A 56,108-nucleotide genomic window follows, 5' to 3' on the forward strand; every position below is an offset into this window, starting at 1 on the left:
GACGCAGTCAACGAGCTTATCGATCCGATTTTCCAGGACGATGACGAGCTGGTTGTGGTCTGTGGCCGTGAGCTGCTGTCCGACAAGTATTTCCCGCTGGTCAACAAGGAGCAGGAGAACAGCGAAAAAATCGCCGCCGATCTGATCATCAGCCAGAAACGCATGGGCGGTCTGCAGGCTGTGCGCGCGCCGTACTTCCCGGCGAATGCTGTGCTGATCACCCGTCTGGATAACCTGTCCATCTACTGGCAGGAAGAGACCCGCCGCCGCTCGGTTATCGACAACCCGAAACGTGACCGCATCGAAAACTTCGAATCGGTGAACGAGGCCTATGTGGTCGAAGACTACCGCTGCGCGGCCCTAGTGGAAAACATCGAAATCGGTGATTTCAGCGCGCCAGCTGCACCGGACGCTGGGGAGTAACGCATGAGCCTGAGTCCCGCACGGCAGCACCGCCTGCGCATTCAGGCTGAACAGGCCGCCCGCGAGGGCGGCTGTGTTCGCCATGCGTCGGGTTATGACCTGATGCTGCTCCAGCTGGCCGAAGATCGCCGCCGTCTCAAGGGCATCCAGTCCACGGTAAAAAAGGCGGCGATTAAGGTGGAGCTGCTGCCGAAATATTCCGCCTGGGCGGACGGTGTGCTGGCCGCCGGAGGCGCTCAGCAGGATGACGTTCTGATGTACGTGATGCTGTGGCGTATCGATGCCGGGGATTATGCCGGTGCGCTGGAGATCGGGCGTCATGCCCTGCGCTATGGCTGGGTGATGCCGCTCGGTAACCGCAACGTGCAGACCGTGCTGGCTGAGGAGATGGCCGACGCGGCGCAAAGTGCCATGCTCGCAGCTGCCCCTTTCGACGCCGACCTGCTACTGCAGGCGCTGGACCTGACCACCGGGCAGGATATGCCGGACGAGTCACGGGCGCGTCTGCACAAAGCCATCGGCGCGGTGCTAAGCGAAAGCAACCCGGCATCGGCCCTGAATCACCTCACTCATGCGCTCCAGCTGGACTCCCGCTGCGGTGTGAAGAAAGACAAAGAGCGGCTGGAGCGCAGACTGCGCAACGACCGCTGACGGAACGTGCCCCGCGCACGGGCGGCACGGGATGGCGACAGGCATGGCCTCATCAAAATCCCGTTCACCGCCCACTTATTCAGGAGAAGACCGCATGAAGTTTGTTGCGCCCGAACCGGCACCGGAACAGGCGGAGGTCATCAAAAACACGCCGTTCTGGCCGGATGTGAGCCTATCGGAGTTTCGCAGCGTGATGCGCACCGACGGCACGGTGACGCAGCCGCGTCTGAGGCAGGTTGCACTGACAGCCATTTCCGAAGTTAACGCTGAGCTGTACGACTTCCGCAACCTCCAGCAGATGCTGGGTTACCAAGATCTGGCTGACGTGCCGGCGGAAATGCTGGATGGCAAAAGCGAGCGCATTCAGCACTACCTCAACGCCGTGTATTGCTGGGCGCGCGCCGTGCTTAATGAGCGTTATCAGGACTATGACGCCACGGCGTCCGGTGTGAAGCGAGGGGAAGAGCTGGCCGAGGCCAGTGGCGACCTGTGGCGGGATGCGCGTTGGGCGATCAGTCGGGTGCAGGATGCGCCACACTGCACGGTGGAGCTTATCTGATGAAAGTGCGTGCGCACCAGTATGACACGGTGGACGCGCTGTGCTGGCGTCACTACGGGCGCACGCAGGGTGTCACGGAGCAGGTATTACGTGCCAATCCGGGGCTGGCTGAACATGGCCCCTTTTTACCGCACGGGCTGCAGGTGGAGCTACCGGATATCCCGGCATCGACCACCGCACAGACCGTCCAGCTATGGGACTGAATCATGACGCTTGAGAGAGTCAGCGCCTTTATCACTTACTGCATCGCCGTGCTGCTGGCCTGGCTGGGCGATCTGTCGCTCAAAGATGCCTCCACGGTCGGCGGCGTGCTGATTGGTGTGCTGATGCTGGCGATCAACTGGTACTACAAACACCAGTCTTTCAAACTGCTGCGCGGCGGCAAAATCTCGCGGGGGGAGTATGAATCCTTCAATCGTTAAGCGTTGCCTGGTCGGGGTAGTACTGGCTATCGCCGCCACGCTGCCCGGTTATCAGTCGCTGCATACTTCCGTCGAAGGGCTGAAATTGATCGCCGATTACGAAGGCTGCCGCCTGCAGCCGTATCAGTGCAGCGCGGGCATCTGGACCGACGGCATCGGCAACACGTCCGGCGTGACGCCCGGCAAAACTATCACCGAACGGCAGGCGGCGCAGGGGCTAATCAGCAATGTGCTGATTGTCGAACGGGCACTGGAAAAGTGCGTGGTGCCATCGGTGCCGCAAAAGGTCTATGACGCCATGGTGTCGTTTGCCTTTAATGTTGGCACCAGCAACGCCTGCAGCTCCACGCTGGTGAAACTGCTGAATCAAAAGCGCTGGGCGGATGCCTGCCGCCAACTGCCGCGCTGGGTGTACGTCAAAGGCGTGTTTAATCAGGGGCTGGATAATCGCCGCGCGCGTGAAATGGCCTGGTGCCTGAAAGGGGCTGGAGTATGACGCGCACGCTGGCGGTTTTTTTGCTGCTACTGGCAGCGCTGGCCTGGCAGTCGTGGCGGCTGAACAACGCCCGGCACGCCATCGAAACGCAAGGCGAACAGTTGGCGACTAAAGCGCAGGCACTGGCGCAGAAAAACAGCCAGCTGATCGGTCTGTCCATTCTGACCGAAACCAACAGCCGGGAGCAGATGCGGATTTATGCGACGGCGGAACAGACCACCGCGCTGCTGCGCAACCGCCAGCACCGGATCGAGGAACTGAAACGTGAGAACGAAGATTTACGCCGCTGGGCTGACACTCCTTTGCCTGCTGACATTATCCGGCTGCGGGAACGTCCGGCCCTCGCCGGAGGTGCTGCTTACCGTGAATGGCTGTCCGAGAGTGACGCCGTGCAACCTGAACCCGTCAGCGCCGCGCACTAACGGCGATCTGAGCGCGATGCTGGATGAAACCGAGGCCGCCTGGGCGGTCTGTGCTGACAAAGTGGACACGATAGTGGCGTGCCAGGAGCGAAACAGTGAACAAGCCGCAGTCCTTACGCAGCGCCCTGAATAGGGCCGTGCCCTATGTGCGCGATAACCCGGACAAGCTGCATCTGTTCGTGGATAACGGTTCCCTGGTGGCAACCGGCGCGAAGTCTATGTCGTGGGAATATCGCTACACCCTGAATGTGGTGATCGAGGATTTCAGCGGCGACCAGAACCTGCTGATGGCCCCGGTGCTGCTGTGGTTGAAAGCCAATCAGACGGATGCCATCAACAACCCGCAGCTGCGCGAAAAACTGTTCACCTTTGAGGTGGATATTCTGCGCAACGACGCGTGTGATATCAGCCTGAACCTGCAGCTGACGGAGCGCGTGCTGGTCAGCTCCGATGGTGGTATCTCGACGGTTGAGGCGGAGCCAGAACCCGACGAGCCAGAAGAAATGTGGACGGTGAAACGTGGATAATCTGCATAAAGTGGACGAGTGGCTGGCCGCACTGCTGGCGAATCTGGAGCCAGCCGCACGTCAGCGCATGATGCGGGAATTGGCGCAGGAGTTGCGGAGGAATCAGCAAAATAACATCCGGCTGCAGCGTAATCCTGACGGCAGCGGGTATGAGCCGCGAAAAGTCACGGCGAGGACTAAAAAGGGACGCATTAAACGGCAGATGTTCTCGAAACTACGCACGGCGAAATACCTGAAAACTACAGCCAGCGCGGATTCAGCCAGTGTGCAGTTTGCGGGGAAGGTGCAGCGTATTGCTAGGGTTCATCATTACGGCTTACGGGATCAAATTAGTAGTAAAGGACCTACTATTCGTTACAGTAGGCGTCTTCTTCTTGGGGTAAATGATGAAATGCAGTTGATTGTTTATAATTCATTTTATACTTGGTTGCGAAATGGTTTGTAAGTTGTTGTGGTGATTTTAATATTAAAATCACCACGTTTTGAAAAAACTAAAGGAGTGCTTTAGTTAGTGAATTCCTGTATTCGCTCCAAAAACTAAATTCATTCAGCTTAGTTCTCATATTAATATCTTGTTCGGAATAGGATGTGCTTTCAATTTTCTGACTAAGTAGGGTCAATACCAGTCGCGCAAGATGGATTTTTAAGTGTTCACAAGCAATGATTATACTTGTCATATTACTATCTTCTATTAATTCCCCATGGATTATAGCGTTCCTGATATCTGCTAGCCCGATACCGTTTTTATCTCGGAAGATAGGCCATAAATCATCATTCTTATTGTTAAGTTCAGCTTCAAAACTATTGACTACATCACGTAGAGATGTTCTGTTAAGTTCACTAAGTTTTCCTTTTATTTTTGAACGGATATCCTTGTCTTCTAGGATGTCGGGGCTTAAAAAGTTTTCTATTTTTTTTCTTAATGTTTTAAATTCATTTTCGGGGATAATGTATTGTGTGGTTTTGTTTTTTTTGTAGGTTAAGGTTATGGATTCGTATGCCTGAAATAAAGATAGATAATATGGTTCAAGATACTGCTCCTGCAAAATCAGTGTGTTAATAGCCAGTTTTATATTTTGTTTATATATTGATTTTTTGTAATTGTGAAAAATTTTATTCAAGCTTTTATTAACTTCTGGCGGGGTTAAAATTGCCTTGTCACCCGATGTGTTGGTTGTTTTGATATTAAAATGGCGATAAACGGTCGTGAGTTCATTTGATGTATCCAGTGTCCATTTAGAGCAAAATATTTTTTTGTCATGAATAAAGGATATAATATCATTTAACAAGTCTATTTCTTCTAAAAGATTATCTTTAATATCACCGATTGTTAAACACTCGTCTTCAACTTCTAATGTGTAAAGTTGAGTTTTTTTAAGTGTTATGTTATTGGAAGTACCACTCGCAACGAATTTTGCATCCAATAATACCTTGCCTTTATCCATTAAATCTATCACTATAGGCTGGTTTTTTGTTTGTTTAATCCCTCCATCTTGCTCAAAGGAATGTTTAATATTTGGTGAAACTAAGTTGGCAGGGTTTATGTGAAAATTGATTTTTGTTTTTTTGTTTGTTTTCGTATCATATTTCTTACGTCTGATGACAGTTTCACTAGGATGCGCAGTAAATTTATAATGCTCGTTTAAACCAGAGGTGTAGTGGCCCAAATCACTGATTCTACAGTTCTCTAGTGTGACAGTTTTTAAAAGATCGCCATTAACGTAATGTAATGGGATTTCAATTCGCCATTTGTCGGTGTTATAAAGTGAAAAAATATTTTTATCGAGTGTTTTAAATGAAAATTTATGCCACTTTGTGTTATCTTCGATTTTTAAATCACAAGTCATCTCTATTTCGGAGAGTCTTCCTTTTTCTTGTGGAACATTATTTTGACTTAAAGGGAAGAATTTAATAGAAACTGAATCATATTCTTGTTGCGACATTTATCCTCCTTGTGTAGTACCTAGAACAATATCATTTGATATTAGCAAATCAAGTTTATGTTCATGATAGTGTAATGAACTCACAACTTACAGAAATCATGCGCCTTATCACCAACCTGATCCGCTCCGGCACCGTGACCGAAGTGGACCGGGAAAACTGGCTGTGCCGGGTGAAAGTCGGCGAACTCGAAACCAACTGGATTAACTGGCTGACGCTGCGTGCCGGTGGTGCCCGCACATGGTGGTGTCCTTCGCCGGATGAGCAGGTAGTGGTTCTGAGCATGGGCGGCAACCTCGAAACTGCATTCGCATTGCCTGCTATCTACTCCAGCCAGTTTGCACCGCCGTCGGATTCCGTAGACGCCAGCGTGACGCAGTACCCGGACGGCGGCTGGTTTGAGTATGAACCCGCCACCGGGCGCTGGCACGTCCGAGGCATCAAATCCATGGTGATCGAGGCGGCAGATAATATCACCCTCAAAACCTCTGATTTTGTTGTGGAGGCCAACACCACGCGCATCAACAGCGAAGTGGTGATCAACGGCGCTGTCACCCAGGGTGGCGGCCCGATGAGTTCCAACGGGATCGTGGTGGATAACCACGCGCACAATAAAGTTAAATCAGGCGGCGACACGTCGGGAGGCCCGGTATGACGCTGTATCTCGGCATGAGTCAGAACAACGGCCAAGCCATTACAGACACGGATCATCTGCGTCAGTCGGTGCGTGACATTCTGCTGACGCCGCAGGGCAGTCGCGTTGCCCGACGTGAATACGGTTCGCTGCTGTCTGTCCTGATTGACCAGCCGCAGAACCCAGCGCTGCGCCTGCAGATCATATCGGCGGTGTATATGGCGCTGAGTCGTTGGGAACCTCGCCTGACGCTAGACTCCATCACCATCAGCTCTAACTTTGACGGTTCCATGCTGGTTGACCTTACCGGGCAGCGCAACAGCGGCGCACCGGTTTCCCTTTCCGTTTCAACAGGAGCAGACAATGGCGGTCATTGACCTTTCCCAGCTCCCCGCGCCGCAGATTGTGGACGTGCCGGATTTTGAGACGCTGCTAGCGGAGCGCAAGGCCGCCTTTGTGGCGCTCTATCCGGTGGACGAGCAGGTAGCCGTCGCGCGCACGCTGGCGCTCGAATCTGAACCCATCACCAAACAGTTGCAGGAAAGCACCTACCGAGAAGTTCTGCTGCGCCAGCGTATCAATGAGGCCGCGCAGGCGGTCATGGTGGCGTATGCCCTCGGCGGCGATCTGGAACAACTTGCCGCCAATTATAACGTGAAGCGCCTGACAGTGACGCCTGCCGATAATGACGCTGTGCCACCGGTAGCTGCCGTGATGGAAAGTGACGAGGCGCTGCGCCTGCGTGTACCCGCCGCGTTTGAAGGGCTGTCCGTTGCGGGGCCGACGGCGGCCTATGAGTTTCACGCCAGAAGTGCGGACGGGCGGGTGGCGGATGCCAGCGCAACCAGTCCGGCACCGGCGGAAGTGATGCTGACGGTGCTGAGCCGCGAGGGTGATGGCACGGCAGAGAATGACTTGCTGGCTGTTGTAGAAAAAGCGCTGAATAGCGAGAGCGTGCGCCCGGTGGCGGATCACCTGACGGTGCGCAGCGCCGAAATTATCCCGTACAGCGTGGATGCAACCATTTTTCTCTATCCTGGACCGGAGGTGGAGCCGGTGATGGCGGCGGCAAAAGCCAGCCTGCAGAAGTACATCGCCAGCCAGACGCGGCTCGGACGCGATATCCGCCGCAGTGCACTGTATGCCGCGCTGCATGTCGAAGGTGTTCAGCGCGTGGAGCTGGCGTCTCCTCTGAATGATCTGGTGCTGGATAAGACGCAGGCTGCCTCATGTACGCAGTGGAATGTGACCAACGGGGGCACGGATGAATAGCTTGCTGCCGCCTGGCTCATCGCCGCTTGAGCGCCGACTGGCGCAGAGCTGCAGCGGCATTTCCGGGCTTGCGGTGCCGCTGCGTGACCTGTGGAACCCGGCAACCTGTCCGGTCAGTTTCCTGCCGTATCTGGCGTGGGCGTTTTCCGTGGACCGCTGGGACGAGAGCTGGACAGAAAGCGTGAAGCGCCGGGTGGTGCAGGACGCGTTCTATATCCATCAGCACAAAGGCACAACCAGCGCCGTGCGTCGGGTGGTGGAGCCGTTCGGCTTCCTGATCCGCATTATCGAATGGTGGCAGACCGGCGAACAGCCGGGCACGTTTCGCCTGGATATCGGCGTGCAGGACCAGGGCATCACGGAAGAAACCTATCTGGAGCTGGAGCGCCTCATCAGCGACGCCAAACCCTGCAGCCGTCATCTGATCGGCATGTCAATCAACCTGCAGACCAGTGGGCCGTATTTCGTCGGTGCAGCCACCTACACCGGCGAAGAAATCACGATTTACCCGTATATCAACGAAACCATTATTTCCGGCGGCACCGCTTACGAGGGCGGGGCGGTCCACGTTATTGACACAGTGAGAGTGAACCCATGAGCGCAAAATTCTACACCTTGCTGACGGAGATCGGCGCAGCGAAACTGGCCAGCGCCGCCGCACTCGGCGTGCCGCTTAAAATTACCCAGATGGCGGTGGGCGACGGTGGCGGTGTGCTCCCCACGCCCAGCGCACAGCAGACCAGGCTGATTGCTGAAAAGCGCCGTGCCGATCTCAATATGCTGTATAGCGACCCGCAGAACAGCAGCCAGATTATTGCGGAACAGGTGATCCCCGAAACTGAGGGCGGGTGGTGGATTCGCGAGGTTGGTCTGTTTGATGATACCGGTGCGCTGATTGCCGTCGGCAACTGTCCGGAGAGCTACAAGCCGCAGCTGGCGGAGGGGAGCGGGCGCACCCAGACCGTGCGCATGGTGCTGATTACCAGCAGCACTGACACTATCACCCTGAAAATTGACCCCGCCGTGGTGCTGGCGACCCGCAAGTATGTCGATGACAAGGTGCTGGAGCTGAAGGTATATGTCGATGACCTGATGGCAAAACACCTGGCTGCAGCCGATCCGCATTCTCAGTACGCCCCGAAAGAGAGTCCGACCCTGACGGGCACGCCCAAAACGCCAACAGCACCGGCGGGGACGAACACCACCCAGATTGCCAGCACGGCATTTGTGCAGGCCGTGGTGTCGTTACTCAATAACGCGCTCGGACTGAAAGCACCACTGGCAAATCCGGCCCTGACGGGAACGCCGACGGCACCTACTGCAGCGCAAACGGCTAATAACACGCAGATTGCCAATACGGCTTTTGTTAAATCGGCTATTGCAGCACTGGTAGGGTCAACACCGGCGGCACTGGATACGCTGAATGAACTGGCTGCAGCACTGGGCAACGATCCTAACTTTGCCACCACGATGACAAATGCACTAGCAGGGAAGATGGAGATCAGTAAAAACGGTGCGGATATTGCTGACGTTGCCGCATTTTTGAATAACCTCGGCCTGGGGGCGGGTTCGGCCCTGCCGGTTGGAGTGCCAGTGCCATGGCCTCTTGCTACAGCTCCGGCGGGGTGGCTCAAATGCAACGGTGCAGCTTTTACTGCGTCGCAATATCCAAAACTAGCTCAGGCGTATCCGGCTCTGAAATTACCTGATCTACGTGGTGAGTTTATTCGTGGCTGGGACGATGGTCGTGGTGTGGATACTGGTCGCGGATTGCTGTTAGCACAGGGGGGAATGTCATTCGATCACAGGCATTGGTTGCCCACTACTAACGGGACGGGTGGAGATGGCGCTATGACAGCGGTCTTTATTGATGGAAATTCAGCAATGGCTTATTACCCGGATGGAACCAACGAATATAACCCGAACCCGTCCACGGGCACATTGTTGCAAACATATACCGCAAAAGCCGCGCTTGGCTCTGCAATGTTTGGCAGTGAAACGAGGCCGCGTAACGTTGCATTTAATTATATTGTGAGGGCCGCATAATGCAAAACGCCATACTGGAATATGGTTTTGCCACAACAGCTGGTAATGTTGTGGTGTTCAATTACGATAGTGAGACGCGGGAAATCCTGTCTTCAACAACAGAGTATATTCCTGTTGGTGTGGGACTCCCCGCAAATGCGTGTACTGATGTCCCTCCTGAGGGAAAAGATGGTTTTGTTGTATGCCGAACGATTGCGGACGATAGCTGGGAATATTTAGCGGATCATCGTGGCGAAACTGTATGGAATACGGAAACTGGCGAACCTGTTGAAATAACCCAGCCGGGTGGTTATCCCGCGGGGACGACAACAGTCGCACCTGAAACACCTTACGATGCATGGGATGGTGAGCAATGGGTGACGAATGAAGCTGCTAAAATTGCTGCCGATGTTAAGAATGCAGAGTTAAAAAAGGCAGAGTTACTTATTATGGCAGAGGCAATAATAAGTCCTTTGCAGGACGCAGTTGAGCTGGGTATTGCTGATAATGAAGAAAGCAATCTATATGATGCGTGGAGGAAGTATCGAGTTTTATTAAATCGAGTCGATCCCCTCTTGGTACCAAATCTTGTCTGGCCGGAACAACCGGTTTAATTCCTCACCCCCTCATATTTGGAGGGGGATTTATAACAATTAACACAAGGCTTTCATTTTGCTTCAATCCAAAAATACATGACGCCGCATCCTAAAAATAGAAATAGATAAATCATTTGAGTCAGTAGGCGCGAATTTGTTATGTGGTATATAGCAGCGCGATCTGCTCTCAATAAATAGTAAAAGAAAAGAATCATAGCGCTAAATGTGAATGTGGAAAATACTATAAATATACTTAGAAAATAATTTTGAGCGGTTGAGTTATCGTCTTTTAATAAAATTATGGGGAAGCTTATTGTTATGATTGTTACTAGAGAGGATGAGATTCCAGCAGACCATAACAACGCTTCACACGTGAATTTTCTTAATAGCATGCCGAAATTGTGTCGGATGTTGTGATTGCCCCAACTTTCTTTTCTCATGTATGCCATATCTTTAAAGAAAAATGAGATGCTTATAAAGAAATATAAAAAAGTCCAAATGAAATCCAATTGTTCAGTTAATTTATGAATAACGGGGGTGACATATTTGTCGAGTGCGAAGGTTGGGGCGTTTGAGCTTATAAATAAAGCTATTACAGTTATCAAACACCATACAGCTAGTCGGTAAAGGATCTCCCTCCTGACAGATTGTTTTATCCAGTTATCAACAACGTTATCTTCAGCTTTCATTTGAATCTCAAGCCATTGTATTAGCGATACAACAATACATACCAAATGCATGCTTAGAATTCTACATGCAGCATACGCATTCAACCCTAAAGCGGAGTGAGTGCCTTATGGCTCAGGATTATCACCATGGTGTGCGCGTCGTTGAGGTCAACGATGGCACCCGCCCCATTTCAACAGTAAGCACGGCAATTGTAGGTATGGTCTGTACCGGCGATGATGCAGATGCGTCCGTGTTCCCCCTCAATAAACCGGTCCTGCTCACCGACGTGCTGACCGCCAGCGGTAAAGCAGGCGAGTCCGGCACGCTGGCCCGCTCGCTGGATGCAATTGCCGATCAGGCCAAACCCGTGACCGTCGTTGTGCGCGTTGCACAGGGTGAAACCGAAGCGGAAACAACCTCCAACATTATCGGCGGCGTGACAGCTGACGGTAAAAAAACGGGCATGAAAGCGCTGTTATCTGCGCAGTCCCAGCTCGGCGTTAAGCCGCGCATTCTTGGCGTGCCGGGGCATGACACGCAGGCGGTTGCCACTGAGCTGCTGAGAGTGGCGCAGAGTCTGCGCGGGTTCGCCTATCTGTCAGCCTACGGCTGCAAAACGGTAGAGGAGGCCATTGCCTACCGCGCTAATTTCAGCCAGCGCGAGGGAATGCTGATCTGGCCTGATTTCATCAGTTTTGACACCGTGCTGAATGCTGACGCAACGGCTTATGCCTCAGCCCGTGCGCTTGGTCTGCGTGCCAAAATTGACGAGCAGACCGGCTGGCACAAATCCCTGTCCAACGTGGGCGTGAACGGCGTCACCGGCATTTCTGCGGATGTGTTCTGGGATTTGCAGGACCCGGCAACCGATGCGGGGCTGCTGAACCAGAACGATGTCACCACGCTGATCCGCAAAGACGGTTTCCGCTTCTGGGGCTCCCGCTGCCTCAGTGACGATCCTCTGTTTGCCTTTGAAAACTACACCCGCACCGCGCAGGTACTGGCTGACACCATCGCCGAAGCGCACATGTGGGCGGTTGATGGCGTGCTTAACCCGTCGCTGGCCCGCGACATTATCGAAGGTATTCGCGCCAAACTGCGCAACCTGAAAACACAGGGCTACATCATCGGCGCCGACTGTTGGCTGGATGAGTCCGTAAACGATAAAGATTCCCTGAAAGCCGGGAAGCTCACTATCGATTACGACTATACGCCGGTACCGCCTCTGGAAAACCTGATGCTGCGCCAGCGCATCACCGATCAGTATCTGCTGGACTTCTCCAGCCAGGTCAGCGCGTAAGGGGACAAAATGGCTTTACCTCGCAAGTTAAAACACCTGAACCTGTTTAACGACGGGAATAACTATCAGGGGATTGTTGAGTCCCTGACCCTGCCTAAATTCGGCCGCAAGTTTGAAAAGTATCGCGGCGGCGGTATGCCCGGTTCGGCTGATGTTGATCTGGGGCTTGATGATGGCGCGCTGGATACGGAATTTTCAATCGGTGGCACCGAACTGCTGTTATTCAAGCAGATGGGTAAAGCCACCGTTGACGGCATCCAGCTGCGTTTCACCGGCTCCATTCAGCGTGATGATACCGGCGAAGTGCAGGCCGTTGAGCTGGTTGTGCGCGGGCGACATAAAGAAGTCGATTCCGGCGAATGGAAAACCGGCGAGAGCAACACCACAAAAGTCAGCAGCACCAACAGCTACGCGAAGCTGACCATTAACGGCGAGGTGCTCTATGAGGCTGATGTGATCAACATGATTGAAATCGTTGATGGCGTGGACCTGATGGAAGAACACCGCAACGCCCTGGGCCTCTGATCTACTTTAAAGGCGCGGGCAGCCGCGCCAGTACCTTATTAACAGGAAATGACAATGAGCGAACAACAGACTGAAAAAACCGTACAGCTGGACACCCCAATCAAACGCGGTAAAACCGAAATTGCCGAAATTGTGCTGCGCAAGCCGCAGTCCGGCGCGCTGCGTGGCACCCGTCTGCAGGCGATTATGGATATGGACGTCGGCGCGATGATGACGATTATTCCCCGCATCTCCACGCCCGCGCTGACCGCTCAGGAAATGGCTGAAATGGACCCCGCCGATCTTACCGCGCTGTCGGTTGAGGTGGTCACTTTTTTGTTGAAGAAATCGGTGCTTGCCGGTTTGCCGACAGCCTGACGGTAGAATACCTGGTGGCTGATATCGCCACCATTTTTCACTGGCCGCCGTCCGTCACTGACGTTATGCCGCTGACCGAAGTGCTGGAGTGGCGGCATAAAGCGATTCAGAGAAGCGGGGCCAGCGATGAGTGACACTAACCTGCGTTTGCAAGTAATTCTAAATGCGGTTGATAAGCTCACCCGCCCATTCCGATCAGCGCAGGCCAGTTCTAAAGAGCTGGCTACCGCCATTCAGCAAAGCCGCGCAAGATTAAAAGAACTGGACGCCCAGGCGGGCCGTATTGACGGTTTCCGCAAGGCAAGCGCGCAGCTGGCCGTCACCGGCAACAGTCTTAAAGCCGCACGCGAAGAAGCGGCGAAACTTGCCACGCAGTTCTCGGCCACAAACCGGCCGACGGCGGCGCAGGCGCGTCTGCTGGAGCAGGCAAAAAACCGCGTTAACGAGCTGCAGAGCAAATACAACGGCCTGCGTCAGTCGGTGCAGCGTCAGCGTCTTGCGCTCAATGAGGCCGGGCTGGACACCAAAAAGCTGAGCAGTGCGCAGCGTGAGCTGCGGCAGAATGCCGACGAAACCCGGCAGGCGCTGGACCGACAGCAGAAATCCCTTAAGCGCCTGGGCGATCAGCAGGCCCGTATGAACGCCGTACGCGATCAGTATCCGCGGCGCCTTGAGGTGCGGGATCGTATCGCGGGCGCCGGAGCAACAACTACTGCCGCCGGGCTGGCGATGGGCGCGCCGGTGATGGCAGCGGTTAAAAGCTATGCCAGCATGGAAGATGCGATGAAAGGCGTGGCAAAGCAGGTTAACGGGCTGCGGGACGACAACGGCAACCGAACAAAACAGTTTTACGACATGCAGGATGCCATCAAGGCCGCCAGTGAACAGCTGCCGATGGAGAATGGCGCCATCGACTATGCCGCGCTGGTTGAAGGTGGCGCCCGCATGGGCGTGACAAACCAGAACGATTCTTACGAAGACCAGAAGCGTGACCTGCTGGCCTTTGCATCCACTGCAGCAAAGGCCGCAACGGCATTCGAGCTGCCCGCTGATGAGCTGGCGGAGGGCCTGGGGAAAATCGCGCAGCTGTATAAAGTGCCGACCCGTAATATTGAACAGCTGGGCGATGCCCTGAACTACCTGGACGATAACGCCATGTCTAAGGGCGGCGATATCATCAATGTGCTGCAGCGCATTGGGGGTGTGGCCGACCGGCTTGATTTCCGCAAGGCGGCCGCGCTGGGTTCCACCTTCCTGTCTCTGGGTGCCGCGCCTGAAATTGCCGCCAGCGCATCAAATGCGATGGTGCGCGAACTGTCGATTGCGACCATGCAGAGCAAACGGTTCATGGAAGGTATGGATCTGCTGAAACTCAATCCAGAAGAGATTGAAAAGCAGATGACAAAGGACGCAATGGGGACCATTCAGCGCGTGCTGGAGAAGGTCAACAAGCTGCCGCAGGATAAGCGCCTGTCCGCCATGACGATGATATTTGGTAAGGAGTTTGGCGACGATGCGGCGAAGCTTGCAAACAACCTGCCGGAGCTGCAGCGACAGCTGAAACTCACCTCAGGCACTGAGGCTAACGGCTCCATGCAGAAAGAATCCGATATCAATAAGGATTCACTTTCCGCGCAGTGGTTGCTTGTTAAAACGGGCGCGCAGAACGCTTTCAGTAGCCTGGGTGAAACCCTGCGCCAGCCGCTGATGGATATCATGGGGTACGTCCAAAGCGTTACCGGGGCACTGCGTCGATGGGTTGAGGCTAACCCGCAGCTGGCGGGCACGCTGATGAAAGTGGCTGCAGCCACAGCTGCGATCACTGTTGTGCTCGGCACGCTGGCGGTGGCCGTGGCTGCCGTGCTGGGGCCGCTGGCGGTGATCCGTTTTGGCCTATCCGTGTTGGGTGTAAAAACACTCCCCTCCGTTATGTCTGCAGTGACCCGCACCGGCGGCGCGCTGTCCAGGCTGGCAAATGCGCCGCTTGCTGTCCTTCGCAGCGGAATGTCTGGTATTCGCAACATTATCGGCATGGTAATGAATCCGCTGGCCGTGTTGCGAGGGGGATTATCGGCAGCCGGTGGCGTGCTTCGTTTTCTGGCGTCCGGCCCGCTGGCCCTCCTTCGCGTTGCGCTGTACGGGATTTCTGGATTGCTGGGCGCCCTGCTTAGTCCGATAGGGCTCGTTGTGGCGGCGCTGGCTGGCGTGGCGCTGGTTGTCTGGAAATACTGGCAGCCGATAAGCGCATTTTTAGACGGAGTGGTTGAAGGATTCAAAGCTGCAGCTGCGCCTATCAGTGCGGCGTTTGAGCCACTGCAGCCTGTTTTCCAGTGGATAGGTGACAAGGTCCAGGCATTGTGGGGATGGTTTACTGATCTGCTGACGCCGGTTAAATCCACCTCTGCAGAGCTGCAAAGCGCGGCGTCGATGGGGCGGCAGTTTGGGGAGGCGCTGGCGGCAGGGCTGAACATGGTCATGCACCCGCTGGATTCGCTTAAATCGGGCGTGTCCTGGCTGCTTGAAAAACTTGGCATTGTCAGCAAGGAAGCGGCCAAAGCGAAGCTTCCTGAGCAGGTCACGCGGCAGCAGCCAGCCACGGTAAACACAGACGGTAAAGTGGTGCTGCCGCCTGGCGGATTCCCGCCGATGGGTTTTGCTGGCATGTACGACAGCGGCGGTACCATTCCGCGCGGCCAGTTCGGCATCGTGGGTGAGAATGGCCCAGAGATCGTAAACGGGCCCGCCAATGTCACCGGCAGGAAACGGACTGCTGATCTGGCGAGGGTGGCGGCAACGCTCAATCCTTCCCGGACGGAACCGGCCAGCGCTAAACAATATCCTGAACGCGCGATAGTTCTGCCTCCTGATAGTGTGAACGGTCCGGCAAATCTTCCGGTAATCAATCGTACTACTGAGCTGGTGAAACTGGCGGCAACGGTAAGCCCGGTTCGTGATGTAACAGCCAGCCCGGGGCAACGGCCTGAAAGCAGGTTGATGCTGCCGCCTGAGATTGTTAACGCCCCGGTAAATCGTCCTGGTCGGGATCGTGCTGCGGAGCTGGCCGATATCGCTGCGGCTGTCATGCCAGCACCGGCCATTACGGAAATCACGGATAACAGGGCTGACCCGATGGCTATGCGCCAGAAGGTGTTCGCTTCCGTGGTCGCTGGCGTAATGGGCCTGGCGGCTGCCCCGGCAGAAGCCGCGCCAATTCATCCGTACAGTGTACCTGTCAGGACGCAACCGGCGCCGTCGGCGAAGGCAGAAAGACCGCCGCAGGTAATTAAGTACGAGATAAGCGCGCCAATTCATATTGTCGCCCAGCCAGGGCAAAGCGCGCAGGATATCGCCCGAGAGGTGGCCCGGCAGCTTGATGAGCGAGAGCGCAGGGCCAGGGCAAAAACACGCAGTAATTTCAGTGATCGAGGGGGTTACGAATAATGATGATGGTGCTGGGGTTGTACGTATTCATGCTGCGAACCGTACCCTATCAGGAGCTGCAGTATCAGCGTAGCTGGCGGCACGCAGCTAACAGCCGGGTAAACCGGCGCCCGACAACGCAGTTTCTTGGGCCGGATAACGATTCGCTTACGCTGTCCGGCGTCCTGCTGCCGGAGATTACCGGCGGCAGGTTGTCTTTGCTGGCGCTGGAGCAGATGGCGGAGCTGGGGAAAGCCTGGCCCTTGATTGAGGGGAGCGGGACGATTTACGGCATGTTTGTGATCGAGAGTCTGAGCCAGACAAAAACAGAATTTTTTGAGAGCGGTATGCCCCGGCGCATCGAATTTTCGCTGAGCCTGAAACGGGTGGATGAATCGTTGTCTGATATGTTTGGCAGCCTCAGCGATCAGCTCAGTAATTTGCAGGACTCCGCCACCTCTGCGATAGGCAATATGAAAAATACGGTTGAGGGGTTACTGCAGTGAATTTCAGCTCTGAACTCCTGAACCTGAACAGTAAAACCCCCGGTTTCAGCATCATCATTGAAGGTAAAGATGTGACTACCGTGCTGGATGCGCGCCTGATGAGTCTGACGCTGACCGATAACCGGGGTTTTGAAGCGGACCAGCTTGATCTGGAACTGGACGACTCGGACGGGCTAATCGTTCTGCCGCGTCGGGGGGCCATTATTCAGTTTGCGCTGGGGTGGAAAGGTCAGCCGCTTTTTCCGAAAGGGGCCTTTACTGTCGATGAGATTGAGCACAGCGGCGCGCCTGACCGTCTCACAATTCGCGCGCGTAGTGCAGATTTACGTGAAACCCTGAACACGCGGCGAGAAAAGTCCTGGCATCAGACAACGGTGGGCGAAGTCGTGAAGGAAATCGCCGCCAGGCATAAATTAAAAATGGCGCTGGGGCAGGACCTGATGGACAAGCCTGTGGATCATATTGACCAGACCAACGAAAGCGATGCGAGTTTCCTGATGAAGCTGGCGCGGCAGTATGGGGCGATAGCCTCCGTTAAGGACGGCAATCTGTTGTTTATCCGCCAGGGGCAGGGCAGAACGGCAAGCGGTAAGCCGCTGCCGGTTATCACCATAACCCGTCAGGCCGGTGACGGTCATCGTTTTACCCTGGCAGATCGTGATGCCTATACGGGGGTAATTGCCAGCTGGCTGCATACTCGTGAGCCAAAGAAAAAAGAGGCAGCAAAGGTTAAGCGCCGTCGAAAAAAAAACACTGCGACAAAGGAGCCGGAAGCAAAGCAGGGTGATTACCTGGTTGGAACGGATGAAAACGTGCTGGTACTCAACAGAACTTATGCAAACTGCACCAATGCAGAGCGAGCGGCAAAGATGCAGTGGGAGCGCCTGCAGCGCGGGGTTGCAACATTCTCCCTGCAGCTCGCAGAGGGAAGGGCAGATCTCTACACCGAAATGCCGGTGAAGGTGAGCGGCTTTAAGCAGCCGATTGATGATGCGGAGTGGATCATCACCACGCTGACGCATACCGTCAATCCGGATAGTGGATTTACGACCAGTCTGGATCTCGAAGTGAAAATAGATGAGTTCGAAATTGAATGATTAGTTCCAAAATGAGAACAGTGATGTATCATTATTGCGAACTGGTTAAGAGTGAGGGCTAAACGAAATGATGAATTGTCCGATGTGCGGCCAGGCCGCGCATACACGCAGTAGCTTTCAGGTTTCCAGTGAAACCAAAGAACGATACAACCAGTGTACCAATATTGAGTGCGGGCATACGTTCGTGACGCATGAGACTTTTGTGCGGTCCGTCTGCCGTCCGCAAAAAATCAGCGCCGCACCGCCTCATCCATCTGAATCCGGGCAGGTGTCATTTCTATAATTTTCTGTTTAATAAGGTATAGAAAGACTACCTTTCTGATTGATTTAGCGTTAGATTACTTTTACCTGACGTTAGCGGGGTTATATCCCGTATCCGTAGAAGTGGAGTTTGTCGCTTTGCGACTAGCGTACCGAATGCCGATATGCTGGGCATCCCGGACGCCGATTTGCTGGGCTTACTGGGTTTACTGGGCTTACAAATTGTCGAAGTTTTGTTATTTAGTTAGGCCATGCGCTTGCGCTAAGAGACGTCAGGATTCTACGGAGTAACAAGTTATGGAAATCAAAGAACTTGGCTTAGTTAAGGCGCGTGTGGAACTTGTTACCGCTATGCTCAAATGTGCTACTGCATTTGTTGTGTTAGTTGGTACGGTTTACACCGTTCTTAACATGGCCTTCAACTACGACTGTTTAAATCATGGAAATAGAAGTTCAACGATGGGAACACAAATTTGAAATTAGGCCAGGGGTTTGGGTCTATGTCCCAAGTGTCAGGACAAGTGAACTTGGGGAACGCATACTTCAATCAATCAGAAACAAGTGGATTCCGCCACTCTATTTTTATCATTTAAGAACCGGCGGGCATCTTAAAGCAGCCAGATTGCACCTTAAAAGTAGTTTTATTGCTGTTATAGACATTAAACATTTTTTTCAGTCAACTAGCCGCAGCCGCATCACCCGTGATTTAAAAGCCTACTTTACCTATTCACAAGCGCGTGAAATTGCAAAATTTTCAACTGTGAAGAACCTGTCTGATACTCCCCATAAGCACGTCCTTCCATTCGGTTTTGTCCAATCGCCTATGCTTGCGACCTTTTGTTTGGATAAGAGTCATTTGGGTAGTCTACTGCGTCGCTTGAACAAACATCCCAATGTGAAACTTAGTGTGTACATGGATGATGTGATCATATCCTCAAATGATATTGTTCAACTGCAGACGACTTACGACGAAATTTTACTAGCGATGGATAAATCGGGTTATCAAGTCAACATGATTAAAACGCAGGCACCATCATCCCTAATTAAAGTATTCAATTTGTATTTGAGTAAAGGAAATATGAAAGTCACCTCACAGAAGATGAGCGACTTTCTCATTGATTTCTATGCGAGTGACTACGAGCCACACAAAATAGGTGTCAAAAACTACGTCGAAAGTGTAAATCCAGAGCAAGCGAAACTATTGAAATTGTAATGATCATTCTGTGTAGTTGTAGGGGCTAGGAAGAGGCATGCACTTCTGCCGCCATTTTGCCGCCACTAAGCGAACATGTGTTCTCCAAATGCTTGATTAATATGGGTATAAATTTCAGGCAACAAAAAACCCATCAACCTTGAACCAAAACGGCGGGGTTGATGGGCTCCACAAATTGGGGACATCAAAGAAAAGCAGTGGCACTAGTTATGACTGCCCCCTGCTAAAAAAGTTCTGCGCGTTACAAAAATTTTTTCATTACGCGCAAACTTAGGAGTTATCCGAGTCCCGGCCAGATGATGATAATCAGCGTACCCGCCAGCGTGAGCAGCACGTTAGCGATAGCATAGGTGCCTGCATACCCCAGCGCCGGGATGTTGCTGCGCGCTGTATCGCTGATGATTTCCATCGCCGGGGCACAGGTACGCGCCCCCATCATTGCCCCGAACAGCAGGGCGCGGTTCATACGCAGCACGTAGGCGCCGAACAGGAAGCAGATCACCACCGGCACCAGGCTGACGATAAGGCCGGAAACCAGCATCTGCCAGCCGACGGCGCCCAGGCTGTGGCCGATGCCGCTGCCTGCGCTCAGGCCGACGCCCGCCATAAACACCATCAGACCGAACTCTTTCACCATGTTCAGCGCGCCCTGCGGAATGTAGCCGAAGGTCGGATGGTTGGCTCGCAGGAAGCCCAGCATGATCCCGGCGAACAGCAGACCGGCAGCGTTACCGATGCCGAAGCTGAAGTTGCTGAACTGGAAGGTAATCATCCCGATCATCAGGCCAACGATGAAGAAGGCGCAGAAGGCCAGCAGGTCGGTGACCTGGCTGTGAATGGAGATAAAGCCGATGCGGTCGGCAACGGTTTTTACGCGTCGCGCGTCGCCGCTGACCTGCAGCACGTCGCCTTTGTTGAGCACGACGTTATCGTCGATGGGCATCTCAATCTGGCTGCGGATCACCCGGTTGAGGAAGCAGCCGTGGTCGGTCAGCTTCAGCTGCGCCAGGCGGCGGCCCACGGCGTTATGGTTTTTCACCACGATCTCTTCGGTGACGATGCGCATGTCGAGCAGGTCGCGGTCGAACACCTCTTTGCCGTTACGGAAGCTCGGGTCGAGACGGGCGTGGGCGTCCGGGTAACCCACCAGCGCGATGTCGTCGCCCATCTGCAGCACCGCGTCGCCGTCCGGGTTCGCCAGAATGCCGTTGCGGCGGATACGTTCGATGTAGCAGCCGGTCTGGCGGTAAATCCCCAGTTCGCGAAGATTTTTGCCGTCTGCCCATGCCACCAGCTCCGGCCCGACGCGGTAGGCGCGGATAACCGGGAGATAGACTTTACGTTTGGAGTCGGTATCCAGACCGCGCTCGCGGGCGATTTGCTGGGCGCTGGTCTGCAGATCCTGGTGCTGCAGTTTTGGCAGGTAGCGTGCGCCAACGATCAGGCTCACCAGACCAATCAGATAGGTCAGGGCGTAGCCCAGGCTCAGATGGTCGAGGGCGGTAGAGAGCTGCGCGCCCGCCATGCCGGAATGCCGCAGCGTATCACCGGCGCCCACGAGCACGGGGGTGGAGGTCATGGAGCCGGCCAGCATACCGGCCGTAAGCCCGATATCCCAGCCAAACAGTTTGCCCAGTCCTAACGCGATCAGCAGCGCGCTGCCGACCATCACCAGCGCCAGCATCAGATAATTTTTGCCGTCGCGGAAGAAAATTGAAAAAAAGTTAGGTCCCGCTTCTACGCCAACGCAAAAAATAAACAGCATAAAACCTAAGTTCAGCGCGTCCGTGTTAATGCTGAAGTGCTGCTGGCCTAATAATAAGGAGACGACTAAAACGCCAATGGAATTACCGAGTTGAACCGAACCCAGACGCAATTTACCCAGGCAAAGACCCAGCGCCAGTACCACAAATAATAACAGGATGTAATTCCCATTTAACAAGTCTGCGACGTTTATATTCACGGAGGCTAACTTCTTGTTTACCAGTAAGTTGTTGAATGAAAGGACTTTTTGGGCTACTGTTTTCTGGATCAGGGAAAAGCGCTAACGCTCCCTGTTTCCTGCTTTATTCCCTAAAACATTAGCTGGCGTGTAGTTTAATCGCATTAGCTACTGACAGCTACTGATTATCGCATCACCCTGTGCGTACTTTGGCATGGATTGCCGCACTGCTTTATCTGACTGGGCGTCTACCCGACGAATGTGTATTTGATAGAGATAAGTCAGGAGGATAGTTTGAATATGAAACGAAACTGGGCGGGGGTGATCAGCTGTTTTTTGCTGTTCACGGTCGTGTGCATGTCGCTCGCATTTAATGTAAAGGGCGCGTTCAGGGCGTCCGGGCATCCTGAGCTGGGGTTGCTCTTCTTCACGTTGCCGGGGGCTGCCGCCAGTTTTCTCTCCCGTCAAGGGGAGGTGGTGAAGCCGCTGCTGGGCGCCATGCTCGCTGCACCGCTGTGTCTGCTGATGATGCGCCTGATGTATATTTCAACGCGGAGTTTCTGGCAGGAGCTGGCGTGGTTGCTGAGCGGCGTATTCTGGTGCGCGCTTGGCGCGCTGTGCTACCTGTTTGTGCGCAGCCTGGTTCAGCACCGACGGCACCGCAAATAAAAACGCCCTCAGGGTGAGGGCGTCTCTTCATTACTGCTCGGCAAACAGGCCCAGATGCTCTTTGGCGTAGGCCTCAAAGTCGGTGCAACCGCCGATGTGTTTCTGATCGAGGAAGATCTGCGGCACGGTTTCAACCGGCTTACCGACGGTTTTTTCCAGGTCGGCCTTGGTGATGCCTTCCGCGTGGATGTCCACATAGCGAAAGTTGAAGTCATCGCGCTCTTCGGTCAGTTTCTCAGCCAGCTCTTTCGCGCGCACACAGTAAGGGCACCCTGGACGACCAAAAATTACTGCAAACATTTCTCTCTCCTCAAAAAACAAGCCTGACGGCGAATGACATGTATAGTGCCCCATAACCCGCCGTCATTAAAGAAGGTTTCGCCTGTCGTTATAATATCTATGAGCTATGTTTCGCCAATTACACCGCGCACATCATTGCCTATACTGGCTGCCATACGTATTAAGCAAGACTAAAGAGAGACAAGATGACGCCAACCATAGACCTGCTCCAGTCCCACCGCTCCATTCGCCACTTTACCGATGAGCCGATTACCGAGGCACAGCGTAATGCGATTATCGACAGCGCAAGAGCCACCTCCAGCTCCAGCTTTTTGCAGTGCAGCTCGATTATCCGCATTACCGATAAAGCCATGCGTGAACAGCTGGTGACGCTCACCGGCGGGCAGAAGCATGTGGCTCAGGCAGCCGAGTTCTGGGTGTTCTGCGCCGACTTTAACCGCCACCTGCAGATCTGCCCTGAGGCCGAGCTGGGGCTGGCCGAACAGCTGCTGCTGGGCGTGGTGGATACCGCGCTGATGGCGCAAAACGCCTTTACGGCCGCGGAATCGCTGGGGTTAGGGGGTGTCTATATCGGCGGGCTGCGTAACAACATTCAAAGCGTGACCGACCTGCTGAAGCTGCCAAAACACGTGCTGCCGCTGTTTGGCCTCTGCCTCGGCTGGCCGGCGGACAACCCGGATCTCAAGCCGCGCATTCCTGCCGCGATGCTGGTGCATGAAAACCATTACCAGCCGGTCGATCAGGATGTCCTGAATCAATACGACGAAGAGCTGGCGAACTACTACATGACGCGCGGCAGCAATAACCGTCGCGACACCTGGACGGATCATATTCGCCGCACCATCATCAAAGAAAACCGCCCGTTTATTCTTGAGTATCTGCACAAGCAGGGCTGGGCAACGCGATAGTCCATTCCTCCTGCGCCTGCCTGCGTATATGATATGCAGGCTTTTTCCATGTCTTCAGAGAGGTGCAGGGTGAAAATTGCCATATTGTCCCGGGACGGAACGCTCTATTCATGTAAGCGCCTGCGAGAAGCGGCGGCGAAACGCGGGCATCAGGTTGAGATCCTCGACCCGATGTCCTGCTATATGAACATCGACCCCGCCGCCTCGTCGATTCACTACAAAGGCCGCAAGCTGCCGCACTTTGACGCGGTGATCCCCCGCATCGGCTCCCAGATTACCTACTACGGCACGGCCGCGCTGCGCCAGTTCGAGATGCTGGGCAGCTATCCGCTCAACGAATCCGTCGCCATTTCCCGCGCCCGCGACAAGCTGCGCTCCCTGCAGCTGCTCGCCCGACAGGGGATCGATCTTCCCGTCACGGGCATTGCCCATTCACCGGACGACACCAGCGATCTGATCGATATGGTGGGCGGCCCGCCGCTGGTGATCAAGCTGGTGGAAGGCACGCAGGGCATTGGCGTGGTGTTAGCGGAAACGCGTCAGGCGGCGGAGAGCGTGATCGACGCCTTTCGCGGGCTGAATGCGCACATTCTGGTGCAGGAGTACATTGAAGAGGCGAAAGGGCGCGACATTCGCTGTTTCGTGGTGGGGAACGAGGTCGTGGCAGCCATCGAGCGCCAGGCCAAAGAGGGCGACTTCCGCTCTAACCTTCACCGCGGCGGCGTCGCGCGGGTAGCCGATATTAGCGAACGCGAACGGGAAATAGCCGTGAAAGCGGCGCAAACCCTGGGGCTGGACGTAGCGGGCGTGGACCTTCTTCGGGCGACGCGCGGGCCGCTGGTGATGGAGGTGAACGCCTCCCCGGGGCTGGAAGGTGTGGAAAAAACCACAGGGGTCGATATTGCGGGTAAAATGATCTCATGGATCGAGCGTCATGCCACGCCGGGTTACTGTCTGAAAACGGGCGGTTAAATGGATTACCGGGCGCTTTTTGAGTACCCTATGCGAAGTTTTTACTAAAGAGGCTGCACAGCGATGGATTTACAGGTCGTACCTACACTGGATACGTTACGTCAATGGCTTGATGATGCTGGGATCACCTTCTTCGAATGTGATTCCTGCCAGGCGCTGCATCTGCCTCATATGCAGAATTTCGACGGCATTTTCGATGCCAAAATCGATCTGATTAACGACGTGATCCTTTTTTCCGCGCTGGCCGAAGTGAAGCCTTCTGCACTGCTGGCGCTGGCTTCCGATCTCTCGGCTATCAACGCCAGTTCTTTGACGGTGAAAGCATTTCTCGATATACAGGACGATAATCTGCCAAAACTGGTCGTTTGCCAGTCTTTATTCTCCGGGGCGGGGCTGTCGTTCAAGCAGTTCGCCTGGTTTATGCGCCTGAGCGAAGAGCAAATTTCCATGGTTATGATGGAAGCCAATGCACATCATCTGCTGTATAGCGCGGAAGACGATGCTGAGAATAATGATGCATCTCCCAATTTTCTTCACTAAGCCTGTCTGACTTTTGCGCAGTCGCTGCCATAGCGGCTGCAGAAGGCCATTTTTTCTGCTGCCTTTAACCTTTCTTTAAAGAATTTTTCACCTCCCTCGAGGCCATTTCGGCTTATCACGTAGACTTAACCTGCATAAAAAATTGATAAAAGGCGTTTTTTCGTCTGGGCTATAGCCGGGGACACGGGCTACAGTTATTCTTGCGATGCTTAAAAAAGCGAGCGGAAGCTGCCGGGTAAAGAGGTTTCTTTTTATTTTGAGCAGAGCGACAAACTATGCATGATTTTTGCATATATCCTGATTGCACAGTTTTAGTTCGTTTGTTAACGAGCTTTCAGAAGGAATAACACTATGATCGCCTTGAATAAAAAATGGTTATCGGGTCTGGTTGCGGGTGCTCTGATGGCCGTCTCTGCCGGCACGCTCGCTGCGGAACAAAAAACGCTACACGTTTATAACTGGTCTGACTATATTGCGCCGGACACGGTGGCAAATTTTGAAAAAGAGACCGGCATTAAAGTGGTCTACGACGTGTTCGATTCCAACGAAGTGCTGGAAGGCAAACTGATGGCGGGCAGCACCGGCTTCGACCTCGTGGTACCGTCCGCGAGCTTCCTGGAGCGTCAGCTTACTGCCGGCGTCTTCCAGCCGCTGGATAAGAGCAAATTACCGAACTGGAAAAACCTCGACCCGGAAGTGCTGAAGCTGGTGGCCAAACACGACCCGGAGAACAAATACGCGATGCCGTATCTGTGGGCGACCACCGGTATTGGCTACAACGTCGATAAAGTCAAAGCCGCGCTGGGCCCGGACGTGAAGCTGGACAGCTGGGACGTGGTGCTGAAGCCGGAAAACCTCGAGAAGCTGAAAAGCTGCGGCGTCTCCTTCCTCGATGCGCCGGAAGAGATTTTCGCAACCGTGCTGAACTACCTGGGCAAAGACCCGAACAGCAATAAAGCCGATGATTACACCGGCCCGGCGACCGATCTGCTGCTGAAGCTGCGTCCAAACATTCGTTACTTCCACTCTTCCCAGTACATTAACGACCTGGCGAACGGCGACATCTGCGTCGCGATTGGCTGGGCAGGGGACGTATGGCAGGCGGCAAACCGCGCGAAAGAGGCGAAAAACGGCGTGAACGTCTCCTACTTCATTCCGAAAGAGGGGGCGCTGGCCTTCTTTGACGTCTTCGCCATGCCGGCTGACGCGAAAAACAAAGAGGAAGCCTACCAGTTCCTGAATTACCTGATGCGTCCTGAGGTGATTGCCCACATCAGCGACCACGTTTACTACGCCAACGGTAACAAGGCCTCCGTGCCGCTGGTGAGCGAAGCGATCCGCAGTAACCCGGCAATCTATCCGCCAGCGGACGTGTTCGCCAAGCTGTTCACCCTGAAGGTTCAGGATCCAAAAATTGACCGCGTGCGTACCCGTGCGTGGACCAAGGTGAAAAGCGGTAAATAACGGCGTTTGGTAATGTTGCCCGGTGGCGCTATCGCTTACCGGGCCTACACAACCCGTAGGCCGGGCAAGCGTTCGCGCCGCCCGGCGATGCGCACCCAGACGGTGCGTTTGCACCAGTATTGATCTATGCCGGAGAGCACCCCGTGAATGACGCGATCCCCCGCCCGCAGGCGAAAGTCCGTAAAGCGCTGACCCCGCTTCTTGAAATTCGTAACCTCACCAAATCTTTCGATGGCCAGCATGCCGTGGACGACGTCAGCCTGACTATCTATAAAGGCGAAATATTCGCGCTACTGGGCGCATCGGGCTGCGGTAAATCGACCCTGCTGCGTATGCTGGCCGGTTTTGAACAGCCTACCGCCGGGCAAATTATGCTCGATGGCGTGGATCTCTCCAGCGTGCCGCCGTATCAGCGCCCGATTAACATGATGTTCCAGTCCTACGCGCTGTTTCCGCACATGACGGTGGAGCAAAACATCGCCTTTGGCCTGAAGCAGGACAAGCTGCCGAAAGCCGAAATCACCGCGCGCGTGGCCGAAATGCTGAGCCTGGTGCATATGCAGGAGTTCGCGAAGCGTAAGCCGCACCAGCTTTCCGGCGGTCAGCGTCAGCGCGTGGCGCTGGCGAGAAGCCTGGCGAAACGCCCGAAACTGCTGCTGCTCGACGAGCCGATGGGCGCGCTGGACAAAAAGCTGCGCGACCGTATGCAGCTCGAAGTGGTCGATATCCTCGAGCGCGTGGGGGTGACCTGCGTGATGGTCACCCATGACCAGGAAGAGGCCATGACCATGGCCGGGCGTATCGCGATCATGAACCGCGGTAAGTTCGTGCAGATTGGCGAGCCGGAAGAGATTTACGAGCATCCGACCACCCGCTACAGCGCGGAGTTCATCGGATCGGTCAACGTTTTTGAAGGGCTGCTGAAGGATCGTCAGGAGGATGGTCTGGTCATCGAATCACCGGGGCTGCAGCATCCGCTTAAGGTCGATCCTGACAGCTCGGTGGTGGATAACGTGCCGGTCTACGTGGCGCTGCGCCCGGAGAAGATCATGCTCTGTGACGATCCGCCTGCCGATGGCTATAACTTTGCCGTCGGGGAAGTGGTGCACATTGCCTATCTGGGCGATCTCTCCATTTACCACGTGCGCCTGAAAAGCGGACAGATGCTCAGCGCGCAGCTACAGAACGAACATCGCTACCGCAAGGGGCAGCCGACCTGGGGCGACGAAGTGCGCCTGTGCTGGGACGCGGACAGCTGCGTCGTGCTGACGGTATAAGGAGCGATCATGAGCACACTTGAACCTCCAGCCCGCGTCAAAAAACCGGGCGGCTTTGCCCACTGGCTGACGCGCCTTAAGATGAACCACGGGCGCAAGCTGGTAATCGCCATGCCTTACGTGTGGCTGATCCTGCTGTTCCTGCTGCCGTTCCTGATCGTCTTTAAGATCAGCCTGGCGGAGATGGCGCGGGCGATCCCGCCATATACCGATCTGTGGGAGTGGGCCGACGGGCAGCTGACGCTGACGCTGAATCTGGGCAACTTCCTCCAGCTCACCGAGGATCCGCTCTATTTCGAAGCCTATCTGCAGTCTCTGCAGGTGGCGGCGATCTCGACGCTCTGCTGTCTGGTGATGGGCTACCCGCTGGCGTGGGCCGTGGCGCACAGCAAGCCCTCAACGCGTAACATCCTGCTGCTGCTGGTGATCCTGCCGTCGTGGACATCGTTTCTGATACGCGTTTACGCGTGGATGGGGATCCTGAAAAACAACGGGGTGCTGAATAATTTTCTGATGTGGCTTGGGGTCATCGATCAGCCGCTGACCATCCTGCACACCAACCTTGCGGTCTATATCGGCATTGTGTATGCCTATCTGCCGTTTATGGTGCTGCCGATTTACACCGCCCTGACGCGGATTGACTACTCGCTGGTGGAAGCCTCGCTCGATCTCGGCGCGCGTCCGCTGAAGACCTTCTTCAGCGTGATTGTCCCGCTGACCAAAGGCGGAATCATTGCCGGGTCGATGCTGGTGTTTATTCCGGCGGTCGGGGAGTTTGTGATCCCGGAACTGCTCGGCGGGCCGGACAGCATCATGATTGGCCGCGTGCTGTGGCAGGAGTTCTTCAATAACCGCGACTGGCCGGTGGCGTCGGCGGTGGCGATTATCATGCTCCTTCTGCTGATCGTCCCGATCATGTGGTTCCATAAGCATCAGCAGAAACAGATGGGAGATCGCGGATGAACAACTTACCGGTAGTACGCTCCCCGTGGCGCATTCTGATCCTCGTTATCGGCTTCACCTTCCTGTATGCGCCGATGCTGATGCTGGTGATCTACTCGTTCAACAGTTCCAAACTGGTGACGGTCTGGGCGGGCTGGTCGACGCGCTGGTACAGCGAGCTGTTCCACGACGACGCGATGATGAGCGCGGTGGGGCTGAGTCTGACCATTGCCGCGCTGGCGGCCACGATGGCCTGCGTTCTGGGCACCATCGCCGCGCTGGTGATGGTGCGCTTCGGGCGTTTTCGCGGCTCAAACGGTTTCGCCTTTATGATCACTGCCCCGCTGGTGATGCCGGACGTCATTACCGGCCTGTCGCTGCTGCTGCTTTTCGTGGCCCTGGCGCACGCCATCGGCTGGCCGGCGGATCGCGGCATGCTCACCATCTGGCTGGCGCACGTCACCTTCTGTACCGCGTATGTGGCGGTGGTGATCTCCTCGCGCCTGCGCGAGCTGGACCGCTCCATTGAAGAGGCGGCGATGGATCTCGGCGCCACGCCACTAAAGGTCTTTTTCATCATTACCCTGCCAATGATTATGCCGGCGGTGATCTCCGGCTGGCTGCTGGCGTTCACGCTCTCCCTCGACGATCTGGTTATTGCCAGCTTTGTCTCAGGGCCGGGCGCGACGACGCTGCCGATGCTGGTCTTCTCCAGCGTGCGCATGGGGGTGAACCCGGAGATCAATGCTCTGGCCTCTATCATCCTCGGCGTGGTCGGAATTGTCGGATTTATCGCCTGGTATTTGATGGCGCGCGCGGAAAAACAGCGCGTGCGCGATATCCAGCGTGCAAGACGCGGCTGAAGGATTTAATATTTCCGGTGATGTGCCGCGCATGACGCGGCACTGTTTTTCAGGGAAGTAAAACATTGGGATTAGTAAAAAAATCACGTATTACGCACGCTCGTCCTAACGTTCCTGCGCTGGTTCAGGTGGCGGCGCTCGCCATTATTATGATCCGCTGCCTGGACGTGCTGATGATTTTGAATACGCTGGGCGTGCGCGGCATCGGGGAATTCATTCACCGCAGCGTGCAGACGTGGAATCTGACGCTGGTCTTTTTAAGCAGCCTGGTGCTGGTGTTTATCGAGATCTACTGCGCGTTTTCGCTGGTCAAAGGGCGAAACTGGGCGCGCTGGGTCTATCTGCTCACCCAGGTGACCGCCGCAAGCTATCTGTGGGCCGCCTCGCTGGGCTATGGCTATCCTGAGCTGTTCAGCATTCCGGGTGAGTCGCGACGTGAGATTTTCCATGCGCTGGTCATGCAAAAACTGCCGGATATGCTGGTGCTCTGCCTGCTTTTCGTTCCGGCGTCCAGTCGACGGTTCTTCCGACTGCAATAATGTGTATAATCGCAGCCCTCGTTTTCCTTAAGGTTTTCATATGCAGTGCGCACTCTATGACGCCGGACGCTGCCGCTCCTGTCAGTGGATAGAACAACCGGTTTCTCAACAACTCACCGCCAAAATGGCCGACCTGCAACAGCTGCTGGCAGCGCACGCGGTGGGCGAGTGGTGCGCACCCGTCAGCGGCCCGGAGCAGGGCTTTCGCAACAAAGCCAAAATGGTGGTCAGCGGCAGCGTTGAAAAACCGCTGCTGGGGATGCTGCACCGCGACGGCACGCCGGAAGACTTAACCGACTGCCCGCTGTATCCCGACTCCTTTGCACCGGTCTTTGCCGCACTCAAGCCGTTTATTGCCCGGGCAGGGTTAACGCCTTATAACGTGGCCCGCAAGCGCGGCGAGCTGAAATACCTTCTGCTGACCGAAAGCCAGATCGACGGCGGCATGATGCTGCGCTTCGTGCTGCGCTCTGAAACTAAGCTTGAGCAGCTGCGCGCGGCCCTGCCTTGGCTGCAGGCGCAGCTTCCGCAGCTGAAGGTCATTACGGCAAACATTCAGCCGGTGCATATGGCGATCATGGAAGGGGAGAAAGAGATTTTCTTCACCGACCAGCACGCGCTGGCGGAGCGCTTCAACGGCGTGCCGCTGTGGATCCGCCCGCAAAGCTTCTTCCAGACCAACCCGACCGTGGCAAGCAGCCTGTACGCCACCGCCCGCGACTGGGTGCGTGCGTTGAACGTTGACCACATGTGGGATCTGTTCTGCGGCGTGGGCGGGTTTGGCCTGCACTGCGCCACGCCGGAGATGCAGCTCACCGGCATTGAGATCTCCGCCGAAGCGATTGCCTGCGCAAAGCAGTCCGCCGCCGAGTTAGGGTTAACCAATCTGCACTTTCAGGCGCTGGACTCCACGCAGTTCGCGACCGGTCAGGGCAACGTGCCGGAACTGGTGCTGGTTAACCCGCCGCGCCGCGGCATCGGGAATGCGCTGTGCGACTACCTGAGCCAGATGGCGCCGGAATGCATCATCTATTCCAGCTGCAACGCGCAGACCATGGCGAGAGACATCGCTCAACTGCCGGGCTATTGCGTTGAACGCGTTCAGCTTTTCGATATGTTCCCGCATACCGCGCATTATGAAGTCCTGACGTTGCTCGTGAAATCTTAAACAAAATGTGAACTCTGCCCGCCCATAAAATCAGGTAAGCTTACGTCATAAGAGATGAATAAAGGCTTACCCATGAAGCAGATCCTGCTGGTGGAAGACGACCACGATATCGCGGCGCTTCTGCGGCTCAACTTAGAAGACGAAGGCTACGCCATCACCCACGAGTCCGACGGGGGCAACGCCCTGCAGCGCCTTGAAAAACAGCCGTGGGATGCGGTGATCCTCGACCTGATGCTGCCCAACGTTGACGGCCTGGAGATCTGCCGCCGCATCCGCCAGATGACCCGCTACCTGCCGGTGATCATCATCAGCGCCCGCAGCAGCGAAACCGACCGCATCACCGGGCTGGAAACCGGCGCCGATGATTATCTGGCAAAACCCTTTTCAGTGCAGGAACTGATTGCCCGCATCAAAGCGCTGTTCCGCCGCCAGCAGGCGATGGGGCAGGCGCAGGCTGACGGGCAAATTCAGGCGCACGGACTGACCATCGATCCCCTGGCGCGCAGCGTGCTGCTTCACGGCCAGGTGGTGGATCTCACCCCGCGCGAATTCGAACTGCTGTACTTCTTCGCCCGCCATCCCGGCGAGGTGTTTTCCCGTCTGGCGCTGCTGGAGCAGGTGTGGGGCTATCAGCACGAAGGCTACGAGCACACCGTCAACACCCATATCAACCGCCTGCGCATCAAGATTGAGAAGGACGCCGCCGAGCCGGAGATAATTCGCACCGTCTGGGGCAAGGGTTACAAATTTGCGGAGCCAAACCATGATGCGCCGCTTTAGCCTGAGCCAGCGCCTGACGCTGCTGTTTGTCCTGCTGATGATGCTCTGCGCTACCGTCGCCTGCGCGGTACAGCTCTACAGCAGTATGCAGTACGGCAACGCGATGGTGCAGCGGTTGTCGGGCGGCCTGGCGCAGCAGATCGTCCAGCGGGAACCGATTCTGGACGCGCAGGGCAGGGTTGACCGCACCGCGCTGAAGCCGCTGTTCGACCGGCTGATGACCTTCAACCCGAGCGTTGAACTGTACGTTATCTCGCCGGACGGCGAAATCCTGGCCGATGCCGCACCGCCGGGCCATATTCAGCGGCAAAAAATCGACCTGGCACCGGTTCAGATCTTCCTGAGCGGTACCGCCATACCGGTACTGGGCGACGACCCGCGCAGTCAAAATAAAAAAGTGTTCAGCGCCACGCCGCTGCGGCAGGACGGCGAGCTTAAGGGCTACCTGTACATCATTTTGCAGGGCGAGGAGTCGAACGCGCTGGCGGAAATGGCCTGGCATAAGGCGCTCTGGAGCACGGTGCTCTGGTCATTGCTGTGGGTCGCGCTGTTTGGCCTGCTGGCGGGTCTGCTGGTCTGGTACTGGGTAACGCGTCCGGTTAAGCGCCTGACGGAAGAGGTCACCGGCCTGGAGCAGGACAGCATTAGCGCAATCAGGTTGCTCGCAGCACAGTCGCCGGATGCCGCAGCCAATGACGAAGTGGCGCTCCTGCGCAACAGTTTCATCGAGCTGGCGCGGAAAATTACCCGCCAGTGGGACCAGCTGGCCGACAGCGATCGCCAGCGCCGGGAGTTTATCGCCAACATTTCGCACGATCTTCGCACGCCGCTGACCTCGCTGCTGGGCTATCTTGAAACCCTGTCGCTCAAATCCGCCACCCTGACGCCGCAGGAGCACCAGCAGTATCTCGCCACCGCGCTGCGTCAGGGACAAAAGGTACGACATCTTTCCCAGCAGCTTTTCGAGCTGGCGCGCCTTGAGCACGGCGGCATTAAGCCGCAGCGCGAGCGTTTCGCGATGGGAGAGCTGATTTCCGACGTGGCGCAGAAGTTTGAGCTTACCGCCCGCACGCGCGAGGTGAATCTGCATATTGACGTGCCGGGCCCCTTGCCGCTGGTCAATGCCGATGTGTCGATGATCGAGCGCGTGGTGACCAACCTGCTCGATAACGCGATGCGTCATACGCCCACTGGCGGGGAAATTCGTCTGGCGGTCTGGCAGGAGAATGAACGGCTTCAGGTCGAAGTGGCAGACTCCGGAACGGGTGTGGATGCCTCGCTGCGCGACGATCTGTTCCAGCGGCCTTCGGCGCTGAATACCCAGGCATCGCGGGAGAACCGCGGCGGGTTAGGGCTGTTAATCGTTAAGCGAATGCTGGAGCTGCACGGCGGCGGGATCAGGCTGATGGAGTCCGTGAGCGGGGCGCGGTTCAGGTTCTTTGTGCCGCTGTGAGAAATTGCCGGGTGGCGCTGCGCTTGCCCGGCCTACAGACCACCCCCGTAGGCCAGACCACCCGGCAAAAAGAGATTACTGCGGGAACCACTGCTCGCTGATTTTCTGGTACGTGCCGTCTGCTTTAATCGCCTTCAGCGCGCCGTTCAGTTTTTCCAGCAGGGCTTTGTTATCCGGGCGTACCGCGATGCCGAGGCCTGTACCAAAGTACTGTGGGTCGGTCACTTTCTCGGTCGCCGTACCCAGCTGCGGGTTGGTTTTCAGCCATTCGTTTACCACGGCGGTGTCGCCGAAGACGCCGTCGATACGGCCATTTTTCAGGTCGATAATCGCGTTCTGGTAGCTGTCATAGGCCACGGTTTTCACTTCAGGATGTTTGTCCTGCAGGTATTTCTGGTGCGTGGTGCCATTTTCCATCCCGATGCGTTTGCCTTTCAGCTCGTCAAAGGACTTATAAGCCCCTTTCTTCGCAATCACCACCGCCGAGTTGGCGTAGTACGGGTCGGTGAACGCGACCTGCTTGCTGCGCTCCGGCGTGATGTCCATCCCGGAGATCACCGCATCATATTTCTTGAATTTCAGCGACGGGATCAGGCTGTCGAAGGCATGGTTGGTAAAGGTGCAGTCGGCCTGCATCTGCTTGCACAGGGCTTTCGCCAGGTCGATATCGAAACCGACGATCTGATTGCTGGCGTCCAGCGATTCAAACGGCGGATAGGTGGCCGAAACGCCAAAATTGATTTTATCAGCAGCGGATGCGCCAGCGGCGAAGGTGGCGAGTAGTGCGGCCAGAACTAACTTTTTCATTGTAATGCTCCCGTCTGTCTATCTTGTCATTATGCGCCGTGTCTGCGGCATGGATGTACAATGCCAGTTAATGAATTTATATGCAATAAATATGATTAAATATTGTGTCTGGTATAAAAAAAAGCGGATAAGCCATCGGGTTATCCGCTCTGGTAATTACGTTTTATGCACTCGCGTGGTTAATTTCTGCGCTCAAACGCTAACGCTTTACGCTCAATCAGTCGCATCATCAGCGTCAGCAGACCGTTCACCACCAGATAGACCACGCCGGCTGCACCGAACACCATCACGTCATAGGTGCGCCCGTACAGCAGCTGCCCGTGACCCATCACTTCCATCAGGGTGATGGTGTAGGCCAGAGAAGTACTCTTAAACACCAGCACCACTTCGTTGGAGTAAGAGGAGAGAGCGCGCTTGAAGGCGTACGGCAGCAGGATCGCCAGCGTGTCTTTTTTGCTCATGCCCAGCGCCCCGCAGGACTGCCATTGTCCTTCCGGGATGGCACGGATCGCCCCGTAAAACAGCTGGGTGGTATAGGCCGCGCTGTTCAGCGAAAGGGCAATCAGAGCGCAGAGCCACGGCTCAGAGAGCAGGTGCCAGATAACCGGATACGCCTGCAGTGACGGGAACTGGCCCGGACCGTAGTATATCAGGAAGATCTGCACCAGCAGCGGCGTACCGGTAAACAGGGTGATGTACCCGCGCACAATCCACACCATCACCGGCGTTTTCAGCGTCAGGATGATGGTGAAGATGAGCGCCAGGATCAGCGCCACGATAATGGACGCCACGGTCAGCGTCAGGCTGATGTGCAGCCCTTTCATCAACTCCGGGAAATATTCAAGCATCAGCCTGGTCTCCGTTCAAAGCGCGTCGCACGCAGGTCAATACGCTTGAGGATGTACTGACTGAGCAGCGTGATTACCAGGTAGATAGCCGCCGCCACGATGTACCAGGTAAATGGCTCCTGAGTACGGGTGGCGATGCTTTTGGTTTGCAGCATCAAATCGTTCACGCTGATCAGGCTCACCAGCGCGGTATCTTTCAGCAATACCAGCCACTGGTTACCCAGGCCCGGCAGGGCGTGGCGCCACATCTGCGGCATCACCAGACGGAAGAAGATCGCTGCTTTCGACATGCCCAGCGCCTGACCGGATTCCCACTGCCCCTGAGGTACCGCTTTCAGCGCACCGCGCAGGGTTTGCGACGCGTACGCGGAGTAGAGCAGGGAGAGGGCAATCACGCCGCAGAGGAACGGGCTGACGTCAAAGTTGTCAATCTGCATCTGCACCGGTATCTGCGCAAAGCCAAGATTGAGGGTGAAGCCGTCCGACAGCGTGAGCAGCAGCTGTGAGGAGCCGAAATAGATGAACAGGACCACCAGAATTTCCGGTAGCCCACGCAGTACGGTGACCAGCGCGGAGCCCGCCCAGGCGACGGGGAACCATTTTGCTGATTCCCACACCGCAAAGAACATCGCCAGCACCAGGCCGATAATCAGTGCGCAAACGGCAAGGCCGACGGTCATCCCGGCGGCGCTTGCTAAAGGAAAAATTTCATTCATCAGGAATTACTTCTGGAACCATTTTTTGTAGATGGTTTCGTAGGTGCCGTCTTTCTTCACTTTTTCCAGCGCAGCGTTGAATTTCTGCTGCAGCTCGGTGTTGCCCTGACGAACGGCAATCCCCAGACCGGTACCGAAGTAATCTTTATCGGTCACTTTGTCGCCCACTGGCGCCAGTTTGTCGTTGGCTTTCAGCCACTCGGTCACGACAGCGGTATCACCAAATACGCCGTCGATACGGCCATTCTGCAGATCCAGCTTCGCGTTCTGGTAGCTGTCGTACGGAACGGTGGTGATTTCCGGATGTTTATCCATGATGAACTTCTGGTGCGTGGTGCCGTTCTGCACGCCGACTTTCTTACCTTTCAGCTGATCGACAGAGGTGAATTTACCTTTCTGACCAATAAACAGGGCGGAGTTGTCGTAGTAAGGGGTGGTGAACAGCACCTGCTTTTCACGCTCAGGAGTGATGTCCATACCGGCCATGACGGCGTCAATACGGCGGAACTTCAGGCTTGGGATCAGGCTGTCGAACGCCTGATTGCTGAAGGTACAGGTTGCGTCGATCTCTTTACACAGGGCGTTTGCCAGGTCTACGTCGAAGCCAACAATTTTGTTGTTCGCATCGATGGACTCAAACGGAGGGTAGGAGGCTTCCGTGGCGAAACGAATGGTCTGGGCTGCGGTAGCGGAAAGGGTAACGCCAGCAAGCAGCACGGCAAGTAATACTTTTTTCATTATATTTCCCCTGACACAATCAATGAGATAAATAGTTTTTGAAGGCATCGGTTTGCGGGTTCGCGAAGCAGCTCGCGTCACCTTGCTCAACGATATACCCGTTTTCCATGTAGACCACACGGCTGGCGGTTTTACGCGCCACTTCCACTTCGTGGGTAACAATGACCTGCGTAATATTGGTTTCCGCCAGCTCGCGAATGATGCTGACGATCTGGGCGGTGATTTCCGGGTCCAGCGCCGCGGTCGGCTCATCAAACAGCAGTACCGCGGGCTCCATCATCAGCGCGCGGGCAATCGCCACGCGCTGCTGCTGACCCCCAGAGAGGTGCAGCGGATAGCGGTCGCTGTAGGGCTTAAGGCGCAGACGCTCCAGCAGCTTTTCAGCACGCGCGATGGCCTGATCTTTGCTTAACCCCAGCACGCGGCACGGGGCTTCAATCAGGTTTTGCAGCACCGTCAGGTGCGGCCAGAGATTGTATTGCTGGAAGACCATGCCGACGTTTTGACGCAGTTCGCGTATAGCTTTATCTGACGGGGTTTTCGCGAAATCAAAATGGTTACCGGCGATAGCCAGCGTACCGGAACGGGGCATTTCAAGCAGATTAAGGACGCGCAGAAGGGAGCTTTTGCCTGCACCGCTTGGGCCAAGCAAAACCAGCGTTTCGCCTTCCGGGCAGTTCAGCGTGATGTCAAACAGCGCCTGGTGTGCGCCGTAGAAGCAGTTAATGCCGTTTAGTTTAATACTCATCGGGGCAGTCTTTACTCATCCAGGCAATCTATAGCAATTGAGGCCGCAGATAGTACCGTTGACAGAATAGTTATGCAATATTTCTGCGTTAAAAGTTAAATATAACCCGTATTTCCTCTTAAACATAGCACAAAATAGCGAACGGCAAGGTCGGCGAGTATAAATGTCGGCATTCCGCGTGAAATGCCGGACATTTTACGGGGGTAACATTTTTATCACTAATGATCTAGCGGTTCTCAATTGACTGGCGCAGCGTGCCGGCCGGGGCATGAACGCTGCCGCCGATATAGCGCACATCGTCCACCGCCCAGCACTGGCCTTCACGGATCATCAGCACTTCGTCCTGCCAGGTTTGGGTTCCCTGGGTCAGCTTCACGCGCAGCGGAATGTTCCGCGCATCGGTGTTCGGGATGGTTGACGCGCTGGCCACCTCGGCGCTGTCCGGCAGCGTGGTGCGGCTGGAGAACGGATCGGATTTCAGCAGGGCGTTATGCTGTGGATCGCGGGTGGCGTCGTTAAGCAGTTTTGCAAGATTATCGCTCAGGTACGGGCGCAGGGCGGTGAGATCATTTCCGCGATGCTGAATGCGGTAATCATAGAACTGTTGCGCCACGGTATCCGGGCCGCCGTCTATGCAGGGGCCGCTGCGGGTACCTATATCCTTAAAGGCTGGCGTGACCGTGGTAGTACAGGCGCTGAGCACCAGCGCACAGGGCACTAAAAGTGTTAAAGCAGAGTAGCGCATGTTGATTTCCTTATTTATTAACTATCCTTTCAATCATAGCGTAACGAACCGATAATGCTGTTGCTAACGCATTGAACGCTAAAGAAGGAGAGAAAGTATGCAGTTTTCAACAACGCCAACCCTGGAAGGACAGACCATTACCGAGTATTGCGGCGTGGTCACCGGCGAAGCGATTCTGGGCGCGAACATTTTCCGGGATTTCTTTGCCGGGATTCGTGACATCGTCGGTGGACGCTCTGGCGCGTACGAAAAAGAGCTGCGTAAAGCGCGCGAAATTGCGTTTAAGGAGCTGGGCGAGCAGGCCAAAGCGCTGGGTGCAGATGCCGTTGTAGGAATCGATATTGATTATGAAACCGTCGGCAAAGATTCGAGCATGTTGATGGTGAGCGTAAGCGGCACGGCGGTGAAAACCCGTCGATGAAGCGCTCGCTTTCAACGCTCCTGCTGGCGATGTTGCTGGCAGGATGCGTCCAGGAAAAAGGCATTGTTGATAAAGGTGCCTACGAGCTGGATACCCGCCATCAGGCGCAGGCGGCCTACCCGCGCATAAAGGTGCTGGTGATCCACTACACCGCCGACGACTTCGACACCTCGCTGGCCACGCTGACGGACAAAAACGTCAGCTCCCACTATCTCATCCCCGCAAAACCGCCGACGCCGGACGGGAAGCCGCGCATCTGGCAGCTGGTGCCGGAGAGCGAGCTGGCCTGGCATGCGGGCATCAGCTTCTGGCGCGGCACCAACCGCATCAACGACACGTCTGTCGGCATTGAGCTGGAGAACCGCGGCTGGCAGAAGCGCGACGGTGTGAAAGTTTTCGCGCCGTTTGAGCCTGCGCAAATCGCGGCGCTTATCCCGCTTGCGAAAGACATTATCGCCCGGTACGACATTAAACCGCAGAACGTGGTGGCGCATGCTGATATCGCGCCCCAGCGTAAGGACGATCCCGGCCCGCTGTTTCCCTGGCAGGCGCTGGCGAAGCAGGGGATTGGGGCCTGGCCCGATGCCGGGCGCGTGAACTTCTATATCAATGGTCGTCCGCGCTATCAGGAGGTAGATCGTGCAGCCCTGCTCGACCTGCTGATGCGCTATGGCTATGAGGTGCCGGACAACGCCACGGATCAGCAGCAGCAACGCGTTATCACCGCCTTCCAGATGCACTATCGCCCGCAGGTATGGAACGGCGTCGCGGATGTGGAAACGATGGCCATTGCAGAAGCCCTTTTAGAGAAATACGGGCAACGGTAAACCTTCGGTTTGCGCCCGAATGCGCGTTTTCCCCTTATTTGTGCTTGAGATTAATCTTAAGTACAAACTCAATTCATTTTTAGTAAATTGACTTAAAATTATCCGGATTTAAGATAGACACATAGCTTGCTAAGTAAATAAAAAAATATTGCTGGCGGCAGGCATTCTTATTTTCTCCTTGAGCCTTTCATCAGGAAAAGATTGTTGGTTTTTCGGTTTTAATACCGCGGCCATGCTATGTCTAATAAATCTAATCTTAAATGGGTATAACAATGTTAAGCATTTACGGTAAAAAATTACGTCCACAACCTGAAATGGAAGCCATTATTTCTGCCACTGAAGGTTTTGAAGAGAAAACCTTAAAGAAATGGCAGAAAATTTCCACGGCTGACTCTCAGTATATTCATATTATCGTCAGCGGCGAAGTCGAATTCCGTCGTGAATCAGACGAACTCTGCATGTTTACCGTCACCGGACAGTGCGTGTTTGGCCTCTCCGCTATTTTCTATCAGTCAGCCCATATGTACGGCCTGGTCCGCGCAAACACCGTGGTACGCAGCATCAAAAAAGAGGCCTTCGCGCAGCTTATGACCGAGAAAAATCTGTGGCCTGAATTGACCAAAGTGCTCTCCTGGTACATCTGCCTGCTGAGCAAACGCGATGATGTTCTGGTCGCCCGTAGCGCCTATTCTGTGGTCCGCGAATTCCTCTACGAAATTAATGAGCTGATTGTTCACCAACAGCGCGATATTAATATCTATGACTATATTCAGGAATATACCAACCTGGCCCGCAGTACCATTATTAAAATCCTCTCCGACCTGAAAAAAGGTCAATATATTGTGGTGGAGAAAGGTCGTCTGCTTAACCTCACCACGCTGCCTGAAAAATATTAACTACTCCAGCCGGTCTCCTTTTTTACTCAAAGGAGACTGGACGTTATCGTTATGCAACAAACTGCTTTGCGATTGATCCTGCGTTTCGTCAACCGGCGGCGCGGGAATTTTGCCTTGAGAATAATCCTGCTCTTGTTCTTTTAACGCCTGCTTAAACAATTCGGCTAACGAAGCATCTTCACTTCCCGACGACGCGGTGGTGTTTTCGTGCGCCTCGGTTCCCGGCAGGGTATCGCGCGAGGTATCGTGCCCGGCATCCTGCGGCACGGTGCTGTCAGGGGCCTGCTGCCAGTCAGCATCATCTGTGCTTATCGGCAGATCCTGCATGGGCGGCATCTCTTCCCGTACCGGCGCCGGTTTAGGATGCGGATGCGGGAACGGTTTACTCACGTACACATAATGCATATCGGAAAGCTGCGTTTCCGGTTTAGCGACGCTCGCTTTTACCGGTTCAGGGGCCGGGTGGCGCAAATTCCAGTAAATATGCGCGTACAGCCCTGCCATGACCAGGGCGCACAAACCCAATACCCATAAAAAGGTATGACCGCAAATTTTTCTCAGGCTGGGGAGGCGGTACGAAAACCAGACCGCCTCTCCGGTGGTGTAGCTGCGCTGAGCCGCAAGACAGATGGTAGACATTAGGAATGCTTCTCCTGCGTGTTGGCGTCCGGTGTGGCATGCGTGGCCTGAATCAACACGCTCGGCGTGGTATGGGTTTCACGCATTAACTGCATCAGCGTATCTTCCCCAGGAATGCCATCCACATGCAGATGCATTTTTTGCTGGAACTCGCGGGTGCGTTTCATCATCTCAGCCGTCCAGGTCTGAGCATGGGTTTCAGGCTGGCCAAGAGCCAGACTCAGCGCCTGATCCAGCCAGCCCATGTCTTTCGCATCGCTGGCGGCGCTGATGGCATCTTTGCCTTCCGGCGTCAGGCGATGCAGCTGGGTAAAGTTACCGGTGGCATGCTGGTTAAACCAGCTGCGGCTCACCTGCCAGGTGCGGTTATTCATCAGCAGATCCATCGAGTCATCGCCTACGCGGGCGACAACAGCGTAGTTAAGGTGGTTACCGGTTTTGAGTTCACTGACCCACGGATAACCCTCCTGTGCCAGCGTATCCGGTGACGCGTTGCCCTGTTTACACATCAGATTGACCTTCCCGGCGTTCTGACACAGCGCATCATCCGCGGAGGCGTCATACCCCCACATCAGGTACAGCTGGTGCATCGCATCCGGCTGATTAACCACTTCATTGTCGATAACCGGCACGACAGGCGCGTCGGCTTTTGACTTCTGCTGTTTCCAGCTCGCCGGTACGGGAAGCTGAATCGGCAGTTTTGCATTGATTGAGGCGGTTAAATACCATCCGCAGGCGGCGAACAGAACCGAGGCGAACAATCCCACGGTCGCCAGGCGCTTACCGTGTTTTTTTGCCGGGAGGATCTCGCCTGCCGCCAGGCGTAAATGACGCGGGCTGACCTGCGCTGCACGTTCGGTCCAGGCCGCGAGCATTGACAGGTGCGCCAGTTCATTCAGTTTGCTGATGTTGCCTTTGGTCAGCGCGTGCATCTTGCGCACGCGCGCCGGGGTTAGCGGCGAATTCTCGCACCCGTGTTCTTCACACTGCGCCTGCACATAGCTGAGAAATTCCCGGCAGGTCAGGGGACGCAATGTATGACGGGTATGGGCATATTCGCGAAGTTCAGATGGGTGTAAGAGGGCGGCTTCCTGCTCCGCGCTGCCCATCAGCACGATGGACAGACGGAACTCCAGCTCCTGAGCACGCGTAAGCAACATTCCCAGCACCTCACGGCAGGTCTCCTTCATCGCTTCCGCGTGACGGATGACCAGGGTTTTGCTGCGGTTTTTTCCGCCCTGCCATTGATGCAGCACGGCATCCACCGCCTGAATGCGGCTCTTGCTCTCTTTCGTTCCTGGGTTGAGCTTGTACAGCAGGCTACTGGCACTCAGCTTAGGAAACGCGTTGATGGCAATGGCGCCAGGAAGGCTGGCCTTCAGCGCATCGCTGAAGTGGCCCAGCAGCGGTGCGTCGTTGCAAAAGAGCCCGATAATTCCCGCCACCTGGCTTTTCTCTTTCAGCAGGTTGAATACGTCCTGATGATAAGGCACCAGAAAATCGCCGGAGAAACCCATGATTGTTCTGAATGGCGGTTGTTTAAATTTAAAGTGGCTCTGATACATAACGACTTACCGTCTCTGATTAGGAATAGCAACAGGTCGAGAAAGTAAAGCAACGCCACAGGGTGGTCAATTTGCGCACAGGGTAAAAATATCCAGTTGCAATGACCTAACATCCCGATTTTATTTGGTCAATAGTTTTTTTTATTAAAGTTAATGGCGAAGTCGATGGTCGTATTTACGGCAGTTAATTACTATTTTTCGCACATATTGGCGCAGCCCGACGCTGCTTATTTCCGCTTTGCTAAAGGCCAGATGAAAAATGAGGTTCTCATTTCTGTCACGGTGGATAACGCCTTGTATTATGTTTGTGCTGTTAATTTTTTGCGGCCAGCAAGGCTATCTGACGTTTAAAGATTATAAAAAAGTTACGAATAAGTTGGCTAAGTCTGATGAACAGCCGCTGAAAAATCGTCGTGAAGAAAAGACATTTACTCTGTTCACGGCTGCGGTGCGTCAGGATAACTTACCGGCTGCCGCGAAAGCCCCGCTGGCAGCGGAAATTGAAGGAATTGTCAGCAGTGACGATGCCTGGCTCTCCTTTGCGGTGATTAAAACCCCGGCAGGCCAGCGCAGCTATCGTGAAGGCGAGCCGCTGACCGGTTTTAACGATGCTTTTATTCAGGAAATTAACAAAGACAATGTGGTGGTTAATTACGAAGGTGCTACGCAGGTACTGGCGTTAAATAAGCCTGACTATTTTAAGGGCGGCGTTGATAGCGGCCCGGTAACCAAATCGACGAAAGATGCAGGCGCGGAAAGCGTGCATCTGGATGATTATCTGGTGTTAAAACCGGTAATCGAAAAAGGCCAACTGGAAGGCTACAACATCAATCCAAGGAATGCCTCAGCGTTCTTCAGCCATTCCGGGCTGGAAAAAGGCGACGTGGCTGTGAAAGTCAACTCTGTCGATATGACCGATGAAGCAAAGGCAAAAAGTATTATTGCCAACTGGTCGAAAATGAAAGAAGCGGAGGTCGTCGTCAGACGTCACGCTCACCTTGAAAATATTCGGGTTAATGTTCTAAACAACTAACAAGTGTACAGACATGAAGAAATTTCCTTGGGCGTGCGTGGCGCTGACCGCATTGTCGTTATATTCCAGTTCGCTGCTTGCAGCCAACTTTAGCGCGAGCTTTAAAAATACCGATATCCGCGAGTTTATCGATACGGTAGGCCGCAATCTTAACAAAACCATTCTCGTCGACCCGTCCGTTCAGGGTACGGTGTCGGTCAGAACCTATAACGTGCTGACGGAAGATGAGTATTACCAGTTCTTCCTGAGCGTGCTGGACCTGTACGGTCTGTCGGTGATCCCGATGGACAACGGCATGGTCAAAGTGGTGCGCTCAAGCGTAGCCCGCACCGCCGGGGCCCCGCTGGCAGACAGCAAAAATCCGGGCAAAGGCGATGAGATCATCACCCGCGTCGTGCGCATGGAAAACGTGCCGGTGCGTGAGCTGGCGCCGCTGCTGCGCCAGCTGAACGATGCCACCGGTATCGGTAACGTGGTGCATTTTGAGCCGTCGAACGTCCTGCTGTTAACCGGGAAAGCCTCGGTGGTGAATCGCCTGGTGGATCTGGTGCAGCGCGTCGACAGAGACGGCATTCAGCGTCGCGAAATCGTGCCGCTGCGCTTTGCGTCCGCCAAAGAGCTCTCCGACATGTTGAACAACCTCAACAACGAAGAGCAGAAGGGGCAGAACGCGCCGCAGCTCGCCACCAAGGTGGTAGCGGATGACGAGACCAACAGCCTGGTGATCAGCGGTTCGGAAGATGCGCGCATGCGTACCCGCTCTCTGATCCATCAGCTGGATCGCGAGCAGAACAACGAGGGGAATACCCGCGTCTTCTACCTCAAATATGCCAGCGCCACGAAGGTGGTGCCGGTGCTGACCGGGATTGGCGAACAGCTGAAGGACAAGCCGGGTGTCGCAAAAGCGAAAACCGCGAGCGCCTCGACGGATCTGAATATTACCGCCGACGAATCAACCAACTCGCTGGTGATCACCGCGCAGCCTAACGTGATGAACTCGCTTGAGAAAGTGATCGACAAGCTCGACATCCGCCGTCCGCAGGTGCTGGTGGAAGCGATCATTGCTGAAGTGCAGGACGGTAACGGCCTGGATCTCGGCGTGCAGTGGACCAGCAAGCACGGCGGCGTGCAGTTCGGCTCAACCGGCCTGCCTATCAGCCAGATTAAAAACGGCACCATGAAGGGGGCAAGCTTTACCGGCCTGGCGACCGGTTTCTTCAACGGCGACTTCGGCGCCCTGATGACCGCGCTCTCCACCGACGGTAAAAACGACATTCTCTCCACGCCGAGCGTAGTCACGCTGGATAACAAAGAAGCGTCGTTTAACGTGGGCCAGGACGTGCCGGTCCTTGCCGGTTCGCAGACCACCAGCGGCGACAACGTCTTCAATTCCGTTGAGCGTAAGACCGTCGGTACCAAGCTGAAAATTGTGCCGCAGATTAACGACGGTGACATGATCCACCTGAAGATTGAGCAGGAAGTCTCCAGCGTAGACAACAGCGCGACGGAAGACGCCAGCCTCGGCCCGACCTTCAACACTCGCACCATTAATAACGAAGTGATGGTCCACAGTGGCCAGACGGTGGTGCTCGGCGGCCTGATGGAAAACGTCACCAAGCAGTCGGTTTCCAAAGTGCCGCTGCTCGGCGATATCCCGCTGGTGGGCCAGCTGTTCCGCTACACCTCGCAGGACACGTCGAAACGCAACCTGATGGTGTTTATCCATACCACCGTCCTGCGTGACGACGACAACTACAGTGCCGCGTCGAAAGAGAAATATGACCAGATCCGCGTTCGCCAGATGCAGCGCGTGGAGGAGAAAAAGCTCGGCATTATTGAGCCAGCGGATAACGCCATTCTGCCCGCGTTTCCGTCTGCCGACACTAAGACGGCCACCCATGCCGCACCGGTGAAAACCAGCGCGACACGCAATCCGTTTAAAGAGTAAGGCGGAGGGGCAACGTGGACGAACTGAGTAAAACACTGTGTAGCAGCAGCTACGCAAAAGATAACGGCGTTTTATTTTATAACAATGACGTCTATATCCGTGATGACACCCCGGCATTTGCACTGCTGGAAGTGCGCCGGGTGCTGGGACGCGCGTTCGTCCCGGTCACCCTCACGCCGGAAGCGTTTGACGAGATGCTGGCCAAAATCTGGCAGCAGAGCAGCGGCGTCTCGCAGCAGCTGGTGGACGATATGGACGCCGATATCGACCTGATGGCGTTAACCGAGGAGATCCCGGATAACGAAGATCTGCTCGATAACGACGAAAACTCGCCGGTAATCCGCCTGATCAACGCCATTCTCGGCGAGGCGGTGAAGGACGGCGCGTCGGATATTCATATCGAAACCTTCGAGCGCACGCTGAGCATTCGCTTCCGCGTTGACGGCGTGCTGCGCCCGGTGCTGCAGCCTGCGCGCAAGCTCGCGCCGCTGCTGGTATCGCGCATCAAGGTCATGTCAAAACTCGACATCGCCGAGAAGCGCCTGCCGCAGGATGGCCGTATCTCCCTGCGCATTGGTCGCAAGGCGATCGACGTGCGCGTCTCGACCATTCCGTCCCAGTACGGCGAGCGCGTGGTGATGCGTCTGCTCGATAAAAGCAATCTTAAGCCTGACATCAACAAGCTGGGCCTGATTGATGAAGAGCTGGAGAAGCTGAAAGGGCTGATTGACCGTCCGCACGGCATTATCCTGGTCACCGGGCCGACAGGCTCCGGTAAAAGTACCACCCTGTACGCCATTCTTTCGGCGCTGAACGGTCACGAACGCAACATTCTGACCGTTGAAGACCCGATTGAATACGAGCTGGAAGGGGTGGGGCAGACGCAGGTTAACCCGCGCGTGGACATGACCTTTGCCCGCGGGCTGCGCGCCATTCTGCGTCAGGACCCGGACGTGGTGATGATCGGGGAAATTCGTGACGGTGAGACCGCGCAAATTGCGGTGCAGGCGTCGCTTACCGGTCACCTGGTCATGTCTACGCTGCACACCAACAGCGCCGCAGGGGCGATAACTCGCCTGCGGGATATGGGGCTGGAATCCTTTTTAATCGGTTCATCGTTGCTCGGTGTCATTGCCCAGCGTCTGGTGCGTCGGCTGTGTACGCACTGCCGGACCACCAGTCCGCTGGATGCCAATGAAAAAGCGCTGTTCAGCTTTATGGACGCGCCGCCAAAAGCAATCTACCGCGCGGTGGGCTGTGAACACTGCCGCCAGAGCGGCTATCAGGGCCGGGCCGGTATTCATGAGTTCCTGGTGGTGGACAGCACCATGCGCCGCGCCATTCATGAAGATAAGGACGAAATGTCTATCGAGACGCAGCTCTTTAAGCAGGCTTACAGCCTGCGTGAAAACGGGCTGCTGAAGGTGATTAGCGGCGTGACCTCGCTGGAAGAGGTGATGCGCGTCACCGCCGAGCGTGGGGGGGATGCGTAATGGCCTTCTACGCCTGGACCGCAACGGACGGCGCGGGGAAAACCCAGCGCGGCACGCTGCAGGCCGAGGGGAAAAAGCAGGTTCGCCAGTGGCTTCGCGAGCAAAAGCTGATGCCCGTCAGCATCAACGAAACCCGTGAGGCGGCGGCGTCCGGTAAAGCGAAAACCGGCGCAAAGCTCTCCACGCCGGTGCTGTCGATGTTTACCCGCCAGCTTTCGACGCTGGTCAACGCCGCGCTGCCGCTGGAAAGCGCCCTGAAGGCTATCTCGAAGCAGACGGAGGACAAAAAGCTGGCGGCGATGGTGGTGGAGATCCGCGAGAAAGTAGTGGAAGGCCACACGCTGTTCGACGCGTTTAGCCAGTTCCCGCGCACCTTCGACAAGCTCTACTGCACCCTGGTGATGGCCGGCGAAAAAACCGGCCACCTGGGCGACGTGCTGGAGAAGCTGGCGGAGTACAACGAGCAGCGCCAGAAGATGAAAAGCAAGCTGACGCAGGCGATGGTCTACCCGATTACCCTGACCGTGGTCGCCATCGCGGTCATCAGCATTCTGCTGGTGGCGGTGGTGCCGCAGGTGATCGAGCAGTTCACCCACATGAAGCAGCAGCTGCCGATCACCACCAGCACGCTGATTGCGGTGAGTGATTTTCTGCAGGCGTACGGGATCTACATCGTAGGGATCCTCGGCGGCGGGTTTGTCGGCTTTAAGACCTGGCTGAGAAACGCCAAAAACCGTTTTCGCTGGCACAGCTGGCTGGTGAACGGCTCGCCGATTAAAAAGCTGGTGTGCGCTATCAACAGCGCCCGCTACATCCGTACCCTGAGCATTTTGCAGGCCAGCAGCGTGCCGCTGCTGGAGGGGATGTATATCGCGATGGACGGTATCGAAAACCTCTATGCCCGGCAGGTGCTGGAGCAGGCGGCGGATACCGTGCGCCAGGGGGCATCGCTCTATGCCGCGCTGGAACAGGCGAAATTATTCCCGCCAACCATGCTGTATATGATTGCCTCCGGCGAAGAGAGCGGAGAATTAGGCAATTTAATGGACCGCGCGGCGGAAAACCAGGAATCGGCATTGCAGCATCGAATTACATTAACGCTGTCGGTATTTGAACCGGCGCTGGTGGTATCCATGGCGACGATTGTTTTATTCATCGTGCTGTCAATATTACAACCGCTTCTGCAACTTAATAATATGGTAGGTTAAATCATGGCTTTAAAACGTAAAAACCTGGCGCGTCAGGCGGGTTTCACCTTGCTCGAATTAATGGTGGTCATTGTTATTCTCGGCGTACTGGCGAGCATGGTGGTGCCAAACTTAATGGGCAATAAAGAAAAAGCAGATACGCAAAAAGCAACCAGCGATATTGTCGCGCTCGAAGGTTCGCTGGATATGTATAAGCTGGATAACCACCGCTACCCGACAACCGAGCAGGGTTTACAGGCGCTGGTAACCAAGCCTGAAATCGCGCCAATCCCGAACGGCTACCGTGCTGATGGCTATATCCGTCGCCTGCCGCAGGACCCGTGGGGCGGAGATTATATTCTGGTTAGCCCGGGCGAACACGGCGCGGTCGACGTCTTCTCCGCCGGTCCGGACGGTGAAGCCAATACCGCCGATGATATTACGAACTGGTCTCTGGATAAGAAAGAGAAATAATGAATAAACAACGCGGCTTTACGTTGCTGGAAATTATTCTGGCGCTGGTGATATTTGCCAGCTGCGCCATGATGGTGGTGTCAACAATACCTTCACGCAGCGGTGCGGATATATTTGGCCAGCAATTAAAAGCCCTCGTTGATTATGGTTCAGACCGTGCGGTGATGGACGGAAATATCGTCGGGCTGGTCATCACGACGGATAATTATCAGCTGGTGACGCTCGAGGATAAAAACGGCGAACGTCACTGGGTGCCGTTATCCGCCGGGCGTATTACCACCAAAGGCGATTTCCCGGAAGAGATGCACGTTTCGCTTTCGCCCCAGCGCCTTGCCGCCACGGTAAGCGCCGATCCGCAGGTGCTCTTTTTACCGTACGGCGAAATCAGCCGCTTCACGCTGACGCTGCAAAGCTATGACAAACAGCACCATTTCCGCGTGGTGTCGCAAGGCGCTGCGCCTGTATCGGTAGAGAACGATGGCTAACGGCAAAAAGCAAAAGGGGATGACGCTGCTGGAGGTGATGGTCGCGCTGGTGATCTTCTCCACCGCCGCGCTGGCGCTGATGAATTCGGTCTCCCTGAACGTGCGTTTCACTCACGGCCTGGCCGACACGCTGCAGGCCAGCTGGGTGGCGGAAAATCAGCTGGCGGAAGCGCAGCTCACGAAAACCGACTTCCCGGACGCCGAGACGCAGGGGACGGAAATCATGGGCGGGCGCAGCTGGAACTGGCGCAAGCAGCGGGTGAAAACCGCCGACAACGGCTGGGCGAACGCCATTCGCGTCTACGCGGAAGGGGACGACAGCCAGCCGGTTATCGCTTTGCAAATCGTTCCGCCGGGAGAGAGCAAGGGAAAAAACGCGACGCCAGCGCGGGTTTACCCTGCTGGAGATCATGATTGCCCTGACCATTTTCGCGGTGATCAGCACCCTGGCCTGGCAAATTCTGGACGGCGCAATGCGCACCAGTTCGGCAACCGACGCCAGCGCCGCGAAGCTCAATCAGCTGCAGCGGGCCTGGAATCTGATGGAGCGCGATTTCTACCAGCTGCAGGCGCGCGCCCCGCGTAACGAGCCGGATCTGTTTCGTCAGGTGGATGATGCGCTTGAGCTGACCATGCTGAATGGCGTGAGCGGAACGATCCAGCTGGAGCGTGTGCGCTGGCGCCTGGAAGAGGGGCGTCTGTATCGCGACGTCTGGCCGGTGATTGATGGCCCGGTGGACGCGAAGCCCGATGAAGTGCCGATTGTCAGTGAGGTGAAATCGCTGCAGTGGCGTTTTTACCGTCAGGGCTGGCAGAAAAGCTGGAGCGACCCGGCGCATCTGCCGGACGGCGTGGAGCTGACGCTGACCATGGAAAACGGCGATACCTGGCGCTGGGTCTTTACGACCCCGGGCGATATGCCTGAAGCGGCGGCGCAAGCGCCCGCCGCTGCGCCAGAGACCGCGCCTGCGCCGTTGCCGGCACCGGAAGCAAAATCATGAGTGCATTACGTAAACAGAAAGGGGTAGCGCTGCTGGTGGTGCTGATCCTGCTGGTCATGATGTCGGCGCTGGCCGCCAAAATTAGCCAGCAGTTCTGTCGCAATCTGCAGAAAACCCATTATCAGGTCAGCCAGCAGCAGTTGCGCTGGGCGATGCAGGCGCAGGAGAAGGTGGTGAAGGACCGCCTGCAGACCGACGCCACCGGTGAAAACAAGGCTCTGAACCTGGACGGCGACTGGCACCAGCCGCTGGAGACGCGGGGCGAAGATTACACGGTGGTCAGCCAGGTGGAAGACGCGCAGGACTGCTTTAACGTCAATAACCTGCTGGCCGCAGAGAAAATACCACAGGGGCAAAACGCGCCCGCCGTGCCGGAAAAACCGCGCAACGAGCAGATTGTCGAACAGATCCTGACGGAAAGCGGCATCAGCCACACTACGGCAGAAGAGGTGTATCAACAGCTGGTGGACTATCTCGATGGCGACGCGACGACGGCCAAAGACGGTGCAGAGAGCGATGCCTGGGCGGGCGTCTTGCCCGCCCGACAGCCCGCGAACCAGATGATGCGCACCATTGCGGAGATCAAACAGCTGCCCGCGTTCCCGGTAGCGGCATACCCGAAGGTGAGCAAGCTGCTCTGCGCGCTGCCGAACTCTGCCAGCAAGGTGGATGTGAACACCCTGAAACCGGAACAGGCCGCCTTACTGGCCGCGCTGTTCCCCGGAAAATTAACGGAAGATGATGCCGTTCGCCTGATTGATTCGCGTCCAGAAACCGGCTGGGAAAATATGGAAACCTTCAGCAAAGCGCTGGAGCAGACCTTCCCGCAGTTGAAAGACGATCTCCCACAGGTGGCTGAGCTTCTCTCCATCAGCAGCCGGTATTTCCGCGTGAACTATACCGGCAATACCGATGAATTAACGCTTCGCGTGGTTAGCCAGCTTCAGGTCAATAACGAGGCCGGTGAGATCGTGACGTGGCAACGTCGTTACCGAATGATTGAATAAGAAAAGTAGATCGCTATGAAACAGGTACTTTTTGTTCGTCCCGATAACCGCGAGGGCGGGAAAATAATGGGGTGTGTCTCCGGCAGCCAGCAGGTTGAGACGCTGGAGAGCCTGGACGCGCTGGCGGACCATCCACTGGCGGCCCGTGTTTGTCTGCTGCTGCCCGCCAGCAGCATGATCTTCCGCCATTTTACGCTGCCGAAGAAAGTCGCCTCTCAGGCGACGGCATTCTCGTGGATGGCCGAGGAGACGCTGATTGGCGAGGTGGATAATCTTCACTGGACGGTGCTTCACAAAAAGGGTGCCGAAGTCGATGCGGTGGCGATTGATGCCGAACTGCTGCGCGTGTGGTTAAACCGCTGTCAGGAGGCGGGGTTAAAAGTGATCCAGGTGCTGCCGGATGCCTGGCTGCTGCCGGTGACGGCTGGCGGAAGTACTCTTGTCGCTCAGGACGACGGCTACTGGCTACGTTTATCACCGCATGTTGCCAGCGAAATGGAAGCGAGCCTGCTGCCGCTTCTGATGCAGAAGGCCGGAGAGGGGGAGGTGTGCTGTTACGGCGAAGCGCCTGCTGGTGTGGACGTCGACATTGCCCAGCCCTGGCAGCATCCGCTGGTGCTGATCCAGACGCAGTGGCAGGCCTGTCGCGTGAATCTGCTTCACGGTGAATTCAGCCTTAAGGCCGGTAACGGGCGCGTCGCGAAAAGCATGAAAGCCGCAGTAGCGATTGCGGGCCTGCTGTCCGTTGGCCTGCTGCTGGGGCCGCGCATTGCAATGGCCTGGATGCTGGTGCAGCAGGAAAACCAGATACAGGAGGAGATCCTCCAGGTGTATAAGCACCATTTCCCCAGCATGCGTCACCAGACCAATATCAAATATCACTTTGGTCAGAACGTCAAAAAACAGAGTAAGGGGATCTTCCTTCAGCTGGACGAGCTGGCGGCCGCCCGGCAGTCAGTGCCTGCGATGGAAATCGATCTGCTGGAATACGATGCGCAGCAAAACACGCTGACGCTGAGCGTCAGCGCGCAAAACCAGCCCGCGTTGCAGGCGTTTGTTAATCAGACCCGTGAGAATTTCGATTTTACCTTACAGCCTGTTTCAACCACCGAACCCTATACCGCCATGATCGCAGGGAAACATAAATGAAAGAGCGAATCGCGCAGCTGAAAACACGCTACCAGAACTACAGCGCCCGGGAGAAAGTTATTTTAAAACTCTGCATCGTTGCCCTGCTTGGGGCCGCGGTGTATTACGCAGGAGTCATCCCTTTGGATAATATGATTCAAAATAGTAAATCGACGCTTAAAAGACAAAAAGAGACGCTTAACTGGATGCGTAATGAAATTGATAAAAATCATCTTCAGGTTCAGTTAGTCAAAACGGATAATCCACGCACGGTGGTCGAGAAAAGCGCCCATGAAATTAACCTGTCGCTGGCGGACGTGCGCCAGGAGGGACAAACTTTATCGTTTGTGGTTAATCGGGTAAATGTTTATGAATTAAAAAACTGGCTGCGCGAAATTAATCAAACCTCCGGCGTCAGATTGCAAAAAATAAACCTCACGCCGGTTGACCATCTCAGCGATGTAAAAGCGCAGGTGCAGCTCACCTGGGCAAAAAACGCATGAATACCTTCTCGCTGATCCGGGAGGCCTGCCCGGTTAGTTTTCCGATAATGAGTGCGATCCTGGGCGGGATTATGGGCAGTTTTCTTGGCGTTGTTGCCGAGCGCCTGCCGGGGATCGTGATGGATGAAGAGGGAAGCGGCAATCTGCTCTTTCCTGCCTCGCACTGTCCGGTGTGCCAGCACACGCTTGCTGCATGGGAAAATATCCCCCTGGTCAGCTGGCTGTTATTACGGGGACGCTGCCACCAGTGCGGCACGACCATCCCGCTGCGGTTATTTTTGATCGAATTTTTCTCGGCGCTGTTTTTTGGCGTTACGGCCTGGTGCATGCCGGACGTTCAGGGGTTGTTTTCGCTGTGGTTATTCGCGCTGTTTTTACTGCCTCTGGCGATGATCGACTGGCAGCATCAGCTTCTCCCGGACTGCCTGACCCAACCGCTGTTGTGGGCAGGTCTCTTACTCCATGCATTTGACCACAGATTGCCGTTGCAGGACGCGCTGTTCGGTGCGGTAGCGGGCTATCTGTCGCTCTGGCTGCTCTACTGGGCCTTTCGCCTGCTGACCGGGCGGGAAGGGCTGGGCTACGGCGATTTTAAGCTGCTGGCGGCCTTAGGCGCCTGGTGCGGCTGGCAGGCGCTGCCTTCAATTGAACTTGCCGCAGCGTTGAGCGGTATCGCGGGCTATTTCGCGTTAAATAATTTAAATAAAAATAACCTCACTATTTCTTTCGGACCCTATCTGTCATTTGCTGGAATAGTCGTGTTTATTGGACAGCAGTTTGCTTTCATATTTTAAATATACAGGTCAAGTTTTTTTATAAGTTTTTTTGACGGTGGAAGAGAAGGATGTCTCTTTGCGCTCAGTGTATCGTAAAAGATATAAGCTACACGGAATTTGGGCTTGTATCTTTTTATGGAGGAATACAACGCAGCAAAACTTTTTTTCACGGTTGTCAGGTTGGTTTAATACGCATTATGCAAAACAAATCCATGTTCTCAAGGAAGGCATGGTTTATTAACGTTACGAATAAATTTATCAGGAAATAAAAATGAAATTTATGAAGCCTAAATATCTGGCGCTCTTTATTGCAGCGGCTACCAGCTCTGCATTTGCAGCGGCGCCAGGCACTCCGTCTATTAGCAGCGGCAATGATAAATTTGCGCTTGTAGAAGTCGATCAGGCGGCACAGGACTATAACAGCCTCGTTAAAGTTCACCCTGACGGTGTGGATGTGAAGGTTGAGTGGAACGTCTGGAGCGGCGACGCGCCAACCTCTGCCAAAGTCTTGCTGGACGGCCAGACCGTCTGGTCCGGCGCGGGCAGCGCATCTGGCTCTGCGACCTTCAAAGTGAAAAAAGGCGGACGCTACCAGGAGCAAGTGGAACTCTGTAATGCCAGCGGCTGCACCAAAAGCGCCAGCAAGCTGATTATCGTTGCGGACACCGACGGTAGCCACCTGCTGCCGCTGAACGCGCCGATGCAGGAAAACAACAAAACCTTCGCGCAGCATACCGATAAAGTGGTCGGCGCCTACTTCCCTGAGTGGGGCGTGTATGGCCGCAACTTCCCGGTGGATAAAATCCCTGCGGCTAACCTGAACCACATTCTGTACGGCTTCATTCCCATCTGCGGCGGCGACGGTATCAACGACAGCCTGAAATCCATTGAGGGCGGCAACAGCTTTGAAGCCCTGAAACGCGCCTGTAACGGCCGTCAGGACTACACTGTGGCTATCCACGACCCCTGGGCTGCTCTGCAAAAACCGCAGGCCGGTGTCTCCGGATGGGATGACCCGTACAAAGGTAACTTTGGTCAACTGATGGCGCTGAAAAAAGCCCACCCGGGCCTGAAGGTACTGCCGTCTATCGGCGGCTGGACCCTGTCAGACCCGTTCTATCAGATGAACGATCCGGCCATTCGCGCACGCTTCGTCTCCTCCGTGAAAGAGTTCCTGCAGACCTGGAAGTTCTTTGACGGCGTGGATATCGACTGGGAATTCCCGGGCGGCGGCGGTGAGAACGCAGCATTGGGTAACCCGCAGCAGGATAAGGCAACCTACACTGCGCTGATGCACGACCTGCGCGCAATGATGGATGAGCTTTCTGCACAAACCGGCCGTACCTACGAACTGACCACGGCGATTGGTTCCGGTAAAGATAAGATTGAAGATGTGGACTACACCACGGCACAGCAGTATCTCGATCATATCTTCCTGATGAGCTACGACTTCTACGGCGCGTGGAGCAACACGGTTCTGGGCCATCAGGCGGCGCTGCACGCGCCGGCATGGCGTCCTGACACGGACTACACCACCGAAAACGGCGTGAACGCGCTGCTGCAGCAGGGCGTACAGCCTGGCAAAATTGTGGTGGGTGCGGGCATGTACGGTCGCGGCTGGACCGGCGTACACGGCCAGACGGGCAACAATCCGTTCACCGGTACCGCAACGGGTCCGGTGAAAGGTACCTGGGAACCGGGCGTGGTGGATTACCGTCAAATTGTGAACGAGTACAAAGGCAAGCCAGGCTGGGAATACGGTTATGACGCTGACGCAGAAGCGCCTTACGTCTTCAACAAGTCAACCGGCGACCTGATCTCTTACGAGGATGCGCGCTCCGCTGCGGCAAAAGGCAAATACGTTCTGGCCAACCACCTGGGCGGTCTGTTCTCCTGGTCTATTGACTCTGACAACGGCGACATTCTGAATGCGATGAACGAAAGCCTGCTGGGCGGCTCGACTCCGGTTGAACCGGTGGTCACTAACCACGCGCCAATCGCGTCATCTGCCGATCAGAACGTCTCTGGCCCGGCAACCGTCACGCTTGATGGCTCTGCTTCCAGCGATCCAGACGGCGATGCGATCACCTACAAATGGACCCAGATCTCTGGTCCATCGGTGGCCCTCACCAACAGCACCAAAGCGAAAGCAACCTTCAACGTTGCGGCAGCGACCAGCGACCAGACCATGGCGTTCCGCCTGACGGTAACGGATGCAAAAGGGCTTAGCAACGCGATTGACGTGCAGGTTGTGAACAAAGCGCCGAAAGCGAACCAGGCACCCGTGGTGAACGCCATGGAAGCGGTGACGCTGCAGGCCGGTGAAACCTACGCTCTGCACGCGCAGGCTGCCGATCCAGACGGTGATGCTCTGACTTACGCCTGGAGCGTTCCGGCGGATATGCACGCGACCGGTACTGATACCGCGAACGTGACCATCACTGCGCCAGAAGTGACCGCAACCTCTACCTACACCCTGAGCGTAGTGGTAGGCGACGGTAAAACCAGCGTGCAGTCTAACGTACAGGTGACAGTGAATCCGAAACCGGCTGACGTTACGCCACCGGCTGATGAGGTTACCCCACCTTCTGACGAGGTTACCCCTCCGGCTGATGACGTGACTCCGCCATCCGAGGAAGGCACTGCAACCGGTAGCTGCGACGCGCCTGTCGATGCTAACGCCAGCAAATATGCCGCGTGGGATGCCAGCAAAATCTACAACAATGGCGATACCGTAAGCTTCGATCATCTGGTGTGGAAAGCGAAGTACTGGACCCAGGGCAACCAGCCTGGCTTCGGTGTGGATGCGTGGGAGCTGGTCAGCAACGTGAAGATGAACTGGCGTTCTGACCTCGTTTATAACGGCGGCGAAACCACCACCTACCAGGGCAACGTATACCGTGCCAAATGGTGGACACGTGGTGATAACCCGGCTAACAGCGATGTCTGGGTGAAAGAAGGTCCATCAACCGACTGCAAATAATCTGGTC

General features: G+C 55.5%; 64 protein-coding genes and 1 pseudogene (1 of these 65 cut by a window edge). 54 read left to right on the forward strand and 11 right to left on the reverse strand.

Annotated elements, in window-relative coordinates; all coding sequences use genetic code 11:
* From APT89_RS13370 to APT89_RS13415, 10 genes are all read left to right on the forward strand, one after another.
* Positions 1-423 carry the end of a phage major capsid protein, P2 family gene (locus APT89_RS13370; protein ID WP_060572630.1) on the forward strand. Its footprint begins 642 nt before the window's first position, so 423 of the gene's 1,065 nt are visible here — the last part of the coding sequence; the start codon falls outside the window, past its left edge; it ends in the stop codon at positions 421-423.
* A 3-nt stretch (positions 424-426) separates the two neighbouring features.
* Positions 427-1,074: a phage terminase small subunit gene (locus APT89_RS13375; RefSeq protein WP_060572632.1), complete on the forward strand. Its 648-nt coding sequence runs from the start codon at positions 427-429 to the stop codon at positions 1,072-1,074.
* A 94-nt stretch (positions 1,075-1,168) separates the two neighbouring features.
* The gene (locus APT89_RS13380) at positions 1,169-1,633 is read left to right on the forward strand and encodes a head completion/stabilization protein (protein WP_060572634.1); all 465 of its coding nucleotides are present in this window, start codon (positions 1,169-1,171) and stop codon (positions 1,631-1,633) included.
* Complete coding sequence (locus tag APT89_RS13385) at positions 1,633-1,836, forward strand: tail protein X (RefSeq protein WP_060572636.1); 204 nt, start codon at positions 1,633-1,635, stop codon at positions 1,834-1,836. The genes APT89_RS13380 and APT89_RS13385 overlap by 1 nt, the downstream gene beginning before the upstream one ends.
* 3 nt (positions 1,837-1,839) lie before the next feature.
* Positions 1,840-2,055 (forward strand): HP1 family phage holin, encoded by a 216-nt coding sequence (locus APT89_RS13390; RefSeq protein ID WP_048220226.1) that lies wholly within the window; start codon positions 1,840-1,842, stop codon positions 2,053-2,055.
* A complete protein-coding gene (locus APT89_RS13395) occupies positions 2,036-2,551 on the forward strand; it encodes a lysozyme (RefSeq protein ID WP_060572638.1) in 516 nt (171 codons plus the stop codon). Before APT89_RS13390 ends, APT89_RS13395 begins: the two co-directional genes overlap by 20 nt.
* Positions 2,548-2,973 carry an Rz-like lysis system protein LysB gene (lysB, locus tag APT89_RS13400; RefSeq protein WP_060572640.1) on the forward strand — a complete coding sequence of 142 codons (426 nt, stop codon included), beginning with the start codon at positions 2,548-2,550 and terminating at the stop codon, positions 2,971-2,973. The genes APT89_RS13395 and lysB overlap by 4 nt, the downstream gene beginning before the upstream one ends.
* On the forward strand, positions 2,858-3,106 hold the full coding sequence (gene lysC / locus APT89_RS24635) for an Rz1-like lysis system protein LysC (protein WP_231276547.1): 249 nt from the start codon (positions 2,858-2,860) through the stop codon (positions 3,104-3,106). Before lysB ends, lysC begins: the two co-directional genes overlap by 116 nt.
* On the forward strand, positions 3,069-3,500 hold the full coding sequence (locus tag APT89_RS13410) for a phage tail protein (RefSeq protein WP_060572644.1): 432 nt from the start codon (positions 3,069-3,071) through the stop codon (positions 3,498-3,500). Before lysC ends, APT89_RS13410 begins: the two co-directional genes overlap by 38 nt.
* Positions 3,493-3,945, forward strand: a complete 453-nt coding sequence (locus tag APT89_RS13415) for a phage virion morphogenesis protein (RefSeq protein WP_060572646.1) — start codon at positions 3,493-3,495, stop codon at positions 3,943-3,945. Before APT89_RS13410 ends, APT89_RS13415 begins: the two co-directional genes overlap by 8 nt.
* A 46-nt stretch (positions 3,946-3,991) precedes the next feature.
* Here the strand turns inward: APT89_RS13415 and APT89_RS13420 are convergent, their stop codons facing one another.
* Positions 3,992-5,443 carry a hypothetical protein gene (locus APT89_RS13420; RefSeq protein WP_060572649.1) on the reverse strand — a complete coding sequence of 484 codons (1,452 nt, stop codon included), beginning with the start codon at positions 5,441-5,443 and terminating at the stop codon, positions 3,992-3,994.
* Positions 5,444-5,517: 74 nt separating this feature from the next.
* Between APT89_RS13420 and APT89_RS13425 the strand changes: the two genes are divergently transcribed.
* The 16 genes from APT89_RS13425 (at position 5,518) to APT89_RS13495 (ending at position 19,316) form a co-directional block, all read left to right on the forward strand.
* Entirely contained in the window at positions 5,518-6,096 is a 579-nt protein-coding gene (locus APT89_RS13425; protein WP_060572651.1) for a phage baseplate assembly protein V, read from the forward strand.
* On the forward strand, positions 6,093-6,452 hold the full coding sequence (locus APT89_RS13430) for a GPW/gp25 family protein (protein ID WP_060572654.1): 360 nt from the start codon (positions 6,093-6,095) through the stop codon (positions 6,450-6,452). The genes APT89_RS13425 and APT89_RS13430 overlap by 4 nt, the downstream gene beginning before the upstream one ends.
* On the forward strand, positions 6,439-7,347 hold the full coding sequence (locus APT89_RS13435; protein ID WP_060572656.1) for a baseplate assembly protein: 909 nt from the start codon (positions 6,439-6,441) through the stop codon (positions 7,345-7,347). The genes APT89_RS13430 and APT89_RS13435 overlap by 14 nt, the downstream gene beginning before the upstream one ends.
* Positions 7,340-7,945, forward strand: a complete 606-nt coding sequence (locus APT89_RS13440) for a phage tail protein I (protein WP_060572658.1) — start codon at positions 7,340-7,342, stop codon at positions 7,943-7,945. Before APT89_RS13435 ends, APT89_RS13440 begins: the two co-directional genes overlap by 8 nt.
* Positions 7,942-9,393 (forward strand): phage tail protein, encoded by a 1,452-nt coding sequence (locus tag APT89_RS13445; protein WP_060572659.1) that lies wholly within the window; start codon positions 7,942-7,944, stop codon positions 9,391-9,393. Before APT89_RS13440 ends, APT89_RS13445 begins: the two co-directional genes overlap by 4 nt.
* Positions 9,393-9,986, forward strand: a complete 594-nt coding sequence (locus APT89_RS13450) for a tail fiber assembly protein (RefSeq protein WP_060572661.1) — start codon at positions 9,393-9,395, stop codon at positions 9,984-9,986. Before APT89_RS13445 ends, APT89_RS13450 begins: the two co-directional genes overlap by 1 nt.
* A 778-nt stretch (positions 9,987-10,764) precedes the next feature.
* A complete protein-coding gene (locus APT89_RS13460; protein WP_060572665.1) occupies positions 10,765-11,937 on the forward strand; it encodes a phage tail sheath protein in 1,173 nt (390 codons plus the stop codon).
* A 9-nt stretch (positions 11,938-11,946) separates the two neighbouring features.
* The gene (locus APT89_RS13465; protein WP_060572667.1) at positions 11,947-12,462 is read left to right on the forward strand and encodes a phage major tail tube protein; all 516 of its coding nucleotides are present in this window, start codon (positions 11,947-11,949) and stop codon (positions 12,460-12,462) included.
* Positions 12,463-12,516: 54 nt separating this feature from the next.
* Positions 12,517-12,819 (forward strand): phage tail assembly protein, encoded by a 303-nt coding sequence (locus tag APT89_RS13470; RefSeq protein ID WP_014884889.1) that lies wholly within the window; start codon positions 12,517-12,519, stop codon positions 12,817-12,819.
* A 14-nt stretch (positions 12,820-12,833) separates the two neighbouring features.
* Positions 12,834-12,953 carry a GpE family phage tail protein gene (locus APT89_RS13475; RefSeq protein ID WP_007848878.1) on the forward strand — a complete coding sequence of 40 codons (120 nt, stop codon included), beginning with the start codon at positions 12,834-12,836 and terminating at the stop codon, positions 12,951-12,953.
* Complete coding sequence (locus APT89_RS13480; RefSeq protein ID WP_060572670.1) at positions 12,946-16,260, forward strand: phage tail tape measure protein; 3,315 nt, start codon at positions 12,946-12,948, stop codon at positions 16,258-16,260. The genes APT89_RS13475 and APT89_RS13480 overlap by 8 nt, the downstream gene beginning before the upstream one ends.
* Positions 16,260-16,745 (forward strand): phage tail protein, encoded by a 486-nt coding sequence (locus APT89_RS13485; RefSeq protein ID WP_060572673.1) that lies wholly within the window; start codon positions 16,260-16,262, stop codon positions 16,743-16,745. Before APT89_RS13480 ends, APT89_RS13485 begins: the two co-directional genes overlap by 1 nt.
* On the forward strand, positions 16,742-17,842 hold the full coding sequence (locus APT89_RS13490; protein ID WP_060572675.1) for a phage late control D family protein: 1,101 nt from the start codon (positions 16,742-16,744) through the stop codon (positions 17,840-17,842). Before APT89_RS13485 ends, APT89_RS13490 begins: the two co-directional genes overlap by 4 nt.
* Before the next feature lie 67 nt (positions 17,843-17,909).
* Positions 17,910-18,125 carry an ogr/Delta-like zinc finger family protein gene (locus tag APT89_RS23465; protein ID WP_072053767.1) on the forward strand — a complete coding sequence of 72 codons (216 nt, stop codon included), beginning with the start codon at positions 17,910-17,912 and terminating at the stop codon, positions 18,123-18,125.
* A gap of 275 nt (positions 18,126-18,400) precedes the next feature.
* Positions 18,401-18,580 (forward strand): hypothetical protein, encoded by a 180-nt coding sequence (locus tag APT89_RS23470; RefSeq protein ID WP_072053766.1) that lies wholly within the window; start codon positions 18,401-18,403, stop codon positions 18,578-18,580.
* The gene (locus APT89_RS13495) at positions 18,543-19,316 is read left to right on the forward strand and encodes a reverse transcriptase domain-containing protein (RefSeq protein WP_060572677.1); all 774 of its coding nucleotides are present in this window, start codon (positions 18,543-18,545) and stop codon (positions 19,314-19,316) included. Before APT89_RS23470 ends, APT89_RS13495 begins: the two co-directional genes overlap by 38 nt.
* Positions 19,317-19,593: 277 nt before the next feature.
* Here the strand turns inward: APT89_RS13495 and APT89_RS13500 are convergent, their stop codons facing one another.
* Complete coding sequence (locus tag APT89_RS13500) at positions 19,594-21,279, reverse strand: aspartate:alanine antiporter (RefSeq protein WP_014169303.1); 1,686 nt, start codon at positions 21,277-21,279, stop codon at positions 19,594-19,596.
* 279 nt (positions 21,280-21,558) lie between these two features.
* On the opposite strand from APT89_RS13500, the gene APT89_RS13505 reads away from it, so the two are divergent.
* Positions 21,559-21,927, forward strand: a complete 369-nt coding sequence (locus tag APT89_RS13505; RefSeq protein ID WP_080339193.1) for an inner membrane protein YbjM — start codon at positions 21,559-21,561, stop codon at positions 21,925-21,927.
* Positions 21,928-21,957: 30 nt separating this feature from the next.
* On the opposite strand, the gene APT89_RS13510 is transcribed toward APT89_RS13505, so the two are convergent.
* Positions 21,958-22,227, reverse strand: a complete 270-nt coding sequence (locus APT89_RS13510; RefSeq protein WP_028012502.1) for a GrxA family glutaredoxin — start codon at positions 22,225-22,227, stop codon at positions 21,958-21,960.
* 185 nt (positions 22,228-22,412) lie between these two features.
* Between APT89_RS13510 and nfsA the strand changes: the two genes are divergently transcribed.
* The 11 genes from nfsA (at position 22,413) to APT89_RS13570 (ending at position 33,133) form a co-directional block, all read left to right on the forward strand.
* Positions 22,413-23,135 (forward strand): nitroreductase NfsA, encoded by a 723-nt coding sequence (gene nfsA, locus APT89_RS13515; protein ID WP_028012503.1) that lies wholly within the window; start codon positions 22,413-22,415, stop codon positions 23,133-23,135.
* 69 nt (positions 23,136-23,204) lie between these two features.
* On the forward strand, positions 23,205-24,107 hold the full coding sequence (gene rimK / locus APT89_RS13520) for a 30S ribosomal protein S6--L-glutamate ligase (protein ID WP_060572679.1): 903 nt from the start codon (positions 23,205-23,207) through the stop codon (positions 24,105-24,107).
* A gap of 63 nt (positions 24,108-24,170) precedes the next feature.
* The gene (locus APT89_RS13525; protein ID WP_003858385.1) at positions 24,171-24,647 is read left to right on the forward strand and encodes a YbjN domain-containing protein; all 477 of its coding nucleotides are present in this window, start codon (positions 24,171-24,173) and stop codon (positions 24,645-24,647) included.
* A 351-nt stretch (positions 24,648-24,998) separates the two neighbouring features.
* Positions 24,999-26,111, forward strand: coding sequence for a spermidine/putrescine ABC transporter substrate-binding protein PotF (gene potF, locus APT89_RS13530; RefSeq protein WP_060572682.1), 1,113 nt, complete (start codon positions 24,999-25,001; stop codon positions 26,109-26,111).
* 143 nt (positions 26,112-26,254) lie between these two features.
* Positions 26,255-27,388, forward strand: coding sequence for a putrescine ABC transporter ATP-binding subunit PotG (gene potG / locus APT89_RS13535; RefSeq protein ID WP_045630953.1), 1,134 nt, complete (start codon positions 26,255-26,257; stop codon positions 27,386-27,388).
* A 9-nt stretch (positions 27,389-27,397) separates the two neighbouring features.
* Entirely contained in the window at positions 27,398-28,351 is a 954-nt protein-coding gene (potH, locus tag APT89_RS13540) for a putrescine ABC transporter permease PotH (RefSeq protein ID WP_041910674.1), read from the forward strand.
* Positions 28,348-29,193 (forward strand): putrescine ABC transporter permease PotI, encoded by an 846-nt coding sequence (potI, locus tag APT89_RS13545; protein ID WP_028012508.1) that lies wholly within the window; start codon positions 28,348-28,350, stop codon positions 29,191-29,193. The genes potH and potI overlap by 4 nt, the downstream gene beginning before the upstream one ends.
* 65 nt (positions 29,194-29,258) lie before the next feature.
* Positions 29,259-29,732, forward strand: a complete 474-nt coding sequence (locus tag APT89_RS13550) for a YbjO family protein (protein ID WP_028012509.1) — start codon at positions 29,259-29,261, stop codon at positions 29,730-29,732.
* A gap of 40 nt (positions 29,733-29,772) precedes the next feature.
* Positions 29,773-30,900 carry a 23S rRNA (uracil(747)-C(5))-methyltransferase RlmC gene (rlmC, locus tag APT89_RS13555; RefSeq protein ID WP_060572684.1) on the forward strand — a complete coding sequence of 376 codons (1,128 nt, stop codon included), beginning with the start codon at positions 29,773-29,775 and terminating at the stop codon, positions 30,898-30,900.
* 72 nt (positions 30,901-30,972) lie between these two features.
* A complete protein-coding gene (locus APT89_RS13565) occupies positions 30,973-31,680 on the forward strand; it encodes a response regulator transcription factor (protein WP_060572686.1) in 708 nt (235 codons plus the stop codon).
* Positions 31,664-33,133 carry a sensor histidine kinase gene (locus APT89_RS13570; protein WP_060572688.1) on the forward strand — a complete coding sequence of 490 codons (1,470 nt, stop codon included), beginning with the start codon at positions 31,664-31,666 and terminating at the stop codon, positions 33,131-33,133. The genes APT89_RS13565 and APT89_RS13570 overlap by 17 nt, the downstream gene beginning before the upstream one ends.
* A gap of 75 nt (positions 33,134-33,208) precedes the next feature.
* Here the strand turns inward: APT89_RS13570 and artJ are convergent, their stop codons facing one another.
* The 6 genes from artJ to APT89_RS13600 form a co-directional block, all read right to left on the reverse strand.
* Positions 33,209-33,940 carry an arginine ABC transporter substrate-binding protein ArtJ gene (gene artJ, locus APT89_RS13575; protein ID WP_015571008.1) on the reverse strand — a complete coding sequence of 244 codons (732 nt, stop codon included), beginning with the start codon at positions 33,938-33,940 and terminating at the stop codon, positions 33,209-33,211.
* A gap of 179 nt (positions 33,941-34,119) precedes the next feature.
* Positions 34,120-34,788 (reverse strand): arginine ABC transporter permease ArtM, encoded by a 669-nt coding sequence (gene artM, locus APT89_RS13580; protein ID WP_060572690.1) that lies wholly within the window; start codon positions 34,786-34,788, stop codon positions 34,120-34,122.
* Entirely contained in the window at positions 34,788-35,504 is a 717-nt protein-coding gene (gene artQ, locus APT89_RS13585; RefSeq protein ID WP_041910669.1) for an arginine ABC transporter permease ArtQ, read from the reverse strand. The genes artM and artQ overlap by 1 nt, the downstream gene beginning before the upstream one ends.
* A 6-nt stretch (positions 35,505-35,510) precedes the next feature.
* Positions 35,511-36,242: an arginine ABC transporter substrate-binding protein ArtI gene (gene artI, locus APT89_RS13590; protein WP_008500032.1), complete on the reverse strand. Its 732-nt coding sequence runs from the start codon at positions 36,240-36,242 to the stop codon at positions 35,511-35,513.
* 19 nt (positions 36,243-36,261) lie between these two features.
* Positions 36,262-36,990: an arginine ABC transporter ATP-binding protein ArtP gene (gene artP, locus APT89_RS13595; RefSeq protein WP_008500030.1), complete on the reverse strand. Its 729-nt coding sequence runs from the start codon at positions 36,988-36,990 to the stop codon at positions 36,262-36,264.
* 226 nt (positions 36,991-37,216) lie between these two features.
* Positions 37,217-37,735 (reverse strand): lipoprotein, encoded by a 519-nt coding sequence (locus APT89_RS13600; RefSeq protein WP_028012515.1) that lies wholly within the window; start codon positions 37,733-37,735, stop codon positions 37,217-37,219.
* Between the two features lie 97 nt (positions 37,736-37,832).
* Between APT89_RS13600 and APT89_RS13605 the strand changes: the two genes are divergently transcribed.
* The 3 genes from APT89_RS13605 to APT89_RS13615 all read left to right on the forward strand — a co-directional run bounded on the left by APT89_RS13605 (position 37,833) and on the right by APT89_RS13615 (position 39,879).
* Complete coding sequence (locus APT89_RS13605) at positions 37,833-38,156, forward strand: heavy metal-binding domain-containing protein (RefSeq protein WP_028012516.1); 324 nt, start codon at positions 37,833-37,835, stop codon at positions 38,154-38,156.
* On the forward strand, positions 38,153-38,983 hold the full coding sequence (locus APT89_RS13610; RefSeq protein ID WP_060572691.1) for an N-acetylmuramoyl-L-alanine amidase: 831 nt from the start codon (positions 38,153-38,155) through the stop codon (positions 38,981-38,983). The genes APT89_RS13605 and APT89_RS13610 overlap by 4 nt, the downstream gene beginning before the upstream one ends.
* A gap of 272 nt (positions 38,984-39,255) precedes the next feature.
* Complete coding sequence (locus APT89_RS13615) at positions 39,256-39,879, forward strand: helix-turn-helix domain-containing protein (protein ID WP_028012518.1); 624 nt, start codon at positions 39,256-39,258, stop codon at positions 39,877-39,879.
* On the opposite strand, the gene APT89_RS13620 is transcribed toward APT89_RS13615, so the two are convergent.
* The gene (locus tag APT89_RS13620) at positions 39,880-40,518 is read right to left on the reverse strand and encodes a hypothetical protein (RefSeq protein ID WP_041910666.1); all 639 of its coding nucleotides are present in this window, start codon (positions 40,516-40,518) and stop codon (positions 39,880-39,882) included.
* The gene (locus APT89_RS13625) at positions 40,518-42,083 is read right to left on the reverse strand and encodes an ExeA family protein (protein ID WP_041910665.1); all 1,566 of its coding nucleotides are present in this window, start codon (positions 42,081-42,083) and stop codon (positions 40,518-40,520) included. Before APT89_RS13625 ends, APT89_RS13620 begins: the two co-directional genes overlap by 1 nt.
* Before the next feature lie 301 nt (positions 42,084-42,384).
* Here APT89_RS13625 and gspC point away from each other — a divergent pair, with 301 nt between their 5' ends.
* The 13 genes and pseudogenes from gspC to APT89_RS13695 all read left to right on the forward strand — a co-directional run bounded on the left by gspC (position 42,385) and on the right by APT89_RS13695 (position 56,101).
* Positions 42,385-43,116, forward strand: coding sequence for a type II secretion system protein GspC (gspC, locus tag APT89_RS13630; protein ID WP_041910664.1), 732 nt, complete (start codon positions 42,385-42,387; stop codon positions 43,114-43,116).
* Between the two features lie 13 nt (positions 43,117-43,129).
* Positions 43,130-45,064, forward strand: a complete 1,935-nt coding sequence (gspD, locus tag APT89_RS13635) for a type II secretion system secretin GspD (protein WP_041910663.1) — start codon at positions 43,130-43,132, stop codon at positions 45,062-45,064.
* A gap of 14 nt (positions 45,065-45,078) precedes the next feature.
* A complete protein-coding gene (gene gspE / locus APT89_RS13640) occupies positions 45,079-46,557 on the forward strand; it encodes a type II secretion system ATPase GspE (RefSeq protein WP_006809432.1) in 1,479 nt (492 codons plus the stop codon).
* Positions 46,557-47,765: a type II secretion system inner membrane protein GspF gene (gene gspF / locus APT89_RS13645; protein WP_041910662.1), complete on the forward strand. Its 1,209-nt coding sequence runs from the start codon at positions 46,557-46,559 to the stop codon at positions 47,763-47,765. The genes gspE and gspF overlap by 1 nt, the downstream gene beginning before the upstream one ends.
* A 3-nt stretch (positions 47,766-47,768) precedes the next feature.
* On the forward strand, positions 47,769-48,218 hold the full coding sequence (gene gspG / locus APT89_RS13650) for a type II secretion system major pseudopilin GspG (protein WP_028012525.1): 450 nt from the start codon (positions 47,769-47,771) through the stop codon (positions 48,216-48,218).
* Positions 48,218-48,703, forward strand: coding sequence for a type II secretion system minor pseudopilin GspH (gene gspH, locus APT89_RS13655; protein ID WP_060572693.1), 486 nt, complete (start codon positions 48,218-48,220; stop codon positions 48,701-48,703). The genes gspG and gspH overlap by 1 nt, the downstream gene beginning before the upstream one ends.
* Positions 48,696-49,070 (forward strand): annotated as a pseudogene (gene gspI / locus APT89_RS13660) (type II secretion system minor pseudopilin GspI); the annotation flags it as partial. The gene gspH and the pseudogene gspI, both read left to right, overlap by 8 nt.
* A gap of 43 nt (positions 49,071-49,113) precedes the next feature.
* The gene (gene gspJ, locus APT89_RS13665) at positions 49,114-49,704 is read left to right on the forward strand and encodes a type II secretion system minor pseudopilin GspJ (protein WP_060572695.1); all 591 of its coding nucleotides are present in this window, start codon (positions 49,114-49,116) and stop codon (positions 49,702-49,704) included.
* Positions 49,701-50,711, forward strand: coding sequence for a type II secretion system minor pseudopilin GspK (gene gspK / locus APT89_RS13670; protein WP_060572697.1), 1,011 nt, complete (start codon positions 49,701-49,703; stop codon positions 50,709-50,711). Before gspJ ends, gspK begins: the two co-directional genes overlap by 4 nt.
* A 15-nt stretch (positions 50,712-50,726) precedes the next feature.
* Positions 50,727-51,860 carry a type II secretion system protein GspL gene (gene gspL / locus APT89_RS13675; protein WP_041910658.1) on the forward strand — a complete coding sequence of 378 codons (1,134 nt, stop codon included), beginning with the start codon at positions 50,727-50,729 and terminating at the stop codon, positions 51,858-51,860.
* A complete protein-coding gene (gene gspM / locus APT89_RS13680; RefSeq protein WP_041910657.1) occupies positions 51,857-52,342 on the forward strand; it encodes a type II secretion system protein GspM in 486 nt (161 codons plus the stop codon). The genes gspL and gspM overlap by 4 nt, the downstream gene beginning before the upstream one ends.
* Positions 52,339-53,136, forward strand: coding sequence for a prepilin peptidase (locus APT89_RS13685; protein WP_041910656.1), 798 nt, complete (start codon positions 52,339-52,341; stop codon positions 53,134-53,136). Before gspM ends, APT89_RS13685 begins: the two co-directional genes overlap by 4 nt.
* Before the next feature lie 253 nt (positions 53,137-53,389).
* A complete protein-coding gene (locus APT89_RS13695; protein WP_041910654.1) occupies positions 53,390-56,101 on the forward strand; it encodes a glycosyl hydrolase family 18 protein in 2,712 nt (903 codons plus the stop codon).
* Positions 56,102-56,108: the final 7 nt, after the last annotated feature.

Source organism: Enterobacter sp. 50588862, from assembly GCF_001462935.1.
Taxonomy (GTDB): Bacteria; Pseudomonadota; Gammaproteobacteria; order Enterobacterales; family Enterobacteriaceae; genus Enterobacter; species Enterobacter bugandensis.

Coding starts and splice junctions, on each gene's coding strand:
- gspL (WP_041910658.1), top strand. CDS start 50,727: ATGAAACAGGTACTTTTTGTTCGTCCCGATAACCGCGAGGGCGGGAAA.
- APT89_RS13570 (WP_060572688.1), top strand. CDS start 31,664: ATGATGCGCCGCTTTAGCCTGAGCCAGCGCCTGACGCTGCTGTTTGTC.
- APT89_RS13390 (WP_048220226.1), top strand. CDS start 1,840: ATGACGCTTGAGAGAGTCAGCGCCTTTATCACTTACTGCATCGCCGTG.
- gspH (WP_060572693.1), top strand. CDS start 48,218: ATGAATAAACAACGCGGCTTTACGTTGCTGGAAATTATTCTGGCGCTG.
- potI (WP_028012508.1), top strand. CDS start 28,348: ATGAACAACTTACCGGTAGTACGCTCCCCGTGGCGCATTCTGATCCTC.
- APT89_RS13460 (WP_060572665.1), top strand. CDS start 10,765: ATGGCTCAGGATTATCACCATGGTGTGCGCGTCGTTGAGGTCAACGAT.
- gspC (WP_041910664.1), top strand. CDS start 42,385: ATGTTTGTGCTGTTAATTTTTTGCGGCCAGCAAGGCTATCTGACGTTT.
- potF (WP_060572682.1), top strand. CDS start 24,999: ATGATCGCCTTGAATAAAAAATGGTTATCGGGTCTGGTTGCGGGTGCT.
- APT89_RS13430 (WP_060572654.1), top strand. CDS start 6,093: ATGACGCTGTATCTCGGCATGAGTCAGAACAACGGCCAAGCCATTACA.
- APT89_RS13625 (WP_041910665.1), bottom strand. CDS start 42,083: ATGTATCAGAGCCACTTTAAATTTAAACAACCGCCATTCAGAACAATC.
- APT89_RS13620 (WP_041910666.1), bottom strand. CDS start 40,518: ATGTCTACCATCTGTCTTGCGGCTCAGCGCAGCTACACCACCGGAGAG.
- APT89_RS13610 (WP_060572691.1), top strand. CDS start 38,153: ATGAAGCGCTCGCTTTCAACGCTCCTGCTGGCGATGTTGCTGGCAGGA.
- lysB (WP_060572640.1), top strand. CDS start 2,548: ATGACGCGCACGCTGGCGGTTTTTTTGCTGCTACTGGCAGCGCTGGCC.
- APT89_RS13615 (WP_028012518.1), top strand. CDS start 39,256: ATGTTAAGCATTTACGGTAAAAAATTACGTCCACAACCTGAAATGGAA.
- APT89_RS13695 (WP_041910654.1), top strand. CDS start 53,390: ATGAAATTTATGAAGCCTAAATATCTGGCGCTCTTTATTGCAGCGGCT.
- APT89_RS13605 (WP_028012516.1), top strand. CDS start 37,833: ATGCAGTTTTCAACAACGCCAACCCTGGAAGGACAGACCATTACCGAG.
- artP (WP_008500030.1), bottom strand. CDS start 36,990: ATGAGTATTAAACTAAACGGCATTAACTGCTTCTACGGCGCACACCAG.
- gspJ (WP_060572695.1), top strand. CDS start 49,114: ATGATTGCCCTGACCATTTTCGCGGTGATCAGCACCCTGGCCTGGCAA.
- APT89_RS13525 (WP_003858385.1), top strand. CDS start 24,171: ATGGATTTACAGGTCGTACCTACACTGGATACGTTACGTCAATGGCTT.
- APT89_RS13445 (WP_060572659.1), top strand. CDS start 7,942: ATGAGCGCAAAATTCTACACCTTGCTGACGGAGATCGGCGCAGCGAAA.
- APT89_RS13395 (WP_060572638.1), top strand. CDS start 2,036: ATGAATCCTTCAATCGTTAAGCGTTGCCTGGTCGGGGTAGTACTGGCT.
- APT89_RS13495 (WP_060572677.1), top strand. CDS start 18,543: ATGGAAATAGAAGTTCAACGATGGGAACACAAATTTGAAATTAGGCCA.
- artJ (WP_015571008.1), bottom strand. CDS start 33,940: ATGAAAAAGTTAGTTCTGGCCGCACTACTCGCCACCTTCGCCGCTGGC.
- rlmC (WP_060572684.1), top strand. CDS start 29,773: ATGCAGTGCGCACTCTATGACGCCGGACGCTGCCGCTCCTGTCAGTGG.
- APT89_RS13440 (WP_060572658.1), top strand. CDS start 7,340: ATGAATAGCTTGCTGCCGCCTGGCTCATCGCCGCTTGAGCGCCGACTG.
- APT89_RS13465 (WP_060572667.1), top strand. CDS start 11,947: ATGGCTTTACCTCGCAAGTTAAAACACCTGAACCTGTTTAACGACGGG.
- APT89_RS23470 (WP_072053766.1), top strand. CDS start 18,401: ATGGAAATCAAAGAACTTGGCTTAGTTAAGGCGCGTGTGGAACTTGTT.
- APT89_RS13380 (WP_060572634.1), top strand. CDS start 1,169: ATGAAGTTTGTTGCGCCCGAACCGGCACCGGAACAGGCGGAGGTCATC.
- APT89_RS13480 (WP_060572670.1), top strand. CDS start 12,946: ATGAGTGACACTAACCTGCGTTTGCAAGTAATTCTAAATGCGGTTGAT.
- APT89_RS23465 (WP_072053767.1), top strand. CDS start 17,910: ATGATGAATTGTCCGATGTGCGGCCAGGCCGCGCATACACGCAGTAGC.
- APT89_RS13435 (WP_060572656.1), top strand. CDS start 6,439: ATGGCGGTCATTGACCTTTCCCAGCTCCCCGCGCCGCAGATTGTGGAC.
- APT89_RS13450 (WP_060572661.1), top strand. CDS start 9,393: ATGCAAAACGCCATACTGGAATATGGTTTTGCCACAACAGCTGGTAAT.
- APT89_RS13470 (WP_014884889.1), top strand. CDS start 12,517: ATGAGCGAACAACAGACTGAAAAAACCGTACAGCTGGACACCCCAATC.
- APT89_RS13420 (WP_060572649.1), bottom strand. CDS start 5,443: ATGTCGCAACAAGAATATGATTCAGTTTCTATTAAATTCTTCCCTTTA.
- gspF (WP_041910662.1), top strand. CDS start 46,557: ATGGCCTTCTACGCCTGGACCGCAACGGACGGCGCGGGGAAAACCCAG.
- potH (WP_041910674.1), top strand. CDS start 27,398: ATGAGCACACTTGAACCTCCAGCCCGCGTCAAAAAACCGGGCGGCTTT.
- nfsA (WP_028012503.1), top strand. CDS start 22,413: ATGACGCCAACCATAGACCTGCTCCAGTCCCACCGCTCCATTCGCCAC.
- APT89_RS13600 (WP_028012515.1), bottom strand. CDS start 37,735: ATGCGCTACTCTGCTTTAACACTTTTAGTGCCCTGTGCGCTGGTGCTC.
- artI (WP_008500032.1), bottom strand. CDS start 36,242: ATGAAAAAAGTATTACTTGCCGTGCTGCTTGCTGGCGTTACCCTTTCC.
- APT89_RS13385 (WP_060572636.1), top strand. CDS start 1,633: ATGAAAGTGCGTGCGCACCAGTATGACACGGTGGACGCGCTGTGCTGG.
- artQ (WP_041910669.1), bottom strand. CDS start 35,504: ATGAATGAAATTTTTCCTTTAGCAAGCGCCGCCGGGATGACCGTCGGC.
- APT89_RS13685 (WP_041910656.1), top strand. CDS start 52,339: ATGAATACCTTCTCGCTGATCCGGGAGGCCTGCCCGGTTAGTTTTCCG.
- gspG (WP_028012525.1), top strand. CDS start 47,769: ATGGCTTTAAAACGTAAAAACCTGGCGCGTCAGGCGGGTTTCACCTTG.
- gspM (WP_041910657.1), top strand. CDS start 51,857: ATGAAAGAGCGAATCGCGCAGCTGAAAACACGCTACCAGAACTACAGC.
- APT89_RS13485 (WP_060572673.1), top strand. CDS start 16,260: ATGATGATGGTGCTGGGGTTGTACGTATTCATGCTGCGAACCGTACCC.
- APT89_RS13505 (WP_080339193.1), top strand. CDS start 21,559: ATGAAACGAAACTGGGCGGGGGTGATCAGCTGTTTTTTGCTGTTCACG.
- gspD (WP_041910663.1), top strand. CDS start 43,130: ATGAAGAAATTTCCTTGGGCGTGCGTGGCGCTGACCGCATTGTCGTTA.
- APT89_RS13510 (WP_028012502.1), bottom strand. CDS start 22,227: ATGTTTGCAGTAATTTTTGGTCGTCCAGGGTGCCCTTACTGTGTGCGC.
- gspK (WP_060572697.1), top strand. CDS start 49,701: ATGAGTGCATTACGTAAACAGAAAGGGGTAGCGCTGCTGGTGGTGCTG.
- APT89_RS13425 (WP_060572651.1), top strand. CDS start 5,518: ATGAACTCACAACTTACAGAAATCATGCGCCTTATCACCAACCTGATC.
- artM (WP_060572690.1), bottom strand. CDS start 34,788: ATGCTTGAATATTTCCCGGAGTTGATGAAAGGGCTGCACATCAGCCTG.
- APT89_RS13375 (WP_060572632.1), top strand. CDS start 427: ATGAGCCTGAGTCCCGCACGGCAGCACCGCCTGCGCATTCAGGCTGAA.
- APT89_RS13565 (WP_060572686.1), top strand. CDS start 30,973: ATGAAGCAGATCCTGCTGGTGGAAGACGACCACGATATCGCGGCGCTT.